Annotated in this window: 45 protein-coding genes, 1 other RNA gene and 1 pseudogene (1 of these 47 running past the window's edge); 17 read left to right on the top strand and 30 right to left on the bottom strand. The window is 42.9% G+C overall.

Annotated features, from left to right (window positions below):
* Positions 1-991: the 3' portion of a M17 family metallopeptidase gene (locus C4S39_RS06480; protein WP_103966223.1), read on the top strand. The gene continues 470 nt to the left of window position 1, outside the view; only the last 991 of its 1,461 coding nucleotides appear in the window; its start codon lies off the left edge, out of view; the stop codon is at positions 989-991.
* Between the two features lie 70 nt (positions 992-1,061).
* Here C4S39_RS06480 and C4S39_RS06475 read toward each other — a convergent pair whose 3' ends face one another.
* Both C4S39_RS06475 and queF read right to left on the bottom strand, forming a co-directional pair.
* Positions 1,062-2,258 carry a LysM peptidoglycan-binding domain-containing protein gene (locus C4S39_RS06475; RefSeq protein WP_258039318.1) on the bottom strand — a complete coding sequence of 399 codons (1,197 nt, stop codon included), beginning with the start codon at positions 2,256-2,258 and terminating at the stop codon, positions 1,062-1,064.
* A gap of 249 nt (positions 2,259-2,507) precedes the next feature.
* Positions 2,508-2,927, bottom strand: coding sequence for a preQ(1) synthase (gene queF / locus C4S39_RS06470; protein ID WP_103966221.1), 420 nt, complete (start codon positions 2,925-2,927; stop codon positions 2,508-2,510).
* A gap of 96 nt (positions 2,928-3,023) precedes the next feature.
* Here queF and smc point away from each other — a divergent pair, with 96 nt between their 5' ends.
* From smc to C4S39_RS06440, 6 genes are all read left to right on the top strand, one after another.
* The gene (gene smc / locus C4S39_RS06465; RefSeq protein WP_103966220.1) at positions 3,024-6,581 is read left to right on the top strand and encodes a chromosome segregation protein SMC; all 3,558 of its coding nucleotides are present in this window, start codon (positions 3,024-3,026) and stop codon (positions 6,579-6,581) included.
* A gap of 74 nt (positions 6,582-6,655) precedes the next feature.
* Positions 6,656-7,855, top strand: coding sequence for a cell division protein ZipA C-terminal FtsZ-binding domain-containing protein (locus C4S39_RS06460; RefSeq protein WP_103966219.1), 1,200 nt, complete (start codon positions 6,656-6,658; stop codon positions 7,853-7,855).
* A 390-nt stretch (positions 7,856-8,245) separates the two neighbouring features.
* Positions 8,246-8,443 (top strand): hypothetical protein, encoded by a 198-nt coding sequence (locus tag C4S39_RS06455; RefSeq protein ID WP_103966218.1) that lies wholly within the window; start codon positions 8,246-8,248, stop codon positions 8,441-8,443.
* Entirely contained in the window at positions 8,436-8,732 is a 297-nt protein-coding gene (locus C4S39_RS06450) for a cell division protein ZapA (RefSeq protein ID WP_103966217.1), read from the top strand. Before C4S39_RS06455 ends, C4S39_RS06450 begins: the two co-directional genes overlap by 8 nt.
* Before the next feature lie 17 nt (positions 8,733-8,749).
* A non-coding RNA gene (ssrS, locus tag C4S39_RS06445) (6S RNA) lies at positions 8,750-8,926 on the top strand.
* Positions 8,927-9,160: 234 nt separating this feature from the next.
* Positions 9,161-9,700 (top strand): hypothetical protein, encoded by a 540-nt coding sequence (locus C4S39_RS06440; protein WP_103966216.1) that lies wholly within the window; start codon positions 9,161-9,163, stop codon positions 9,698-9,700.
* 95 nt (positions 9,701-9,795) lie between these two features.
* Here the strand turns inward: C4S39_RS06440 and C4S39_RS06435 are convergent, their stop codons facing one another.
* The 5 genes from C4S39_RS06435 to C4S39_RS06420 all read right to left on the bottom strand — a co-directional run bounded on the left by C4S39_RS06435 (position 9,796) and on the right by C4S39_RS06420 (position 13,363).
* Positions 9,796-10,446 carry an urea transporter gene (locus tag C4S39_RS06435; protein WP_258039317.1) on the bottom strand — a complete coding sequence of 217 codons (651 nt, stop codon included), beginning with the start codon at positions 10,444-10,446 and terminating at the stop codon, positions 9,796-9,798.
* A complete protein-coding gene (locus tag C4S39_RS15735; protein ID WP_258039316.1) occupies positions 10,394-10,768 on the bottom strand; it encodes an urea transporter in 375 nt (124 codons plus the stop codon). The genes C4S39_RS06435 and C4S39_RS15735 overlap by 53 nt, the downstream gene beginning before the upstream one ends.
* Positions 10,769-10,782: 14 nt before the next feature.
* On the bottom strand, positions 10,783-11,427 hold the full coding sequence (locus C4S39_RS06430; protein ID WP_258039315.1) for a TetR/AcrR family transcriptional regulator: 645 nt from the start codon (positions 11,425-11,427) through the stop codon (positions 10,783-10,785).
* Between the two features lie 49 nt (positions 11,428-11,476).
* A complete protein-coding gene (locus C4S39_RS06425) occupies positions 11,477-12,676 on the bottom strand; it encodes a flavin-containing monooxygenase (protein WP_103966215.1) in 1,200 nt (399 codons plus the stop codon).
* A gap of 123 nt (positions 12,677-12,799) precedes the next feature.
* Complete coding sequence (locus tag C4S39_RS06420; protein WP_103966214.1) at positions 12,800-13,363, bottom strand: OsmC family protein; 564 nt, start codon at positions 13,361-13,363, stop codon at positions 12,800-12,802.
* A gap of 482 nt (positions 13,364-13,845) precedes the next feature.
* Here C4S39_RS06420 and C4S39_RS06415 point away from each other — a divergent pair, with 482 nt between their 5' ends.
* A complete protein-coding gene (locus C4S39_RS06415) occupies positions 13,846-15,591 on the top strand; it encodes a SulP family inorganic anion transporter (RefSeq protein ID WP_103966213.1) in 1,746 nt (581 codons plus the stop codon).
* 105 nt (positions 15,592-15,696) lie between these two features.
* On the opposite strand, the gene C4S39_RS06410 is transcribed toward C4S39_RS06415, so the two are convergent.
* From C4S39_RS06410 to C4S39_RS06385, 6 genes are all read right to left on the bottom strand, one after another.
* Positions 15,697-16,290 carry a DUF1579 domain-containing protein gene (locus tag C4S39_RS06410; RefSeq protein ID WP_103966212.1) on the bottom strand — a complete coding sequence of 198 codons (594 nt, stop codon included), beginning with the start codon at positions 16,288-16,290 and terminating at the stop codon, positions 15,697-15,699.
* A gap of 51 nt (positions 16,291-16,341) precedes the next feature.
* Positions 16,342-16,704: a DUF1428 domain-containing protein gene (locus tag C4S39_RS06405; protein WP_103966211.1), complete on the bottom strand. Its 363-nt coding sequence runs from the start codon at positions 16,702-16,704 to the stop codon at positions 16,342-16,344.
* Between the two features lie 107 nt (positions 16,705-16,811).
* Positions 16,812-17,228, bottom strand: a complete 417-nt coding sequence (locus C4S39_RS06400) for a YciI family protein (protein ID WP_103966210.1) — start codon at positions 17,226-17,228, stop codon at positions 16,812-16,814.
* A gap of 163 nt (positions 17,229-17,391) precedes the next feature.
* Entirely contained in the window at positions 17,392-17,727 is a 336-nt protein-coding gene (locus C4S39_RS06395) for a YciI family protein (protein WP_103966209.1), read from the bottom strand.
* A 37-nt stretch (positions 17,728-17,764) separates the two neighbouring features.
* On the bottom strand, positions 17,765-18,139 hold the full coding sequence (locus tag C4S39_RS06390) for a YciI family protein (RefSeq protein ID WP_103966208.1): 375 nt from the start codon (positions 18,137-18,139) through the stop codon (positions 17,765-17,767).
* Between the two features lie 81 nt (positions 18,140-18,220).
* Positions 18,221-19,471 carry an RNA polymerase sigma factor gene (locus C4S39_RS06385; RefSeq protein ID WP_103966207.1) on the bottom strand — a complete coding sequence of 417 codons (1,251 nt, stop codon included), beginning with the start codon at positions 19,469-19,471 and terminating at the stop codon, positions 18,221-18,223.
* Between the two features lie 1,441 nt (positions 19,472-20,912).
* Here C4S39_RS06385 and C4S39_RS06380 point away from each other — a divergent pair.
* From C4S39_RS06380 to C4S39_RS06365, 3 genes are all read left to right on the top strand, one after another.
* Positions 20,913-22,013, top strand: a complete 1,101-nt coding sequence (locus C4S39_RS06380; RefSeq protein ID WP_374953017.1) for a glycoside hydrolase — start codon at positions 20,913-20,915, stop codon at positions 22,011-22,013.
* Positions 22,014-22,646: 633 nt separating this feature from the next.
* Complete coding sequence (locus C4S39_RS06370) at positions 22,647-23,810, top strand: glycoside hydrolase (protein ID WP_103966204.1); 1,164 nt, start codon at positions 22,647-22,649, stop codon at positions 23,808-23,810.
* Positions 23,811-24,468: 658 nt separating this feature from the next.
* Complete coding sequence (locus C4S39_RS06365) at positions 24,469-25,632, top strand: beta-galactosidase (RefSeq protein WP_103966203.1); 1,164 nt, start codon at positions 24,469-24,471, stop codon at positions 25,630-25,632.
* Between the two features lie 288 nt (positions 25,633-25,920).
* On the opposite strand, the pseudogene C4S39_RS16000 reads toward C4S39_RS06365, so the two are convergent.
* Together C4S39_RS16000 and arfB are read right to left on the bottom strand one after the other, a co-directional pair.
* Positions 25,921-27,585: pseudogene (locus tag C4S39_RS16000) on the bottom strand (EAL domain-containing protein).
* A gap of 364 nt (positions 27,586-27,949) precedes the next feature.
* Positions 27,950-28,369 carry an alternative ribosome rescue aminoacyl-tRNA hydrolase ArfB gene (gene arfB / locus C4S39_RS06350; RefSeq protein WP_181023767.1) on the bottom strand — a complete coding sequence of 140 codons (420 nt, stop codon included), beginning with the start codon at positions 28,367-28,369 and terminating at the stop codon, positions 27,950-27,952.
* Positions 28,370-28,676: 307 nt separating this feature from the next.
* Between arfB and C4S39_RS06345 the strand changes: the two genes are divergently transcribed.
* On the top strand, positions 28,677-29,525 hold the full coding sequence (locus tag C4S39_RS06345) for an SH3 domain-containing protein (RefSeq protein ID WP_258039314.1): 849 nt from the start codon (positions 28,677-28,679) through the stop codon (positions 29,523-29,525).
* A 2-nt stretch (positions 29,526-29,527) separates the two neighbouring features.
* Here C4S39_RS06345 and C4S39_RS06340 read toward each other — a convergent pair whose 3' ends face one another.
* Both C4S39_RS06340 and C4S39_RS06335 read right to left on the bottom strand, forming a co-directional pair.
* Positions 29,528-31,204, bottom strand: coding sequence for a diguanylate cyclase (locus C4S39_RS06340; protein ID WP_103966199.1), 1,677 nt, complete (start codon positions 31,202-31,204; stop codon positions 29,528-29,530).
* Positions 31,205-31,231: 27 nt separating this feature from the next.
* A complete protein-coding gene (locus C4S39_RS06335) occupies positions 31,232-31,657 on the bottom strand; it encodes a group III truncated hemoglobin (protein WP_103966198.1) in 426 nt (141 codons plus the stop codon).
* Between the two features lie 398 nt (positions 31,658-32,055).
* On the opposite strand from C4S39_RS06335, the gene C4S39_RS06330 reads away from it, so the two are divergent.
* Positions 32,056-33,666: an NAD-dependent malic enzyme gene (locus C4S39_RS06330; protein ID WP_103966197.1), complete on the top strand. Its 1,611-nt coding sequence runs from the start codon at positions 32,056-32,058 to the stop codon at positions 33,664-33,666.
* Between the two features lie 30 nt (positions 33,667-33,696).
* Here the strand turns inward: C4S39_RS06330 and serB are convergent, their stop codons facing one another.
* The gene (serB, locus tag C4S39_RS06325) at positions 33,697-34,527 is read right to left on the bottom strand and encodes a phosphoserine phosphatase SerB (protein WP_103966196.1); all 831 of its coding nucleotides are present in this window, start codon (positions 34,525-34,527) and stop codon (positions 33,697-33,699) included.
* An 11-nt stretch (positions 34,528-34,538) separates the two neighbouring features.
* Positions 34,539-35,987: a sensor domain-containing diguanylate cyclase gene (locus tag C4S39_RS06320; RefSeq protein ID WP_258039313.1), complete on the bottom strand. Its 1,449-nt coding sequence runs from the start codon at positions 35,985-35,987 to the stop codon at positions 34,539-34,541.
* A 327-nt stretch (positions 35,988-36,314) separates the two neighbouring features.
* Between C4S39_RS06320 and C4S39_RS06315 the strand changes: the two genes are divergently transcribed.
* From C4S39_RS06315 to C4S39_RS06300, 4 genes are all read left to right on the top strand, one after another.
* Positions 36,315-37,811, top strand: coding sequence for a leucyl aminopeptidase (locus C4S39_RS06315; protein ID WP_103966194.1), 1,497 nt, complete (start codon positions 36,315-36,317; stop codon positions 37,809-37,811).
* A 35-nt stretch (positions 37,812-37,846) separates the two neighbouring features.
* A complete protein-coding gene (locus C4S39_RS06310) occupies positions 37,847-38,287 on the top strand; it encodes a DNA polymerase III subunit chi (protein ID WP_103966193.1) in 441 nt (146 codons plus the stop codon).
* Between the two features lie 17 nt (positions 38,288-38,304).
* Positions 38,305-38,664, top strand: coding sequence for a hypothetical protein (locus tag C4S39_RS06305; protein WP_103966192.1), 360 nt, complete (start codon positions 38,305-38,307; stop codon positions 38,662-38,664).
* A gap of 149 nt (positions 38,665-38,813) precedes the next feature.
* On the top strand, positions 38,814-41,576 hold the full coding sequence (locus tag C4S39_RS06300; RefSeq protein WP_103966191.1) for a valine--tRNA ligase: 2,763 nt from the start codon (positions 38,814-38,816) through the stop codon (positions 41,574-41,576).
* An 86-nt stretch (positions 41,577-41,662) separates the two neighbouring features.
* Here C4S39_RS06300 and rfbB read toward each other — a convergent pair whose 3' ends face one another.
* The 11 genes from rfbB to C4S39_RS06240 all read right to left on the bottom strand — a co-directional run bounded on the left by rfbB (position 41,663) and on the right by C4S39_RS06240 (position 57,482).
* Complete coding sequence (gene rfbB, locus C4S39_RS06295; RefSeq protein WP_103966190.1) at positions 41,663-42,757, bottom strand: dTDP-glucose 4,6-dehydratase; 1,095 nt, start codon at positions 42,755-42,757, stop codon at positions 41,663-41,665.
* Positions 42,741-43,640: a dTDP-4-dehydrorhamnose reductase gene (rfbD, locus tag C4S39_RS06290; protein ID WP_103966189.1), complete on the bottom strand. Its 900-nt coding sequence runs from the start codon at positions 43,638-43,640 to the stop codon at positions 42,741-42,743. Before rfbD ends, rfbB begins: the two co-directional genes overlap by 17 nt.
* Before the next feature lie 46 nt (positions 43,641-43,686).
* A complete protein-coding gene (gene rfbC, locus C4S39_RS06285) occupies positions 43,687-44,247 on the bottom strand; it encodes a dTDP-4-dehydrorhamnose 3,5-epimerase (RefSeq protein WP_103966188.1) in 561 nt (186 codons plus the stop codon).
* Positions 44,248-44,518: 271 nt separating this feature from the next.
* Positions 44,519-45,091, bottom strand: coding sequence for a hypothetical protein (locus tag C4S39_RS06275; RefSeq protein ID WP_103966186.1), 573 nt, complete (start codon positions 45,089-45,091; stop codon positions 44,519-44,521).
* A gap of 206 nt (positions 45,092-45,297) precedes the next feature.
* On the bottom strand, positions 45,298-46,923 hold the full coding sequence (locus C4S39_RS06270) for a LicD family protein (protein WP_103966185.1): 1,626 nt from the start codon (positions 46,921-46,923) through the stop codon (positions 45,298-45,300).
* Between the two features lie 20 nt (positions 46,924-46,943).
* Positions 46,944-48,242 carry a glycosyltransferase family 4 protein gene (locus C4S39_RS06265; RefSeq protein WP_103966184.1) on the bottom strand — a complete coding sequence of 433 codons (1,299 nt, stop codon included), beginning with the start codon at positions 48,240-48,242 and terminating at the stop codon, positions 46,944-46,946.
* Positions 48,235-50,064 carry a glycosyltransferase family 2 protein gene (locus C4S39_RS06260; protein ID WP_103966183.1) on the bottom strand — a complete coding sequence of 610 codons (1,830 nt, stop codon included), beginning with the start codon at positions 50,062-50,064 and terminating at the stop codon, positions 48,235-48,237. Before C4S39_RS06260 ends, C4S39_RS06265 begins: the two co-directional genes overlap by 8 nt.
* An 80-nt stretch (positions 50,065-50,144) precedes the next feature.
* Complete coding sequence (locus C4S39_RS06255) at positions 50,145-51,371, bottom strand: glycosyltransferase (RefSeq protein ID WP_103966182.1); 1,227 nt, start codon at positions 51,369-51,371, stop codon at positions 50,145-50,147.
* The gene (locus tag C4S39_RS06250; protein ID WP_103966181.1) at positions 51,368-53,806 is read right to left on the bottom strand and encodes a glycosyltransferase family 2 protein; all 2,439 of its coding nucleotides are present in this window, start codon (positions 53,804-53,806) and stop codon (positions 51,368-51,370) included. Before C4S39_RS06250 ends, C4S39_RS06255 begins: the two co-directional genes overlap by 4 nt.
* The gene (locus tag C4S39_RS06245; protein ID WP_181023766.1) at positions 53,803-56,295 is read right to left on the bottom strand and encodes a glycosyltransferase; all 2,493 of its coding nucleotides are present in this window, start codon (positions 56,293-56,295) and stop codon (positions 53,803-53,805) included. Before C4S39_RS06245 ends, C4S39_RS06250 begins: the two co-directional genes overlap by 4 nt.
* 113 nt (positions 56,296-56,408) lie before the next feature.
* Entirely contained in the window at positions 56,409-57,482 is a 1,074-nt protein-coding gene (locus tag C4S39_RS06240; protein ID WP_103966179.1) for a calcium-binding protein, read from the bottom strand.
* Positions 57,483-57,671: the final 189 nt, after the last annotated feature.

Raw genomic sequence — 57,671 nt, 5'->3', positions numbered from 1 at the left:
TAACAATTTTTCCTTGCAACGTGCATTAGCAGAAGGAAATTTATTAGCGCGCGGATTAACTGCTCTTCCTGCAAATGAATTAATGCCCAAGACTTATCGACAACAAATTAAGAAACTGGCTGAAAATGAAGGATGGAAGTATCAAGAATTTGATTTTAATAAATTGAAAGAAATGGGAGCAGGCGCTTTCATCGCGGTAGCACAAGGAAGCGACACAGAAGATGCCGCTATTGTGCATCTACAGCATAATTGCAGGCCTGGCTCCCAAAATAAAAATATTGCGATTGTGGGTAAAGGCATTTGCTTCGATACTGGCGGTTACAATATAAAACCAGCTCGCTATATGCAGGGCATGCACGAAGATATGAATGGTTCCGCCGTCGCTTTAGGCATTCTGCTTGCAGCCACACGTGCCGAAATACCTGTCACAATCGATTGTTGGCTTGCCATTGCACAAAACCATATCAGTCCGCGTGCCTATAAACAAAACGATATTATTTCGGCATTAAACGGATTGTCGATTGAAATCGTACACACTGACGCTGAAGGTCGAATGGTTTTGGCAGATACCTTGACTTTGGCGAGTCAACAAAAGCCTGATCTGATCATCGACTTTGCCACTTTAACAGGCAGCATGAAAACAGCCTTGGGATCCCGGTATAGCGGGATTTTCAGCAATCAAGATGATTTATGCCAGAAAGCTATTGTCGCGGGAACGAGAAGTGGAGAACGTGTTTGTGCTTTTCCGATGGATGCAGATTATGAGGAAAGTCTTGAAAGCGATATCGCCGATATCAAACAATGTCAATTAGACGGGGATTTTGATCATATTCTTGCAGCATGCTTTTTAAAACGATTCATACAGAACACACCCTGGCTGCACGTAGATTTATCCGCAAGCAATCACAAAGGGGGATTGGGTGCGGTTAACAGTGAAATTACAGGGTTTGGCGTTAATTGGGCTATTGAATTTCTTAAAAATATTGAATAAGAGAAAATCCCATAAAACGCTTAAGCAAGTTACATGTCCCCAGCACAAAACTAGCCAATACTAGCCAATACTAGCCTCTTAGCATGACCAGTTTCTGACCTATGGACAAATTTTCATCGCTATTATTCCAGTGTTTAATTTGATCTACTGTTGTGCGATAACGCTTTGCAATTTCGTACAGGGTATCACCTTTTTTCACAACATAAGCAACAGATTGATTATGTTGTGCCTGCTTCCTCCAAGACGATCTAGTTATTTGATTTTCTGCCACAATTTGAGGCACCAATATTTTTTGCCCCAGTGTAAGATTTTTGTTTCGAGCAATTCCATTGATTATTTGTAACTGTTTTACAGTAGTCTCATGCCGAGTAGCAATCTCACTAATTTTTTCTCCTTTCTTGACCCGATAAAATTGCCACGAAATTCGAGGATCATGATACGTTTCCAGATTCCTAACAAATATTTCTTTCTTTTCTTTAGGTATCAATAAAGTACGAGGTTCATTATTGACTTTTATAACGTAACGATTATAAGCCGGGTTTAACGCTGTGAATTCAACTTCGGAGATATTAGCAAGGCGTGTAACGAGAGGAATATCGATGTGTTCATGAATCTTTACAGTATCAAAATACGGCCGATTAGGCACCGAACGCAGCTGTATGCCATATTTTCTGGCATTGGCAACGACATCCTTTATGGCCAGTATCTTGTAAACATAATGCTTTACCTCAACCGGTAAATTTACATCATAAAAATTAACGGCCCTTCCCTTGTGTATGTGCTTTGCCAGAATTTTACCTACAGCGCCTTCGCCCAGATTATAAGCCGCTAATGCCAGCTTCCAATTATCGAATCTTTGATAAAGATATTGAAGATAATCAAGAGCCGCTTGAGTTGATGCCACGATGTCGCGCCGGTCGTCATGCCAAACATTCTGTTCCAGACCCAGGATTCGCCCTGTTTCCGGAATAAATTGCCACAGTCCCGCTGTTTGGCTATTTGATTTTATCAAAGGATCATAAGCGCTTTCTATTATCGGCAGCAACGCTATTTCCATCGGCATTCCGCGGCGCTCAACTTCCTCCATTATATAAAACAAATAACGTTCACCGTTTGCAACAATGCTGTTAAATGCATGGGGATTCTGTATATAATTGAGTGTGATCTTGCGGATTGCTTTATTATTCGGAGAGGGCGGAAGTGCCAATGCAAACCCGCCACGAATACGTTCCCACAAATTTGAACTATGCTGAGCTTTGTCGCGCAATAATCGATCTGCAAATGCATTAAACGATAAAAAAGAACACGCGGTGGAAATTAGTAAGAATAATATAGCAAAAATTATATTTCTTTTTATAATCATCTATATATGCTTTTATATATCTATATCGTCTGACAGGATATATAAAAATTGACTCTTTGCAAACTGTTTTTTTCATATCGATACATCTCAAAAATATATATATCATTATAGATCATAAGGTTAAATAAATATCCTTATATCAATAATTAATAATCATTCTCGAAAATTTAATTGCCCAGATAACTCCTCCATTGTAATCATGGACTTAGATTTCCATCCTTTTTTGTGATGATCCACGATAATGTTTGTAAAAATGCCGCCACGCACATAAAAACGCGCTATCAATCGAATATATCTCGGCTTCAAAGCTGCGATGAGGTCATCAAGAATTATGTTTGTCACCGCTTCATGAAAGACGCCATCATTCCGGTATGACCAGATATACAATTTTAAGCTTTTAAGTTCAATGCATTTTTTATCTGGAATATAATCCAAAATTAGAGTCGCAAAATCTGGTTGCCCTGTTTTGGGACACAAACAAGTAAATTCAGGAATCTCCATGTGAATATGATAATCCCGATTAATAAATGGATTTGGAAATGTTTCAAGGTTTTTCTCAGGTTTACTAGCCATTCTTCATACTCATATATAAATTAATTCGGTTACAATAAATATTCATTGCCTGATGCGCTTTATCTATTATAACTGCCTTATCTCATAAACAAAAAATTGCGCCTCACCTATATCAAGCTAGCTGGTTTCAAGTCTTTTGCAGAACCCACTACCGTCCCGGTTTCCCATGATCTCGTGGGTATTGTCGGCCCGAATGGCTGTGGAAAATCAAACGTCATTGATGCGGTACGGTGGGTTTTGGGAGAATCAAAAGCTTCAGCCCTAAGGGGAGATTCGATGCAAGATGTTATATTCTCAGGATCGGAGAACCGGAAAGCAATTGGGCGTGCCAGTGTAGAAATTGTGTTTGATAATCACTTAAACAAAATTACCGGCCAATGGTCCAGTTATACCGAAATTGCAATTAAACGCGTTCTCCAGCGGAATGGTGCTTCAAGTTATTTCATTAACAACCTTCAAGTTCGACGACGTGATATTTCTGATCTTTTCTTGGGCACCGGTGTCGGCAGTCATGGCTACGCCATCATCGAACAAGGCATGATCTCACGGATCATTGAAGCAAAGCCACTGGAATTAAAAAATTTTCTGGAAGAAGCTGCCGGAATCTCTCAGTATCGGGAAAGAAGACACGATACTTCGTTGCGTCTGACCGAAACCCGAAAAAATCTAATACGCTTAGAAGATATTCATCAGGAGTTAGAAACTCAGTTGCAACGTTTGGAAACACAAGCGGATACTGCCATACAGTACCAATTGCTGCAAGATGCGGCGCATAAATCCCAATCTCTGCTGTGGTTACAACGCAGAGCAGACGCCATGCATCAACGCGATGCTGCAAAAAAAGAAACTCAGAAGCTTGAAGCGGAATTGGGCATCACCCTTTCGGCTCAACACACTGCAGAGAAAGATTACGAAACTGTTCGCAAGAAAGAACAGGCTGTCAATGAACAATTGCTTCAAATACAAGGGCAATTATATTCTGCTGATGCTGAAATAGGACGCCTGCAACAGGAAATCATCTATTTGAGAAACACACAAGATCGCTTAACACAGCAAATTCAGCAAACTGATGCTCAGCTCCAAAAAAACCAGCAATTAAAAGAAACGAAGTTAGAAAATCTTCAGCACTGGCGACAAGAAAAAGCGGATGCTGAGTCATCTCACAAATGCAGCATCCTTGTTTATAACGAGAGAAACAATAAACTTCCTGCTATTGAAACTGAGTTCTTCAATCACCAGAAAAAACTAAACGCATATCGAGACAACCTTTTAATTCTTGAGAAAACCAATCAACTTGAAGAAAATCATCTTTCACACGCAAAAAAAAATATTCAACAGCTAGAAACTCGATTTGCGCGTTTATCCAATGAACAAAATGAGTTAATCTCGGTTCAGCCCTCCAGGCTGATGGAACTACAGTCAGAAATTGCACACATCGAACACGCTTTAAAAGATGGAACGCTGAAGTGTCAAAGTTTAGAAAATAACCTGCCTGATGCAAACAAAAACAAACAACAAATTACCGGCAATATTCAAGCGCGGCAACATGCATTATCTCAGTCTATTGCCCGCTTTTCCGCACTGAACGACCTGCAGAAAAAACTTAATAATCATCAGGATCTCAATACATGGCTCAGTAAGCATAAATTGGATCTGTTGCCCCGTTTATGGCAGAAAATATATATCTCGCCAGAATGGGAAAACGCTCTGGAAGCTGTATTACGCGAACGGCTCAACAGTATTGAATCCGAGCAACTGGATCATGTTTTAAACTGGATGGATGACGCACCAAATTTAAAATGGACAATTTTTGATAAGAGCCAATCCAATTTATCGGATGCAGATGCGGTATCACAGTCAGCAACTCATAACCCAGTAGACTGTGAGAAATTGCTTGATTTTCTCACGGTTGACCAACCTGAAATCAGGCATGTCCTGGAAAACTGGCTATGTCCGGTTTATGTCACGGAAGACACGAAAGAAGGCCTTATTAAGCGCACAGCTTTAAAACCGGATGAAATGATTGTAACTCGGCAAGGACATATCATTACTCATAATAGCTTTACCTTTTATGCGCCTGATTCGGATTTGCACGGTGTATTGTCTAGACAGCAAGAGCTTATACAAATACAAACAGAAATTGACCAGCACGAATCGTCTCTGCAGAAGCAACGCATTTTATTATCACAAGCAGAACACCAGTATATGGAACTGGCAAATACTCTTCAATCAGTTAACGAGAATAACAAGCAATTGCAGGAACAATGGCACAAACAACAACTTGAAGCCGTTAAACTTACCCAGGCTAACGAACGCACGACACATCGCAATGAGCAAATTAATTTCGAATTGACTGAGATCAGGCGAGCGCTGGATCATGAGATTTCACTGCAGAAATCTGCAAAAACAAGATTTGAAAATAATCTGGTACAAATCGAAACACTCAGAAATAATGAAAAACAAGCTCAATCTACTTGGGAGGCAACCAATCATGCGCTTATAAATTTACGCCAGAAAATATTGCAATCCACACAAGAAGTACAAGAAGCTGCTTTTCATGTAAAAACTTGCCAGAACAAAATCATTGAGATTGAAACTCATATCCAGACCATTGAGGCAGATCTTCAGAAGCTCGCGGAAAATCATACTAACTTGGTCGAAGAAAAAGAAAATTTAGATGCAAATCGAATCAATACTCTGTTACAAGATGTTCAATCGCAACGTAAATTAGTGGAACAAGCTGCATTACAGGTTCGCCAGGAAGCCAGTAACAACACAAAAAAATTACAGGAAATAGAAAATATCCGCATGACCTCAGAACAAAAATCTTACTCATTGCGAGAAACCATAAGTAAATTCCAACTCAAGGAACAAGCGGCCGCAATTGCAATGAGCCAATTTGACGCGCTAATCAATGATGCAGACATTGAAGTGGAATTGCTGTTACCACTCCTTAATAAAAAAAATACGACAGCATTACAATCTGAAATCGATCAGATCAATACAAAAATTGCAGGACTCGGCTCCGTCAATCTCGGGGCATTAGAGGAACTTGAAATTGCACGCGCACGAGAATCCAATTTACTGATACAGTTACATGATATCGGCGCGGCCATTGCTACCTTAGATAATGCCATTCAACAGATTGATCGCGAAACCCAAAATCGCCTGAACGAAACTTTCTATCTAATAAACAAATATCTAGATGAAATTTTCCCGGTTATTTTTACGGGTGGAAGAGCCCGGCTTGAATTTTGTGACAATAAAATTCTCGACTCAGGCTTATTGTTGATGGCGCAACCGCCAGGAAAAAAGAACAGCTCTATACATTTATTATCCGGTGGAGAAAAGGCGCTCACGGCATTAGCATTAATTTTCTCATTATTCCGATTAAATCCAGCTCCATTCTGCTTATTGGATGAAGTCGACGCTCCCCTTGATGACAACAATACCAAGCGATTTTGCGAAATAGTGAAAAACATGACCCAACACACCCAATTTTTATTTATCAGCCATAACAAGATAACCATGGAGATGGCGCAGCGATTAATTGGGGTTACAATGCAAGAACAAGGTGTATCAAGAATAGTAACCGTCGATCTCGCTGATGCCATTACTATGGGAAAACGCGATAAGCAGGTCGCAATCCAGTGATTGTAGTAAATCGTATAAAACTGACATAATCTGCTGTGCTCAACAGCAACTTTAAGAAATAGCAAGGAGGTAATATGGAGATTCTTAGCATGAGTGACTTGCAGGTAAGTTTGATCATTATCGGTATCATAATTATCGTTGCCGTTGCCGTTTTCAACTGGCTGCAGCAACTGCGTTATCGTCGGGAAGTACAGGCGGCATTTGATCATAAACATGATGATATCCTTTTGGACGCACATCATTCTGACGAACCTTTTCAACGCATTGAACCGAAGTTTAATAAAAAAATATCAGATGTAGCGCTTGATACTTTGACTCAAGCTGATGATCAAGCTGATTTGCCGCCGGTTGAATCAAAAAAAACATCAGTTACACCACCTGCACATCCAACAATCAATATTCCCCAAACAGGCATCCCTGTTAATTCTGCTACAACCTCACCGCTGCTTGATTATGATAGTAATACTAATTACATCGTCAATATTCGATCAGGCTCAGTTATTACCAATACTCACATTGCCAAGCTATTACAAAGAAAGTTTGACTTTGGAAAACCGGTTTATTGGCTGGGGCAACAGGATAAAAATGAGCCATGGGAAGAGATCTCCAATGAATCCAACGTGGATAGTGACGGTTACTGTCATTTGAAAGGCTGCTTACAGCTTGCCGACAGAGCTGGCCCTATCAGCGAGGTCAATTTGTCCAAATTCAGGGATTTAGTTCTAGATTTTGCATCACAGGTAAACGCTTCTGCAGAATGCCCTGATATTGTGAGTGCGCATGAAAAAGCCGTTATGCTCGATAAATTTTGTGCTGAAGTCGATGTCATGATAGGCATTAATATCATTAGCAAAGACGACGGTGCATTTGTTGGCACTAAGATTCGGGCACTGGCGGAAGCTTCCGGATTCAGACTCGAAACAGATGGTTTATTCAAATATCGCGACGACAGCAATAATGTTCTGTTTACATTGAATAATTATGAATCATCTCCATTCCTACCTGAAAACATTAAATCATTAACTACGCATGGCGTAACTTTCCTGTTGGATGTGCCAAGAGTTGCCCATGGAGAAAGAGTATTTGATCAAATGACGCATTTGGCCAAGATTTTCTCCAATACCCTTGGCGGAATTGTAGTTGATGATAATCGAGTCCCGTTAAGTGATAGTGGATTGCAAAAAAGTAAACAGCAACTGCTGGAAATACAAATTTTAATGAAAAAGAATCATATTAACGCGGGCAGTCCCAGCGCCTTACGATTATTTGTATAAGAAAAATTTTCACAATAATACTAAAGATAAGTACTTTAGTATCCGTAATCGCTACAAAGTCTGTTGATTATTTTATAAAATAAACATTAAAAATATGTTGTTATAAAATCTCTCTCGGCACAAATCTTAAGATATTAATATAAGATTTTGATAGACAAATAATATCATAACCAGGAAAAAAGTATTATTAGTATATTAGCGGTCAGAGTGAACCTCAATTTTTTGCAATGGCACTCACCGCAAATTAATTATATGTAGTACAAAAATTTATACTCATAAAAAAATAAAAATAATTATCGATTGCTGTTTTGATCGAAAACTAGGGCACGATAACAGAATTTTAGATTTGGTTACCCAATAACCTTTTAATAATTCAAAAATTTGCGCCCTATGGAAACAGAACTGAAATCTTTAGAAGAAAAACTTTCTTTACTTTTACGTATGTATCAAGATACCCGCGTAGAAAATAAGAAATTACAGAAAGAATTGACGAATTCTCATCATCAATGTGAGAAATTAAATGAGAAAATACATGTGGCTGCTAACCAACTTGAAGTGCTTTTATTGAATATTCCTGAAAATGAATAATTCCACATTCAATGTAAATATTATCGGCCATGAATTCAGTATCGCATGCACTGACAAAGAATGTGAAGAACTTCAACTCGCTGCTGCTTATCTGGATAATAAGATACAAGATATCAAAACAGAAGGAAAAATTATTGATTTCGATCACATAGCGATTATTGCGGCGCTAAAAATTACACATGAATTGTTAATATTAAGAAACATCACAAGTTTTGACATAGATGAATTTAAGCGTAGAATTATTACCTTAAAAGAGAAAGTTGATGAAGCAATAACAATGGAAGATTAGAAAGAAAATTATGGGGTTAATCCCTGCGGTGTTCGTTAAGACTTATATTCTTTGAACCATTTTTAGAAAATGGTTGTGGATTTTAGTGATACTGTTGTGCGCGCCATTAATGGATGTGCCTGATGTATCCGTGAAGCAACCGCCTTGGACCTCATGGTTCAAGATGATGGTCTAACGGCATATGTGGGGAGCTATTTCGGGACAAGAAACGTTTGTAGAACGTTTCTTGTCCTTTTGGTTTTGTATGCTTACAGATTAGTTTACAAATATTGAGCTGATGTATTTTTACTTATATGAAGCCTCCCGGTTTGGCAAGCAATATTTCGTGCTTTGGTAAAATGAAAATCGACTACAATCTTATATCCGGCCTTATTGCAGACTGGATTTCTATCTGCTGGCCATGATGGAATTTGCCAAGGTAATCAATAATGAAAATAATTTCTTTAATAAAAAATACCATGGATAAAATAAATCTTAATTTCTCAATTTTAGTTTTCGCACTAATAGCATTGACTGCGGCATCAATTGCATTTGCACAAGATACAGATAGTACAGATGAAAATATGAGAATCCTGCAAGCAAAAATTGCTGCTGATAAAAAATTATTAGTTGCAGAAAATATGAATTTAACAGATGGTGAAACAAAGAATTTTTGGCTAATTTATGATGCTTACCAAAAAGATTTACAGGAAATAGATAACCGATTGGCTAAGTTAATTAATGAATACGCCATAGTCTACAACGCTAATACCGTAACGAACGAGAAAGCCAGACAATTACTTGATGAATCAATTAAAGTCGAATTAGCAGAAATTCAATTAAAACAATCTTATATTCCCAAAATTGCTACAGCCCTTTCCGGTGTAAAAACGGTGCGTTATATTCAAATAGAAAATAAAATTCGAGCTCTTACCCGTTATGAGATTTCCGAAATGATTCCATTGATGGTAGAAGGCAAAGCCTATTAAGGCAGATTTCCTTAAAACAAATAATCAATGCATAATATCCTCGTGACTTTCCCACGAGGATATTCATATTGGCAAAATCCAATGCAAATTTAGAATTAGTTAATTTCTGCCATTTTCTCTGATGGAAACCAGTATCTGAATTTATTCACAATAAACAAAATTGTCCATAAGGTGAGAATAAAAGGGGAAGCCAAAACCGGAAGACCCAGTGGTGACAGCAGATTCGTCAATCCCAGCTGGAACAGTACAGCCAGAATACCAGCTAGAATAGCCAGTAAGGTAGTTTTGCCGCTAGATTCAAGAAAAACCCAGCCCACTGCAATCATAGTCAGAACCGGATTGAATCCATACAGCCCAGCCTCGATATCGCCTTGATTAACACCAGCCAGCATTGGTATGATAACCCCGATAAAAGCACCGCTAATGGCCATGAATGCACCACGTAAAGTAGCAATGGCGATACCAACCAGAAGTAAGCCACCGGCAAGTATGTTATCAGCAAACACAATCTGACCGATGCTTCTCATCAAGGCGGCAAGCCATTTTTCCAGAGGTATGGCACCGATATCTATTACAATCATCTGCATATTTACTATTGGTAACGTCGAGCCAAGCGTACGGCTATCGAATACGTAGATCATCATCAGAAATATCCAGCTGATTAGAACAAATGGCGATGTTGCCGCAGGAATGTTAAACATCCTCAACGCCCTTGTCAGAGCGATCCATAGGACGCCCGATAGCATGGATGCAAGTACGATGTAGAGCCAAAACTGGGGCGTATGTTCGAGAAATATTGATAGACAAGCTTCCGGCCAATACACCATTGAAACCGTACAACCCCGCTTCAATATCTTCTTTACAGAATTTTAGCGCGTAGGCAGTTACGGTACTGCTGATTAAACCGATAGTTGCAGCCAATCCTGTAATTATTCCACCAACATAGAGTGCCATCAGTACGCACAGCCCGGTAGCGGCATTACCACAAAAAACAACCTGTCCGGCGCCTCTCAACAATACTCGTAGAATCCCCGGCAACATCTTGTCAAAATTTAGTAACCAGCTCAAAGTGATTTCCTTTCTTAAAGTGAATTGATATCGATCTTTGTTTCCTGATGCGAAGTGTCTATAGTGCTGCGCAGAATATCTTCGGCAGCCAATCGTCCAATATGGGCGACTTCACCTTTACCGGTTACCATGGCGGTTACGATAGTACCGTCAATCAGAAGACTCAGTTTCTCCGTTACCAATTCGGGATCCTTTGCGCCGCTTTCCATAACCATTGCTTGCAACTTAGCGTTAATTCTTTCCCTGTGTCGATTGGCAATCTCTTGTATCCAGCTGTTGCCTTTATCATGTTCGGCAACTGCATTGATGAACACACAGCCGTAAAAATCCTGGCTGGCGAACCAGTTCTGCATCAAATCGAACAAAGCCAGGATACGCTCGACCGGAGAACATTGCATGGCTGGAAGATCCTGATCAAACCAGCAAAACCAAATGTTCGCTTCAGCCTCGAAGACAGCTTTGAGCAGATTCTCCTTCGAACCGAAATGCAGATAAAGGGTGCGGCGAGCCACTCCCGATTCCTCAATAATTCTGGCTATTCCGGTGGCATGGATACCTTCTTTGCAAAATAGCCGACAAGCAGTGCTTAATAATTTTCTTTTATTAGCCTCTTTCCGTGAATTACTTTTTAAGTGCTGCTGCATTTCAGGATATAACATGGCTAAACTCGAGTACGTATCTCTTTCTCAAGGTGGTAGAGAAATCTGGTTAAAAATTTTCATTATCGTCTTCTCTCAATTGTTTTTGAATTTTTTTTGCAATTCTCTCGGCTTCAAGACGTATCTCCCGCAGCAAACCACTTAACGGATTGATTTGCCCGATAAAATAAAGACGAGGAGCATCTTTGTATTCCTGATCACCCGAGATAAGCGGTCGATCTTTCTCATCAGTGATACCCGGAGCCTGAACCAATTTGGAAATACCAGTTCGGAATCCTGTTCCGGCGATAATGACATCGGGTTCCAGTGTAATTAGTGCATGGCTGCTATCTGGAGAAGTTGCCATAGCATGCAGAACATGTACAGTTCGTCCGGTAATTTTCTGAATCGGCCCCACTATTTTGATCCGGCCTGCACGAACGTCATCAACAAAAGGACGATAAAGAATCGGCACGACATTATTGATATCGAATTGTTTGGAAAGTGGCCTACTCGGATAGGGAAGACCGTAAGCGCTCAGGTCTCCGATCATCGTTCGTTGCAGAAAAATCAATATACGATCTACCACAGCGCTAGGCCACCCCCTTGTCCACACACCGATCCCGATCAACGGAATGCCGAAAATATTTTTAGGCAGAATATAGGGTGGCGTTCTGCCTGATACAGTAACTGAGCTAGCGTATTCGGTTAACCTGCTGGCAATTTCGGCGGCGGAGTTTCCAGTACCTATTACCAATACATGCTTGCCGGAAAAATCTTTGGCACTCTTAAATTTTGAAGAATGAGTGATTTCACCTGGAAAGGATTCCATTCCTTCCCATTCAGGAATTATCGGAATACGACAACCACCAATTGCCATGACGATACTACGAGATTCAAAATATTTACCATCGCAGCTGATAATAACCCAGAGATCTCGCTCACGATCATAATTAACCCGTGCAATATCAATGTTGGTTTGAACTGTAAAACCTCCACGGGAGGGAAAAGTCTCTAAAAGTCGTACCACTTCTTCACGCGAAGGCCAGGAACCAGCCGAAAGAGGAAATTTGCTGCCCGGTAATGCTGAAAAATAGCGGCCGGAATTCAGGCGTACACCATCATAATGATTGCGCCAGACATCTCCAACCGCTGGTGTACGTTCCAGCACCAATGGATTTAAGCCTGCTCTAGTCAATTCATACGCGGCCGACAATCCCGCCGGCCCCGCACCGACCACTATCACATCATGTATATCATCATTTTCCATAATCAATATTATTTGGTATGTAATAAATAATGTACGAAATCGTACATCTCGCCATCAGCACGCACAGCAATATATACTTTGCCGCGAGAACCTACCATCAGGCCTGATGCTTGCATGATACGTTCAGGATGAATATGCTGCTTTAGCTTCAGAATGATGGACGATCTCAACGTTGACCGGCACTGGCCGCATGATCGTGTCAGGAATGGGCGCAGCCGGGAACGCTTTTTCCATAAGTTTGGTAACTTTTTCTGTTGGTGCATCAGTCTGTATATCAACTACGACCTTGATCGCATCGTAGCCGGGTGCGCCAGTCTCCAAGCCAAAGGCAGTACGAAAATTAACGCGACCTGAAACATTTATCCGCAAGAATTCCACATTGATGGGAGCAGCAGATAATGCGGCAATATAAGTATTGACAAGACAAGAACCAATAGCAGCCAGCAATAAATCTTCCGGAGTAACACCCACTTCTTCTCCGCCATAACGCTTGGGCTCGTCGGAAATCACCGTTTGACCATCGGTGACACGGGCCGTGCTGTGATAACCACTATCCCATACTACCGTTGCCTGAAATTTCGGATTAGCGATGTCACCTTGACCGTCTACTTTGATTGAATCAAGAACTGTTCGTATACGATTGAAGTCAAGTCCGTTCACAATAATGCTGGTCGTTGAATTAGTCATAGTTAAATCTCCATAATAAGTGCGGATGATAGAAGCCAACTCTCCATCTATTCGTCAAAAATATCTGATTGACTTCTTGGCATTGTAGTACATTTATCAGAAAAAGTATACCGATCGGTCTACATAATATATTTTATTTAATAACCATATAGATAAACTTCACAATTGAAGTTTATGCAGATAATATTAGTCGAATAATCGCAAGCTATCGGAATTGACTGGAAATATTCCACCGCAGAATTCAAGATGCCTATTACCGTCAACTAAGGCGGACTAACGTGGATTGATCCAGTTAGGCCTGAAAAAATCAAAGTGACTTACTCCGGCGTTCCCAAACTTATCGGTATCGCTTGTTACTCCGCTTACTGTTACTTACAATCGGAGAATTGCGCAGGAATCCCGATCGTTATATTAAAATAAGGAATTCCACCGTTTATAGTGGAGCTCCTTATTAATAGTTTTGTCATAGTTTTATAGCACTCGTGAAAAAGAAAACTGCCAAATCGTCCTTCTTTAAGATTGGTCAAGGCCTACTGCCAATAAGAATTTCTCAAATTCCAACTGAAGTCGTTGCTGGATTTACGCTTGCTGCTTTAGCAATACCAGTAAATATAGGGTATTCAAAAATTGCCGGTACTCCAGTTATCACCGAACTCTACACGATGCTTCTACCCGTACTGTTGTTTGCACTGGCGGGAGGATCCCGCCTCTTGGTAGTTGGTGCGGACTCGGCGACGGCGGCCATTCTTGCGGCCGGTCTCATTGGCATTGCAAGTACCGGAACTGACGAATATTTGGCACTTGCCGGAATTCTCGCCCTCATGGCCGCAACCTTTATGATTCTGGCGCGAATTATCGGTTTAGCTTTCTTGGCTGATTTCTTGTCACGCTCGGTACTTATTGGTTTTCTGACTGGTGTAGGTATACAAGTGGCATTGGGACAGATTTCAAGCATCTTGGGTCTCCAGGGAGGAGGTCATGGAACACTACAAAAAATCTGGCTTGATATACAACAAATCGATCAGATCAATTACAACGCACTAGGTATTGCGCTTGCCGTACTCCTGGTTATTTTAGGTGCAAAGAAAATCTCGGAACGTATTCCCGATGCCTTAATCGCAGTCATCGGCGCTATAACCGCAAGCTGGCTTTTCAACTTTGGCGCTTACATGCATCTTGTCGGTTCTATTCCAAGTGGCCTTCCTCATTTCTCATTGCCACAAGTTAATTGGAGTTGGGACCTTATTCATAAGCTCTTGCCCATCGCTTTTTCTATGTTTCTTGTTATTCTCGCCCAAAGTGCCGCAACTTCACGTGTTTATGCTGCACGTCACAATCAACCGCTCGATCAGAACGCGGATCTGAATGGCTTGGCGCTAGCAAATATTGGCGCCGGTCTATCCGGAACGCTCGCGGTCGCCGGCAGCCCCACGAAAACCCAGATTGTGGATAGCGCAGGCGGTCGTACTCAGCTAACGCATCTAGTAGCGGCAGGTGTTGTTATATTGGTTTTGCTCTTTCTAACTGAGCCACTGGCTTATATGCCTGAGTCTGTCTTGGCAGTCATTGTTTTTCTGACTGGTATTGATTTGATCAAATTCCGTAAAATGATGGATATCCTGCAACAACAACCATCAGAGTTCTGGATAGCGATAATTACAATGCTAATGGTAGTATTTGTCGGAATCGAACAAGGTGTTCTGCTGGCAATGGCGCTTTCGCTCATCGAGCACACCAGACATGGCTATCGACCAAAAAATATAGTACTGGAGTATACTAAAAGCGGTCACTGGGTTACTCACCCAGTGACCAGTAAAATCCAAGCTGTTCCAGGATTAATGATTTACCGTTTCACGCACAGTATTTATTACGCTAACGCATCACAGCTATCCAGAGAAATAGAAGCTCTCATACAGGCTCAGAATCCACCATTACGCTGGTTTTGTATCGATGCTTCCGCAATTTCCGATATAGATTATACTGCGGCAGAAACTTTGAAATCTCTTTCCGATTTGTTGAGAAAGAAAAAAATTCGTTTGATCGTTTCCCAAATGCAAGACGGTTTCAGCGAAGATAAGCATCAAAAGATACTGGAATTATTTGGGGAAAACGTCTTTTTTAATACATTGGATGACGTAATCGCTGCATACATGTTAACCAGCATAAAGAATCGATATAACCCACTAATTCCAGATACTCCAAGCAAGACCCCAAAGACTTCTACATAGCTTTGAGGTATAAGATGAATTACTTCCCTAACAATCTCCAAATTCACTTATAAATCCAGAACATCATAAACGAATGCTTCCAAAAGTACCGTACCAGACAAGCCCTTATTTCCTAGTATAAATAACCTCAAGCATTTTCATTTCATCACCGCCATGATGAGTTCCATACATGGTAAATTCTTGTGCATTGCCATCCACAATTTTCCAAATGGCGCGATGTGCCATGTATCCTCCACCTACTTCAGCATGCTGCCCTGTCAAGGTAATGGTCTTGCCATCTGCACTTGCCGTACCGTTCATCATGAAAATTTGCGTACTCATGTTATCGATCCATGTCGAAACATACTGTTTGAGCAGATTATCGTATGCAATGGTCCAGATGCCCGAATACGGCTTTCCATGCATGCTGCTCGTGATTTCCTGCTGAAGAAAGCGGCCGCCTAACAGTAGCTTGATATCCGCAGATCCAGCGGATTCTACAGCCGGTTTCTGGGGATCCATCCATTCTTTTGTCTTGGTTATCCAACTACCCGTAAGGCTTGCAAACAATTTGTGTGGTTCTCCAGGTGTGGCCAACTTAGTATAAACTTCCATCATCTCTTCATGACTCATGGGTTTATCATTCTTTTTGTCATCCGCAACACCCATTGTCATTAACAAAGAAAACACAACAAATAGAGTAAATTGTAAATACCGCATCGTCTTCTCCTCAATAAAAAATCGTCAATAAATCTGGATTAATAAAACCAACTAGAAACTGACAATTGTCTTGAAACCACCATAGGCCATCCGTTTGCAATCGAAAGGATGGGAATCAGGATTCATCGAACAGGCCAAACGCGGGTCAGCCATAACCGCCTGATTAACCCGGTCACGGTGCTCTTTTGATTCGAACACGATCCATGCAAAAATGACCGTTTCATTTCCACCGGCATCAGCCAATTTCTTGAACGACACTAACTCTTTCTGATCGAGGTCATCTCCCGCACACTCGATATATTCCAGAGCACCGTGCTCTTTCCAGACCGAGCCAGCCAATTCAGCCATTTTTTTATATTCCTCCAGTTTATCCTGAGCAATTGGAATCACATAGCCATCAACATACTTTCCCATAAATTTCCCCTGTAAGATGTTTACTAAAATAAAACCTAACGAACCTCCGCTCTGCACACTCAACTAATGCAGCTTAAATCACGAATCAATCATCAATTCATTGCGCATTAATCATTCTTACTGCGCTCCAACTCACGAAACCGCTCGACAGATTCACTGGGTTCAAAATCGTCCAGCTCAAATAGTTGCCGCACTTCTATTTCACAATTCTTTCCTTCACCCGCAGGATTAGGAAAACGCTTACTCCATTCAACAGCCTCAGTCTTTGATGCAACCTGAATCAAGGTATAACCGGCGATAAGCTCTTTGGTTTCGATAAATGGACCATCGATCAACATACGCTTATTTCCGTTGTATTGGATGCGCCAGCCTTTTGAGCTGGCTTGCAAGCCAGATGCATCCAGCAACACGCCTGCTGCCGCAAGCTCTTCATGAAATTTTGCCATCTCTGCAATGAGCTGCTCTTCAGGCATAACACCTGCTTCCGAATCCTGATTTGCTTTGACTATGATCATGTAACGCAATTGATTTCTCCTTAGGTTAAGTCATGCGATCAATCAAGTTGTAAATAACTTGATTTCATCATTTAGTCGAATGAAGCGTGAAGAAATCGACAAGCTGGAAAAATTTTTTTCAGCTTATTAATTTTCGCAAGCGAAATGTTTCAATTTCCGATTTTTTCCAACGTTACCGTTTTTCGAATTGGTGTATCGGTCTGACTTCAATACTACCGACCTGCGCAGGTGGAATTTGGGCAGCCAGCTGAATGGCTTCATCCAAATGCCGTGCTTCAATCAAATAAAAACCGGCCAGCTGTTCTTTGGTTTCGGCAAACGGTCCATCAGTAATGCTGATTTTGCCCTCGCGCACTCTGATCGTAGTGGCTGTGTGTACCGGCTGCAGGGCCTCCGATGCCAAGCAATGACCTGATTTACGAATCCGTTCATCGTAGTCAAGACAATCATTGTCTGGTATAGCATCAAGCAAACTCTCCACACCATAAACTAAGCACAAATATTTCATGGGTTTCTCCATTTAAAAAGATCTTTCCAGATTAACTTTACCCCAGGCCGAGTACATCCAGCGTTTGTAAATCATTGGCAATCGGCCGGATTTCCACACATCCCAATGCGGCTCCGGGTATTTTAGCTGCCACCTGAATGGCTTCATTCAGATCACGCGCTTCAATCACGTAATAACCGCCGATCTGTTCTTTGGTTTCAACAAAAGGTCCATCTGTGCTTGAAATCTTACCTTTGCGTACCCTGATGGTAATGGCCTCTGATGGCGGTAATAAACGGTTGCAATCGACAAAATGCCCGCTCTTGCGAATGTCAGTGGTAAATTCGCGGTATTCTTCATAATGCTTATCGGCATCGGTCTTTGACATTTGCTCCATGACTTTTTCGGCACAAATCAAACAAAGATATTTCATTGTAAATTCCTTCCTTATACTGAATTGAGAAAATGACTGCACTCAATAGTCGATTGACAGTGAGCAAAATCGACAATAAGTTTATTGATTTTGTAGTTCAGTCAATCTTTTTTGCAGAAACCGCCGTTCAGGTTCTTGTTGGGTAAGTTGCAAGGCGTGTTGATAGGCTTCAATTGCTTCATTACGCTGCCCTAATTTGCGATGAAAATCAGCCTTGGCAGCATACATGAAATGATAATCCACCAATTGGCCCTGAGAAATGAGCGCTTCGATCAGCTCTAACCCCATTGCCGGCCCATCGCGCATTGCCACTGCGACCGCACGATTTAATTCGACAATAGGTGATGGATAAATCTGCTTGAGTACGTTATACAGTCCTACGATTTCACGCCAATCGGTTTCTCCAGCACTGGGTGCTTCGGCATGCACGGCGGCAATGGCGGCCTGCAATGTATAGGCGCCAAATCCCGACAAACCAAGCGCGTGTTTCACCAGAATCACACCTTCATTGACCTGATCGCGATTCCAGAGCGAACGGTCTTGTTCATCAAGTAAAATTAGATCACCTTGCGCATTAATTCGGGCTGCCCGACGCGAATCTTGCAGAAGCATGAGGGCCAGAAGCCCGGGAATTTCCGGCTCTGACGGCATTAATTCCAGCAGCAACCTGCCAAGACGTATTGCTTCAGCTGAGAGATCATGCCGCATCAGTTCAATACCGGAGGACGTTGAATAACTCTCGTTAAATACCAAATAGATAACTTTTAGAACTGAGTCCAGACGATCTGACAAATGTTCCAGCTCCGGAACCTCATAAGGAATCCGCGCATCACGGATTTTTGCTTTGGCGCGCACAATTCGCTGCGCGACTGTTTTGGGTGCTATCAGAAAAGCATGAGCGATTTCCTCAGTACTAAGTCCGCAGATTTCTCGTAAGGTCAGGGCAATCTGGGCTTCTGGCGATAAGCTCGGATGGCAGCAGGTAAAAATCAAGCGTAATTGATCATCTTCCAGACTCTCATCCAAATTGTCGTCAGCCGGAGAAATTAAAGTAGCGAGATGTGCGGGTATTTCATCAATGCTATCGAAACGCGCGTTACGCCGGAATTTATCGATGGCTTTAAAGCGCCCTACAGACACTAGCCAAGCGCGAGGGTTGTCTGGTATACCCTGTTGCGGCCATTGCTCCAGTGCAATCTTGAATGCATCATGGAGCGCTTCTTCTGCTTGATCGATATCTCCCAGAAAGCGTATCAGCGTAGCAAGTACACGTCTAAATTCATTGCGATAAATCTGCTCCACTGTTTTTGGATAATCTTGTACCGACTTCATCAATTGGATTACCTTTTAATTTGGGTAACCTTCCTAGTCAGACATGCTGCTAAATACACTGATAAGAAGTTTCCAGGATTATTAATATAATCAAATTACTAAAATATCACCTGAATCTATTACTTTAAATACAGAGATGCAAATCATCTCGGCAATAAACCCTCAGCAAACTGAATTTAATCATGTTCATTCTGAACTACCGATCAACATAATTATTATAACTCTTGACGTGGTTAATATTCCCACGTATAGTCCTGCCTTGTGGGAAAATATCTCGCACCATTTGATGTCATTCATCAGGAAAAATTAAACCGATGAGAACTTAATTTTCAAAGGAAAACTACAATGAAATTAATGACTAAAAGGGCTTCAACAACTACGGCTGAAGTACTGGCAATATTCGTAGCATCGTTGCTTCTTCATAAAAAAAATTCAGTGACATATAACAGTTGATCTATCAAGCTAATTGGCGATGACCGTGTCTGTTGTGAGCACGAGGACTGTATAGATTTCTGTCGATAAAGTAACAGCAAATGATTCAAGCAAGAAATCTATGATGATTCTTAAAATGCTCTTTGAATGATAAAAGCTACTATACCTTGAGTAACTGTAGCGATCGATTTGAGATAATTCATACATAAATAAAAACAAGATTTATTACTCATTCACACAACTGAAATTCCATTCGCCTCGAATAGATTTCTCAGCTTCAGCGAACTGTCTATTACCAAACCAAGATTAATGCTGTCAGTTTATACAGCAGCTTAGAAAATAGACTTTTTACATCTAGCAATTTATTAATTGAATATCTGATAAACCGTTGGTTGATTGGCTTTGTAATGTCAAGGCGGAAAATAATATTCCAATGTTTTATCCAATAAAGCTACCGAATCTACTAATGCTCTAGTAGCGTTAAGCAGATACTTTTTGTGGAATTCATAGGCAGTATTCGGGGGAGTACTGTCAGCAACGCAAGTAATTATTGCACAAGACTTTAATGGATAGATTTGTGCATTGCATTTTCCGCAAAAACTGCCCGGATCATGATAAATAAGATGATTCTATTGAAATTTTAACAACCAGCATCCTATATATTTCAGCATTAAAAATTTTCTTGTTCTGAAGAGCGGACATTATTATTTTTAATAATGTATTTCTGAAAGATGCTCACGAATTTTCTGATCAGAAATAGAGTAATACGCAAAAAATAGGTTGCGCAAGGAAAATCCAATGGAGGATGTTATTTAAAGAAATACAGAGCGTAAATATTTCTTATCTACAAAATGTATTAAGTTAGTTAAACAATACCTTAGAACAATTTTTTAAATTTTTAATAATGCAATGACTTCTTCAAAACCTGTCAAAGGAATTTTACATGAAAATTAGTAATATAATGATACATAACATATTTTTTTCCAATATACCCCAGAGGATAAATGCTGTGACTATTGCAGCATTATTCGTCATAGGCATGATTGTTGCACCTGCTGGGATAGTAGGCGCAGCCCCCATACCTCCTGAAAGCACTGGAATGAAATGGAATCCTGGTCACTATTACACCATTCAGAATTGGGCCAATGATGACCCCATCTACATGGCGAAGGTCTACAAAGAGCTTCAGGAAACACCTGCTCTGCGTGGCATGCAGCTGCGTTACTTATGGGGCTGGCTGGAAAAATCACCGGGCGTCTATGATTTTTCTTCCATTGATAAACATCTTGCCAAACTTTCTAAAATGAACAAGCGATTGTTTATTCAAGTACAGACCAAATCATTCGATGCTAAGTGGAAGCTTATACCGGATTATTTAAAAGCACCTCAATATGAAGGTGGCGCATTTGCATACAGTAACTGGGGATCCAGTAGTTCTGTAGACGGACATAACATCAAATTATGGAACCCAAACGTTCGTGACCGCCTGATTGCTCTATATAAGGCATTGGGTAAACGTTACAACTCTCACCCAAATTTTGAAGGGATCGGCATGATCGAAACGGCTATGGGGCAAGCGATTAAGCCACTGACACAAACCCAGTCTGATAAATGGTTTGACAACTTAATCATTGTGCATCAGAAAATGCGTACATTTTTTCCCAACACCATGACAATCCAGGAAATAAACTATCCACGCGATTATCTCAAGAAGCTCACTACCGCGATGGTAAAAATGGGCGGGGCGCTTGGCTGTCCGGATGTTTTTCCTGATGAACCGGATTTAAATTTTCCTGGTGATCAATATTCTCCCCCAGGTGCTTACACCTATTTTTCCAAGCTTTCAGGAACCATACCGATCGCGCCGACAGTAGAAAAGGTCAACTATCTAAACTCTGCAGGCAAAAATAAGGGTCCTGCGCCCACTATTCAGGAACTGCTTGTATTCGCACGTGACGAATTAAAATCCAATTACATATTCTGGCAACGTGTCCCCGAATATGTCGATAATGTGTTAGAGGTCATGAATTTTACTAAGCAGAAAAGCACCCCGTCAGGTGGCTTAGCCTCGGGTTGCCCGAGTGTTTATCCTTCCTGTATAAGGAATTAGTAATTTTCTGATTTGCAGATAATCGCAACCGGATCTGACAGATTGTTTTATCAAAATGGGCATCTGCCGGATCAGGTTTGCGCTACTGCAGATATTGGATTACCGGCTGTTAACTGTCATACCGAAAAACAGCCTTTCCACATCTTATCTGAAAGATCACCAGATCTACACGTGGTCTAGCAATACCAAGCAAGTACTTTTGTAGCATCCATATACACGGCATTCTCTGATTACTGTCAGCAACTCAAGTAATTGCAGAACAAACTCTCGATGGTTAACTGTGTACATCACATTTTCCATGCCAATTGGCAAGTTGACGATGGACGAATCAATTTGCCACGTATTAAAAAGGACGGGTAGTTCTAATTTAGGATTTTCCTGCTCTAAATAGCGCTCATTATCTCTTTTTTGATAATGTGTTTTTGAGAAATATCCGCGATTCTTTGCAATCGCGAATATAACGGCGCTCGAATAAAGAGATTGCATTAGGAAGAAAAGATTATTCATCAACATCGGAGATGTGAATAATTTTCATTTGCAGATTGGTTGCGATGAATCAGGCAATCTTCCGAAGCATTTCTCCAAACTTTGAGCAATTCCACAACCTCTTCAAATTAATCAAAGGAATCTTAAATGAAGAAAGTGAAAAATTTCATAAAATTAAACATTATCTTGCCGACTGTGCACAAACGGATAAATGCTGTATTCATTACAGCGTTATTCGTCATAGGCATGATTATCGCATCCGCTGGAATAGCGCATGCGGCCTCACTGCCAACCGGTGCTACCGGGATAAAATGGAATCCTGGTCACTATTACACCATTCAGAATTGGGCCAATGATGACCCGATCTACATGGCGAAGGTCTACAAAGAGCTTCAGGAAACACCTGCTCTGCGTGGCATGCAGCTGCGTTACTTATGGGGCTGGCTGGAAAAATCACCGGGCGTCTATGATTTCTCTTCTATCGACAAACACCTTGCCAAACTCACTAAAATGAACAAACGTCTTGTTATTCAGATACAGACAAAATCATTCAATGCCAAGTGGAAACTCATACCGGATTATCTGAAGGCCCCTAAATATGAAGGTGGCGCATTTGCATACAGTAACTGGGGATCCAGTAGCTCTATAGACGGACATAACATTAAATTATGGAATCCTTACGTGCGTGACCGCCTGATTGCTCTATATAAGGCATTGGGCAAACGCTACAACTCTCACCCTAACTTTGAAGGGATCGGCATGATCGAAACGGCTATGGGGCAAGCGATTAAGCCACTGACAAAAAACCAAGCTGATAAATGGTTTGACAATTTAATCATTGTGCAGAAAAAAGCACGGACATTTTTCCCCAACACCATGACAATACAGGAAATAAACTATCCACGCGATTATCTGAAGCAGCTTACTACCGCGATGGTAAAAATGGGTGGAACGCTCGGTTGCCCGGATGTTTTTCCTGATGAACCAGATTTATTATTTCCTGGTAATCAATATTCTCCCCCGGGTGCTTACTACTACTTCTCCAAGCTTTCAGGAACCATACCGATCGCGCCGACAGTAGAAAAAGTCAACTATCTAAACTCTGCAGGCAAAAATAAAGGTCCTGCACCCACTGTTCTGGAACTGCTTGTATTCGCACGTGACGAATTAAAATCCAATTACATATTCTGGCAACGTGTCCCCGAATATGTCGATGATGTTCTAGAGGTCATGCGCTTTAATAAACAAAAAAGCACTCCGTCTGGCGGCTTGAGAACTGCTTGTCCTAAGAATTATCCTTCTTGTATATAGAAGTAATATTTTTTGATCTATAGCAATCTCAGATCTAATCTGACAATTACCCGGCTTTACAAAGTAATTGTCAGATCAGCATTCCGGTTTGCTGAAAAAAACATCAGAATTACTCACGATAAATTGTAAATCGACCTGTACTATTTGGCCGGAAATTTCATCCAGCCTCTTATCCAAAAATCACCAATCCCGCTGCCATCCAATAGTGCTGAATGGATACTTCTGTAAATATTTATAGAGCATCTCTTCGTACTTTTCAACAATCCCGCACAAATCCATTTATGGAAACCTTGTGCATCATATCTCCGGCAATAATTGCCAAGTCAATAATAAATAATGCAATTCTATTGCCACCAAAAAGAACCAACATTCTATATTTATTTCAGGATTCGAAAATTCCCCGCTTCGGTATAGTGGTCATCATCTTTTTCTAGCGATGTTTTTCTGGAAGATACTGAAAAATTTCTCCCATCAGAAATAAAACATTCTTAGGAAGAGATTACATTAGGAAGCACTCAACGGGGATATTTAAAAGCCCAAAACGTAAATAACTTCCATTTACAAACTGTATTAAGTGAACAAGAGAAAGTTTTCAAAAGCAACTCTTAGAATTCCGGGCAATACAATAACCTCTTCAAACTCACTATAGGAATCTTATATGAAACCAGATAATTTAATGAAACTGAACATTATTTTACCAATCGCATTCAAGCGGATAAATGCTGTATTCATTGCAGCTTTATTCGTCACATGCATGATTATTGCCCCTTCGGCATCAGTGCATGCAGCTCCGATCCCTCCTGGAACTACCGGAGTAAAATGGCATCCAGGTCACTATTACACCATTCAGAACTGGGCCAATGATGACCCGATCTACATGGCGCAAGTTTACAAAGAACTCGAAGCAACCCCTGCACTGCGTGGTATGCAACTGCGTTACTTATGGGGCTGGATCGAAAAATCACCTGGTGTGTATGATTTCTCTTCCATCGACAAGCATCTTGAGAAACTCACTGCGATAGGAAAACGCCTGGTTATTCAAGTTCAAACCAAATCATTCAATCCTGATTGGAAACTCATACCGGATTATCTAAAGGCACCTAAGTATGAAGGCGGTGCATTTGCATTTAATAACTGGGGATCCCGTACAATAGATGGCCATAATATTAAATTATGGAATCCTTATGTACGTAATCGTCTGGTCGCTTTATTCAAGGCATTGGGTGAACGCTACAACTCCCATCCGAATTTTGAAGGCATCGGCATGATAGAAACGGCCATGGGACAAGCGATAACGCCACTGACGGCTGCTCAAAGCGACGGATGGTTTAATAATTTAATTATTGTGCAGCAAAAAGCACGCACGTTCTTCCCCAACACCATGACGATTCAGGAATTAAACTACCCACGCCAATATCTCAAACAACTCGTTACTGCAATGACCGAAATGGGAGGAACTCTTGGGTGTCCAGATATTTATCCGGATGCACCAGATCTGAATTTTCTTGGCAATCAATATTCTCCTAAAGGGCTTTACCCCTATTTCTCTGAGCTTTCAGGAACTATACCTATTGCTCCAACAGTTGAAAAAGTCAACTATTTAAACACCCGTAACGATAAGCTGGGCCATGTTCCCACAGTTCAAGAAATTCTTGCATTCGGGCGCAATAAATTAAAATCCAATTATATATTCTGGCAACGCCTTCCCGAATATGTTGATCAGGTTTTAGAAGTAATGAGCTGGGAAAGACAAACGAGCACCCCATCCGGTGGCTTGATCTCAACCTGCCCGAGTGCCTACCCTTCTTGTATCACGGATTAATAATTTAGTTATCCCGAGATACACACGCATCTGAAATAAGGTATCAATAATTCGTTCTTGCAATCATCATTTCGACCGAAAAACATATCAATGCATTTATTTATATTTCGGTCGAAGTGATGATTAAGGATGCTAAAACACAGCAGCATAATTCCGTCGCTCCGAGATTAAAACCCACCCATCAAAGCATAAGCGTGTGCACAGTTTCAATCGTAACGTAAGTTCGATTACTTACTCATTAACCTGGATAAACTTCAGTATAAAAATATCAATCAATCTGATGATTCTTCAGCTGATCAAAGTAAGCAGGGAATATCCGCGGATTTTCCATTTTTTTTCAATCTCGGTAGCTGGCAACGGCTCGGAAAAATAAAAACCCTGAAATCGAGTGCATCCATGCAAAACAAGATAAGCAAGCTGCTGCTCATTTTCCACCCCTTCAGCGATCACTTCCAGACCCAGAGCATGCGCCATGACGAGGATAGCGTCAATGATCGCGGTATCCTCCGGATCGCCGGGAATGTCACGCACGAATGAACGATCAATCTTCGATGTATTGATCTGATAGCGCTTGAGAAAGCTCAGATTGGAATAACCGGTACCAAAATCATCGATCGAAATTTCAATCCCAAGCTCACTTAATTGCTGCAACGTCTTGATGGTTTCTTCAACATTTTCAATCAATTCACTCTCAGTGATTTCCAGCGTCAAGTAATGTCCTTTTACTCCGGTTTTATCCAATATGCGGACAATATTTTCTACGATTATTTTCTGCCGGAATTGAATGGCGGAAAGATTGATCGCTAGCCTAGGAACCTCATAGCCTTGATTTTGCCATGCTTTTATCTGGAGACACGATTGTCGCATCAACCATTCTCCGATCGGTATGATCATGCCGGTCTCTTCAGCCAATCGAATAAACTTGATCGGATAAATAAGACCATCATCGGGGTGCTGCCAACGTAACAGCACCTCAAAACCATCAGCTTTGCCGCCATTGATGTTAACAATCGGTTGATAATGAAGCAGCAGTTCACCGCGCTTTAGCGCATTGCGCAAAGCGACTTCCATAGAATGCCGCTCTTTTGCTTGCCTGTTCATTTCCGGCTTAAAAAATTCACAGTTATTACGGCCATTCTTCTTGGCATGATACATCGCAATATCGCTGTCCCTGAGCAGCGTCCATATATCCTCTCCATCATTCGGGAATAGAGAAATACCGATACTGCCGCTAATATGAAGTTCCTTTCCATCTATCAGAAAATGCAGTTGCAATGCATCAAGTATCTTTTACGCTACCGCCCCAGCATCAAAAGCATTCCCGAGATTGCACAGCAACACGATAAACTCATCCCCACCTTGGCGGGCTACCGTATCTTCGCTCCGCACCACGTATACAAATCTAGCCGCCACCGCTTGCAACAGCTTATCACCCACATCATGACCTAATGAATCATTGATAACCTTGAAATTATCCAGATCAATGAACAATACCGCCACGCATTCCCGGTTACGATTAGCATGCTCTAACGCCTGCTCGATGCAATCCTGCTGTAAGGCTCTGTTGGGTAAGCCGGTTAAAATATCGCAGGTTGCCATCTCCAGGATACGCTGCTCAGCCTTATAGCGTTCCGTAATGTCAACAAACATACCTATAAAATACAGGGGTTTTCCCGATGCATCACAGATCGGTTTTTTAAAGGTATGAACCACACGGTTTTGCTGAAGTATCGAATTCCACATTGTTTCTTCGAAATCAATTTGACACCCGCTCTCAAATACCTCCTGATCTTTAGTGAGAAAGTGCTTCATTTGCGCTGGTGGAAAAAGTTGACTGGCATCCGTCCCTTGCAGATCCTTAAAACTCAAACCCCATTGCAATTCGCAGGCTCTGTTCATCGCCAATAATTTACTCTCGGTATCCTTGATGAAAATGGCGATAGATCTATTAATTATTGAAATTTTGATATGTCGCTGGAAAATAAGTAGTTTGTAAGCATGCTTATTGATTCATCATTTACATGAAAGTAACCCTACGTATGAGCTATTCCAATTCGGATAACATGGGCTATCCACACATACCCTGGCAAACTAACAGAAAATTGATGCTTTTGCCACGAATAAGCCTATCTATTGATGGATTTACACCGATATAGGTGTGATTTTACCAACTCATGGCAATTCATCGGAATGACACAAAAACGGTGTAAAATATCAATAACAATCTGATACATAACAATTAATAAGACTATAACACTGCCTGCGCCGATAAAGCTCCCGATGTTGCACACCTGATACGGGCATGTGATTCAAACGATTATTCCGCCTCCTCTATCTTGCCGCGTAACGACTTCTTCCGACCCTGAAGCGTTTTTCCTTCCAAACGTTTAATCCTGGAAGCTTTTGTGGGTTGCGTGGGCTTGCGCGGTTTGATCTCGACAATGATGCTGTTGATCAGCATCTGCAATCGATTCAGCGCATCTTCCCTGTTCTTGATCTGACTGCGAGACCGCTGCGCCTTGATGATCACGACACCTTCACTGGAGATCCGGCTATCCTTTAAATTCAACAGTCTCTCTTTATAGTATTCCGGCAATGATGAAGCACTGATATCAAAGCGCAAATGAATCGCGGTCGACACTTTATTCACATTCTGCCCGCCCGCACCTTGCGAACGTACCGCCTGGATCTCGATTTCGGTCAAGGGTATGGTAATGTTGTTCAATAATATCAACATGATGAATCGTTCTAATAGCTCTCGTTATTGATTAAACGCTGAATAATGCAATTGCTTTTAGCAGCTTACAGCTTTTCACACGAGAAGAAACCAAGGAAACTAACAGCAATAAAAGATCGGTTTCAATCACACTCAATTATCGACATTTCGTCTTAAACCTGTAAAATCAAAAGATTCCTCAATACACACTATTCTATTAATTTCCTGGATTTTTGTAATTAATTTATGGAATATTAATATATTAGTAATAAAAATTACTTGTATTCATACTACAATTAGAATCAATTCGATCTCAAAGCGCACGGATATGAATCAATTAATAAATGCCACACTAATCAATTCAAAATTATTGAACATAAAAAATATGAGATTTTTATTCTCATTTATATCATTTTTTTCAATCAAATTTTCTCGTTCATTATTAACTCAAGTTACTTTATGCCTATTTACCCTAAATTTAATCGGGTGCGCATCTCAGGAACCCATTCCAATCCCGGTTATTAAACCAGCACCGGTAGCCGCACCCCAGGATGAAAGCTTAAAAAAAGAAATTGATCGTCTGGAAAAAATAATTGCAGAAAAAGATAAAGTAATCAGAGATCAGAAAATTAAACAGAATAATCAAGCGCAGACACTGCAAGAGGTCAATAAGGAGGCAGCCCGTACCCAGGTTAAACTACATCGGCTAGCTACTAAATCAAGCACCGCTTCTGCCATAGCAGAAACTGAAGTAAGCCTAGAGCGCCTGAAACAAGCCAAAATTCCAGCAGCCGATCAAATCTTGCAAGTGCAAGCACATCATCTCGTTGAAACAGCCTCAATACTTTTTACACAGGATCAATTTGCTGCCGCCATGAATTACGTCGCACAAGCAAAACAGCTGATTGATTTGATTACTCATCCCAATCGCAAGAAAATATCCGATGATGACAATTCCTTCTTTGAATTTAATACACCGATACAATTGCACACAAAAACGAATGTCAATATACGCACGGCTCCAAATGCCAGTGCCAAGATAATCAGTATGCTGAAAAAAGACACCAAGGTATCAGTTAATGCTAGTCTGGGTTCCTGGTTACGAGTACAATCGGGCCGAGATCAAGGATGGGTTTTTAGCATAGGGTTAGAAGTAAGAGGAAACAATACTCCATAGCATCAACTATGTTGCTGCTTTACTTTGGGTATAGGCGCTACACAGTGGACTTGATTACGCCCGGAGCGCTTTGCTTGGTACAACGCGCTATCCACTCGGGAAAGTAGCGTGGTCAAAGATTTATCTTCCGGCTCGCTTTGAATAATCCCGATACTCAACGTAACTCTCAGTGTTTTATTGAGTGAACTGCAATGCACATTCGCAACTTGCGCGCGTATCCGCTCCGCAGTTTTCATCGCTTCATTTACAGAAGTTTCAGTCAGAATGATGATGAACTCATCACCCCCATAACGGGCCGCGAAATCAACGTTGCGAATTGACTGTGAGATCTTTTTCGCTACCGCAGCGATAACCTCATCGCCAGCTACGTGCCCGAGACTATCATTAAAAGTCTTAAAATGATCAACGTCGATCATCAGCACAGCAAAAGAACGTTTGTTCCGTTCATATCGAGCCAACTGGTCGCTAATAATCACATTCAGTTTATTGCGGTTATAAAGCCCCGTTAGGCTATCGGTAACCGATAGCGTTTCCAGTAATTGATTTTTCTTCTGCATGGCATCACTTGCAGCAGTAATTTCTACCTGATTCTGCCGCAACTTATCAGTCATCTGATTAAACCTTTGCGTAAGTTGGCCTACTTCATCGCGTTGCGAATTGATTAATTCGACGTTAAGGTCACCTTCCACAATTTTCTCTGTGGCTTTAATTAGTTTTTGCAAAGGGGCCACAATGGCATGACTCATACGTAATGCAATGGCCGTCACCAGAAAGATAATGATACCGATCAAGCCAGCAAACAAATTACGTTGCTGTTCCCAAGCCGAATAAACAGATTCATAGCTTTTGAACGCAATTATCGTGACAGAAAGTTTGTCTAATTCATACGCCAGGCTAACCACTTTTTCTTGCTGTGGCCCAAGAAAAATCTCATATTCTCCCGGGTTCTCTTTTAAGAGTTTCATTACATCGAGATCAAACAGCCTAGCCTCATTTGTGTTCAGAATCCCGATATCGCTGGCTAACATTATATTTCCGGCTTTATCCAACAACAGAACTTCACCTAGTGGAGATTTAACTTTATCTTTTAAACCTGATTGAATGCTGCGCATATCAAACGTTACAATCAGCGCTCCCAAGATATAATCATCGATCGATAAGACGGGTACCGACACGCTTAAGATTGCAGTTGCATAATTTTCATTCCACTCTGGAGAAATAACGACATCGCCCTGAATAGAAGCATCTTCCGGCCAGTTCTGTGACAATGTCACCGACAGAGGTAATGCTACATTACTTGCAACTATTTCACCTTCTACATCAACCACCGTCAATTCCAATACATCCTCCAGTCGCCTATGCACCGATTTCAGGTAAAGCTCCAAGGCTCCTTGCTGAGTCACGGATGTATTTTTCTGCGGTTGATTTTCTAAAGATAATTCCTCAATAAGTATTTTAGAAGTGGAAATGGATGTTGCAAGATCTCGCGCAACCAGAATCTGCTCTTTAATCCATAAATCCGACTCCCGGCCGGCATAGTTAGCCAGGGCACGTAGCTCACGCGTAACATTCTCGTTGATCATCACATCATTTTGCTGAAACGATAATATACCCACGCCTACAGCAGGAATCAGCGTAGCCAGAATAGAGAAAACAATAATTTTGCTTTTAATATTCAAATTAAACCTTGATCAGGCCATCATAAGTTATAGAGTACGAAGCGCTATCGGCTGCTTATCAGGATAATTACTGATTTGATAACCTTGCCACAATCGGCCTGCGATAAAAGATGCAATAGCGTTGGCATGTTGCTGTAAATTCGGATTACCCAGCTCCTCGGTCGTTTGTTGGAAAATTTGCAGCCAACGCTCAAATAATTCGGCAGTCAGTTCTGGCAGCGCAATATGCTTAGGCATCGGTGCTCCACGAAATCTGCTTGTCCCGCGTAATTGCGCTGACCAAAAATTAGTCATTTGTATAAAATGTGCATTCCAATCAATCACATGCGATTCAAAAATAGGACCCAGTGAAGGATCTTTCCTAGCTTTTGCATAAAAAGTATGCACTAATTGTGCTACATCTTCCTCGGTATATAAGCTTGGATTAGGCATGGAAAAAGACGTTTGATTCATAATTTATTACCTCACTAAGGTTATTGATTAAGATTGTTTTAACTAAGAGCGCCCAACAAAAAGATTTTTTAAACTTGCATCGAATCTATTGTTGTGGGAAATTAATTCATATTGACTCAATTTTTCTTTGCATGAACTTGTTATACAAAGAAAGCATCAAAATGCGTTGTCGCAATTCCATTGAAGTTATATTGCGATGACTCAAATCCGACTAATAATTTTTATCCGGCAAAAAATTTCCGTAATGATTGGAAACAAAAATCCTCATGTATTTCTTACCAAAACGGATAAGTCTATCTTTCGTTATCTCGATTGTCCAATTTGCAATCACTTAGAATTATCCAGAATAGCAAGACAAGTAGTATGATTCTCTAATCTTTCAGGAAATCCCAATCACTATGAAAAATTTACATGGAAGAACACTACTGACCAACCCGGCTCATACCAAATCAATCGGATTTACACATGCAGAACGTGAACTTTACGGCCTGCGGGGATTGCTTCCTTATAATGTTGCAAACCTAGACAAGCAAATAGAACGGGTACTCGGTAGCTTGCGCCGCAAAAATAGCGCCATAGAAAAATATATATTCTTAAATGCGTTATTGGAGCGCAATCAACGGCTTTTTTATCGCACCATGATTAATCATATCGAAGAGATTATGCCATTAGTCTATACCCCAACCGTCGGAGAAGCTTGCAGAGAATTTGCACATATTTTCAGGAATACACAAGGATTCTATATTTCCCCTGAAGACCGTGGCGAAATTGCCGCCATCCTAAAAAACTGGCCTGAAGAAGATATCCGGATCATTGTTGTGACTGATGGAGAACGAATTTTAGGTTTGGGAGATTTAGGAGCCAACGGTATGGGTATTTCCATCGGCAAAGTCGCTCTGTATGTCGCATGCGCCGGAATTCATCCGGCACAATGTATGCCGGTCATGCTCGACGTAGGCACCAACAATGTCCCCTTGCGCGAAGACCCATTATATCTGGGTTATCCTTACCCACGCATTAACGCTGATGCCTATCGCTCACTGGTGGATGAATTTGTAAAAGCAGTGCAATCGCGTTACCCGAGTGCATTGATACAGTTTGAAGATTTCTTGTCGCCGCATGCATTTGAATTTTTAGATCGCTATTCCCCGGAAGTTCGTTGTTTTAACGACGATATACAAGGAACTGCCGCAGTTACTTTAGCAGGTATCTATACCTCATGCCGTATTACCAAGAGAAAATTCACCGACCTGAATATCATGTTCTTGGGCACAGGATCTGCTGCAAGCGGAACTGCAGAACTGACCGTAAATGCACTCATTGCCGCTGGGTTAAACCAATCGCAAGCACAGAAAAGACTTTGGTTTATTGATAGAAAAGGGCTTGTTACTGCGCACAACGAAAATGTTAAACCCCGAATCAAACCCTTTGCACATGAGCACCCTGATTGCAGCTTCATTGATGCCATCAGCATAATCAAGCCGAATGTGCTGATTGGCGCCACTGGCGTAGCGGGAACATTTACCGAAGCTATTGTACGGAAAATGTCTGCAGTTAATGAACGTCCGGTTATCATAGCCTTATCGAATCCAACCTCGCATACGGAGTGCACGGCTGAGCAAGCTTATCACTGGAGCGATGGGCGGGCTATTTTTGCCAGCGGCAGTCCGTTTGATCCCGTAAGATTAAAGAATCAATTATTTAAGCCGGCACAAGGCAATAATGCTTATATTTTTCCAGGCATAGGCCTCGGCATTTATGCCAGTGCCGCTCGTCTAGTAACACAAAGCATGTTTCTGGCTGCCGCAGAAGTATTAGCAAGTATTGTTTCGGAACAAGAAATTCACAATGGCGCAGTTTATCCTTCGCTGACCCGAGTACGCGAAGTATCTCATGCCATCGCTGTAGCCGTCTGCCAAGTAGCCGTCCAAGAAAAACTGACAAGCTTGAATTTGCCGGAAAATCTTGGCAACTACGTCAGATCATTGATGTATGAACCCAATTATTAGACCACTCATTGCGCTGAGGAATCTGTCGATTCATGCGAATAAATTGATCACGCCATCCAAACCTACATAATCAATCGAATATGTTGCATGCTGCTTGACAATAGGTTTGGCATGATAAGCAATGCTGATCCCGGACTCGGCCATCATACCCAGATCATTTGCGCCATCTCCAATCGCCATAATCTGTTCACGCTTCAGTCCAAGTGAATCGCTCACCTGTTTTAATACTTGCGCCTTTCCTTGTTTGCCAATAATTTCTCCTACTACTTTTCCAGTCAGCTTGTTATTTTCAATCTCCAGTACATTGGCAGCCGCGAAATCAAGTCCCAATTTTTCCTTAATCCGTTCGGTGAAAAATGTAAAACCACCAGACAGCACCATTGTCTTTATCCCGCATCGCTTGGCTTGTTGCAGCATTTTCTCGGCACCGGGGCTAAGCCTGACTCGTTCATCATAGACTTTCTGCAATGCATCTTGATGCAAACCTCGCAATAACCAAGTCCGGCGCGTCAGGCTTTCTTCAAAACTTATTTCACCCCGCATCGTTTGCAGTGTAATCGCTGAAACCTCAGGCCTGATATTTTGCATATCAGCAATCTCGTCTATGGATTCAATTGCCAGCAACGTAGAATCCATGTCCATTACAATTAGTTTAATATCAGACAATTTTTGTTCAGGTTGTACAAACGCAAAGTCCAATTCCGACTGTAAACAATACTCGGGAATATCACTGGAATACGTCGCATTTGTCAAACGAAAGGCTTGACCGGTAATCCGCTCAATTCCATTTGCATGGGATAGTTTTGCAACAGACCGCAAATCGCTGTTATTAACTTCCAGTCCTTGAATGATTAGGTTCATAACGTAATATCCTAGCCGGAACTCCATTCAACAATCTGATTGCGTCCCGCATGTTTAGCTGCATAGAGTGCAGAATCAGCAGCCTTAATCAAGTCTTTTGCATCATGGAAACAGGCGGCATTCTCATAATATGAGGCAACCCCTATTGAGGCGGTGATATGAATAATGCTGTTACTATCAAATTTATACGAAATCGCGGCAACCGAATCTTTTAACCTGGCAATCAAGTTTCTTGCAGCTGAAAGCGGTGTTCCCGGAAGAATTAAAGCAAACTCCTCGCCGCCATAACGACTCAACGTATCATCCTGGCGAACTTGGTCAAAAATCGTTTTCACTACAGCGGCCAAAAGTGAATCCCCTGCAACATGGCCATACGTATCGTTAACGTGCTTAAAATGATCAAGATCAATGATTGCAACTGTCAACGGCAAATTATATTGTGTTGCCAGATTAAACTCCCGCCGCAATGTTTCATCAAAATACGTACGATTATAAGCACCTGTCAATCCATCGCGCTGCGATTTATCTTCCAGATCTTTGATTCTTGATAGACTATGGATCATCAACAACTCTTTGGCTTCAGCCAGAATCCCGTTGACCTCTGACGAATTATGCAGCGTCATTTCAAACAAATCCTCAACAGCATCCAGTTCGACTTCCATGATCTTAATAACCTCAATGAGTACATCTGTATCAAATCCAAGCCAGTTTTGTGCTGCCTGATTTAAAGCGGTTATTTTGTCAGCATCATGGGGATACAAAAAATAGTCCGCCAAGTAACGAGAAACCGCCAAACATGACTGCAAGGTTGGGCCTAAGTTTTTCGGCTCCGGCTGACTGTGACTGTTAATGCAAGATAATGCGATGTAATCAGGAATGTGCCACTTTTTCAGCAAAGCATATCCTAATTCATCATGTCCGGCACCAAACGCCTCGCGCTCATTATTGAGCAATGTATCATGATCAGTGGTCGAGGCAAAAACCTCTTCATATTCTTCGGGCATAATGATCCAGAATGCAAGAATGCCGATTTCTTGAATCAAACCTGCCAGAAATAAATCATCCAGAAAATTCAATTCAAGCTTTTCTCCAAGTGCACGACCGGCTAATGCTGAAGCTATCGACTTGCGCCAGAAAATATTGCTATCAAAAGCGGAACCCTGGTTCGATAACGGACTTTTGATTAGGGAATTCGTTAAGGAAAAAGATAGCGCAATAACAAGCACGGTATGCGTACCCAGTATGCTGACAGCTTGCCGGATATTTGTCGCGATCCGACGGGATTTATATAATGGCGTATTAGCAGCTCGAAGTAATTTTGCAGAAAGTACCGGATCCAATGAAATATATTGACAAACCGCCCCGATATCGGCATCAGAATCATTCGCCAGTTCAATTATTTTGACAGCGACCGCAGGCAAACTCGGCAACGTTGTACAAAAATTTAATCTTCTTTTCAATACATCATCAATCACTTACCACCCTTATTATTATACAATACTTATATACCATTGAATAACATACTGATTATATTTTCATTATAATATATAACATAGCATATTTGCTTATTTCTACAAGGATTATCTGTTATAACTTATCAAATTATTCATCATACTTCTCGATTCGATTCCGATCAGGCGTTCATTTTTCCAATCAAGTTGTATGCTATTAAATTATCGTAGAAATTGTTTTGATTATTTGGAACAAAGCGGTTATAAGGCAATTAACTGAATAAGAACCAAACTAATTAATTGTTCAAAAGAGCATTCTTAATAAAGGAGTCAAACGTGGATTTTGGAATTAAAGTTGGAACCCCGGAAAAACAGCGAGGTGCTTGTGCAGTAATCGGAATTTTCGAATCAAGAAAAATGACTGAATCGGCAAAAGTATTGGACAAGATTACACAAGAGTATATTAAAAGCATACTTACGTCAGGTGATATGGACGGAAAAGTAAACACCTCACTGTTGCTTCATAATGTTCCTGGCACACACTTTAAAAGAATTTTACTGATCGGATTAGGAAAGGAACAGGAATTTAAGGAGAAAGCATTTTTAGGGGTGATCAATTCCATTTTCAGTGCTCTGCAAAAAACGGCGGTAACTGATGTCATGCTGTTTTTATCTGATTTCCCCATTAAGGAACGCGCGAATGAGTGGAAGATCTCCCAAACCGTTATTGCGGCAATCAGTAGCTTGTATCAGTTTGATCAGCTAAAAAGCAAACCGGGAAACAATCCGGAGAAATTACGCAAGATATTATTATGTATCGATAACCGGTCAGAATTGATTACATGTGAACAGGCCATGCAACAAGGTCTGGCTATTGCTCATGGTATGAATCTCACCAGAGATTTGGGCAATCTGGCACCGAATATCTGCACCCCTACTTATCTTGCCACGCAAGCCAAGAATCTCGCCAAAACGCATAAGCTCAAGGCATCCATACTAGAGGAAAAAGATATGGAAAAGCTGGGTATGGGCTCTTTCCTCGCTGTCGCTCGCGGTAGCGAACAACCGGCAAAGTTAATCGTACTGGAATACCAAGGGGCGAGTAAAAAAGAAGATCCCATTGTTTTAGTCGGCAAAGGAGTTACTTTTGATACCGGTGGCATTTCGCTCAAGCCTGCCGCCGAAATGGATGAAATGAAATTCGACATGAGCGGAGCCGGCAGCGTACTCGGCACAATGCTTGCAGTTGCCGAAATGAAATTGCCGGTCAATCTGGTCGGTATCATTCCTGCAACCGAGAATATGCCTAGCGGCAAAGCCGCAAAGCCTGGAGACGTAATAACCAGCATGTCCGGGCAAACCATTGAAATTCTGAATACCGACGCAGAAGGGCGCTTGATTTTATGCGATGCGCTAACCTACGCCGAACGCTACAACCCCAAAATAGTGATTGACATCGCCACTTTGACGGGTGCTTGCGTGATTGCATTAGGTAATCTCACCACTGGCTTGATGAGTAATGATGACAAGCTGGCGCAAGAACTGTTGACTGCCGGAGAACAAGCCGCTGACCGCGCCTGGCAACTGCCTTTATGGGATGAATATCAGGATCTGCTAAAAAGCAATTTTGCGGATATCGCCAATATCGGCGGAAGAACTGCAGGAACCATCACAGCGGCTTGCTTCTTATCCCGATTTACTAAGAAATACCGCTGGGCGCATCTGGACATTGCAGGAACAGCCTGGAAATCAGGTAAAGATAAAGGATCAAGCGGCCGACCAGTACCGTTATTAACGCAATTCCTAATTACGCAATCAAAGATCTCTGACTAACGTTCTTTCCTTATTAATTCAGTACATTGATCGCTATGACACAGATTCTTTTCTACTCGGGATCAGACAATAAGTTGCAGACCGCTTGTCGGCTTTGTGCCAAGGCAATACAGCAACATATGAAAGTATTGATTTACGTGCCTGGATCAACATTGTTGGATCAGTTGGATAAGTTACTATGGACATTCTCACCTACCAGCTTTATTCCGCATTGTAATATTCTAGACGATGCTGAATTAGTTAGCGCAACGCCGGTGATTCTGAGTGAGCAAATTCAAGTTAACTCCCCGTTTGATGTGTTAATCAATCTGCATGATCAGTCACCACATTTATTCGATCAATTCGACCGCTTAATTGAGATTGCAGGCATGTCTCATGAGGATAAGCTGGCAGCACGCGAACGTTACCGTTTCTATAAGAATGCCGGTTACGAGATACAGCATTACCATTTAAATGATCAATCCGAATCACACTAACAGTTGTTTCTTCTATCATGGATGAGAATAAACCTGTCATCGATTTTGATGATGCTGCAATACTGGAGAAATTCCGCAGCTTACTCAACAAATATCAGAATCAAGGTAAAATTACTCCTGCAATAAGTAACGTAACGCTCACCGCAAGCGCACTGCATGCCGACAAAATGCTATCCATGGATGCAAGTACAATACCGCTACTAAGCGAAGTCGTGATACTGCATCCATCCATAATTCAACCACAGCCAGCACGCCTCACGCCGATCCAACTAATACTCGATGCTGCGCTAAGAGATGCAAATATTGAAATGGATACGCTGAATAAAAAAGCACTGGCAAACGCCTTGGAAGTCCGTTTGACTAATCAAATCAAATAATCGTTACGAATAATATAAGGCACGCCCGCACCTGTATAGCAATAGATATGTCAATTGATACTAAGCAATCCGTGTTTCTTGTCATACGCACGGTATGCCATCCGCTATAATGGCGATTTTGTTAGTAACATTTACACCCCTTAAATTTCATGGATCTCGAAAAAAGCTTTAACCCCAAGCATATTGAAAATCTTTGGTATTCCCAATGGGAATCAGCTGGATATTTCAAGCCTGCTGCTGATGAAAATCGTTCCGCTTATTGCATCATGCTGCCACCCCCCAATGTTACGGGCACATTGCATATGGGGCATGCATTCCAGCATACCTTGATGGATGCGTTAACACGCTATCACCGCATGCGGGGATACAATACTTTATGGCAGCCAGGTACTGATCATGCTGGCATTGCCACGCAGATTGTAGTTGAACGTCAACTGGATCAGGAGAATCTCAAGCGTCAACAAATGGGCCGGGAAGCATTTTTAAAGCGGGTATGGCAATGGAAAGAAGAATCCGGTTCTACCATCACCCGGCAAATGCGGCGCCTGGGTACTTCTTGTGATTGGACGCGCGAGCGTTTTACCATGGATGACGGACTATCACGCGCCGTCACCGAAGTATTCGTTCGCTTGTATCGTGAAGGACTCATTTATCGCGGCAAGCGGTTGGTGAATTGGGATCCTGTCCTGCAAACCGCCGTTTCCGATCTGGAAGTGGTGGCAACAGAAGAAAATGGCTCGTTGTGGCATATCCGCTACCCATTGGAGCAAGCGGATGGTTCCGGCACAGAACAAACGAACGCCTTAATTGTTGCCACCACCCGTCCAGAAACCATGCTGGGTGATGTGGCCGTTGCCGTACATCCCGAGGATCCGCGTTATCAACATCTGGTCGGACGACATCTCAGACTACCGCTGTGTGAGCGCACTATTCCAATTATTGCAGACTCTTATGTCGATCTGGAATTTGGTACCGGTTGTGTAAAAATTACTCCGGCTCACGATTTTAATGACTATTTGGTTGCACAACGGCATCATCTGGTTCCGATCAACATTTTTACCCTGGATGCAAAAATCAATGATCTGGCGCCAGTAGAATATCAAGGCATGGATCGTTTTGATGCCAGAAAGAAAATCATTGCCGATCTGGATGCGCAGGGCTTTCTGGTTGAGACCAAACCTCACAAACTGATGGCTCCGCGAGGAGATCGCACCCATACCATCATCGAGCCGATGCTGACTGATCAATGGTATGTCGCTATGGATAGTCTGGCCAAACGTGGATTAGAAGCCGTTGCCGAGGGCGAAATCAAGTTCACACCGGACAATTGGACGCATGTTTACAATCAATGGCTGGAAAATATTCAGGACTGGTGCATCTCGCGCCAATTGTGGTGGGGCCACCGCATTCCGGCATGGTATGACGAAGATGGCAACGTCACCGTTGCGCACAGTCTGGAAGAAGCGCAAAAACTTTCCGGCAGCAGCAATCTGAAACAAGATGATGATGTCCTGGATACCTGGTTTTCATCGGCGCTCTGGCCATTCTCCACCTTGGGCTGGCCGGATGAAACGCCGGAACTGAAAACGTTTCTGCCAACTTCGGTATTGATTACGGGATTTGACATCATTTTCTTCTGGGTAGCGCGCATGGTGATGATGTCATTACATTTCACCAACAAAATACCTTTTAAGGAAGTATATATTACCGGTCTGATCCGCGATGCCGAAGGTCAGAAAATGAGCAAATCCAAGGGGAACGTCCTGGATCCTCTGGATCTGATCGATGGCATTACCCTATCTGATTTGATCGCAAAGCGCACAACCGGATTGATGAATCCAAAGCAAGCCGAGTCGATTGAGAAAAATACCCGCAAACACTTCCCCGAAGGCATTCAGGCTTTTGGAACCGATGCCTTGCGTTTCACATTTGCCAGCCTGGCTTCACACGGACGTGATATCAAATTCGACTTGCAGCGCTGTGAAGGATACCGCAATTTCTGCAACAAACTGTGGAATGCGACACGCTTTGTACTAATGAATTGTGAAAGTAAAGATACCGGACTGGATGAATCATTACCATTAACTTATTCTGCAGCCGATCAATGGATCATCAGTCGCTTGCAACAAGCCGAACAAGCAATCGAACTGACATTTTCCCAATATCGTTTTGATCTTTTAGCACGCGAAATCTACGAATTGGTTTGGGACGAATACTGTGACTGGTATGTTGAGCTGGCCAAAGTGCAATTAAGCAGTCAGCAGGACTCGATTCATCGAGCAACGCGCCGAACGTTAGTCCGTGTATTGGAAACCATGCTGCGGCTCGCACATCCGATCATTCCATTTATTACCGAGGAACTATGGCAGAAAGTCGCACCGCTTGCAGGAAAACAAGATGCAAGCATTATGTGCCAGCCATACCCGATCGCAGATACAACAAAAATCAATCAACAATCTATTGAAGATATTTTGTTGCTCAAAGAAATAACCAATGCCTGCCGCAACCTGCGCGGTGAAATGAAACTATCACCAGCACTCAAAGTACCACTGCTTGCCGTTGGTGATTCACAAATCTTGACAAAGTACTCACCCTACTTGCTTGCATTAGCTAAATTATCCAATATAGAAATTCAAGCGGGTGGATTACCTGCTGCAGATGCTCCTGTGGCAATTGTCAGAGATTTCAAATTAATGCTGAGAATCGAAGTAAATGTGGAAGCGGAACGCGAACGTTTATCCAAGGAAATTACCCGCATTCAGGCAGAAGTATCCAAAGCGCAAACTAAACTTTCCAATCCCAGCTTTGTAAAACAAGCACCGCCCCAAGTTGTCGCACAAGAAAAAGACCGCCTGGTTGCATTTAACAAAAAACTCGATCATCTAATTTTACAATTGGAAAAACTGAATTAACTCCTCTCAAGAAAATCGAGAATCCACTGAGATGCACCGTCAAATAAGTAGGCCATTGATAGAAAGCCTGATTAATTAATTTTGCCTCAAAACTCGGTTACTTGTGATCGGGGTTTTTTATCAGAATAATTCTTATCGAGCCACTTTTTGTAACTATTATCCATCACGCCACGCCACCATTCCTCGTTATCGAGATACCACCGAACCGTTTTGTGGATACCGGTTTCAAATGTCTCCAATGGTTTGTAAGATAGTTGATCCATGATTTTGGTGGCATCAATCGCATATCTGCGATCATGTCCAGGACGGTCTGTGACATGGGTGATTAATTGGGTATGCGGCGCGCCATGAGGGTGGTAGATATCCATCAGCTGACAGACTAATGTAACAATATCGATATTCGTCCATTCATTGTTGCCGCCGATATTATAGACCTCACCCACTTTTCCATTCAGGAGAATGCGTTCTATACCACGGCAATGATCCTCAACGTAGAGCCAGTCTCGAATCTGTTTACCGTCACCATAAATAGGTAAAGGTTTACCTTCGAGACAGTTGACGATAATCAAAGGGATTAGTTTTTCTGGAAAATGATAGGGGCCGTAGTTATTTGAACAGTTGCTGATGGTGGTATTGAGACCGTAAGTGTGGTGGTAACTGCGCACTATGTGATCCAAAGATGCCTTGCTGGCTGCATAGGGTGAATTAGGCAGATACTGATGCTGCTCAGTGAATGCAGGAGCGTCAAGTGTGAGCGTGCCATAAACTTCGTCAGTGGATACATGGTGAAAACGATGAGTTGTTTTGCCCGCATCAAGCCATATTTTTTTGGCCGCTTTGAGCAGTGAATGCGTACCTTCAATATTGGTTTTAAGAAAGGCATCCGGCCCGAGAATTGATCGATCCACATGACTTTCTGCCGCAAAGTGCACTAAGGTATCAATCGAGGCATCGTGCAATAATTTTTCCACCAATGCTGTATCCAGAATGTCGCCGTGCACAAAACTGTAACTCTTATTGTTTTGTATACCTCTTAGGTTTTGCAAGTTTCCGGCATAGGTGAGCGCATCCAGCACCGTAACCTGGCTGTCAGGATATTCCCGTAACCAATAATGCACGAAGTTGCTGCCAATAAATCCAGCGCCACCCGTCACTAATAAATGCTTAGGTTGATAATTCATCGTTGTTTTTCCATTGGATTAATACTTGCTCTAATCCTTTTCGCCAGTCTGACTGAGAAATGAGTAACTCTTCCTGAATGCGCGTACATGCCAGCGCTGAGTTCTGTGGTCGCTTGGCGGTGGTGGGATATTCAGATGTGCTGATGGGTTTAATAAACGGTTTCTTTCTCAGCATGCCTAGCTCAAAAGCCTGTTGGCAAATGGTTTCAGCAAAAGCATGCCATGTGGTGACAGGAAAGCCGGTGTAATGATACAGCCCCCAAGGAATAGCTCTCTCTTGGCGCATTCGCTCCACAATTTCCAACAGGACTTCAGCGATATCACCTGCCCACGTTGGCGCGCCGGTTTGGTCAGCGACAACGCTCAGTTCATCACGTTCCTTAGCAAGGCGCAATATGGTCCTGACAAAATTATTGCCTGTAGCTGAAAATACCCAGGCTGTACGTAGCGTTATGTATTTATTCAACGTGTGGGCAACAGCCGTTTCACCTTCTAACTTACTTTGACCATAAGCCCCCTGGGGATTCGGGGCATCTGTTTCATGATATGGAGCGGTCTTTCGTCCATCAAACACGTAGTCAGTGGAAACGTGCAACAGCGGTATATCAGCCTTCACACAGGATCTTGCCAGGTATAGCGGACCATCCCGATTGACGGCAAAGGCCGACGCAATATCAGTCTCAGCGCGGTCGACGGCAGTATAAGCTGCAGCGTTGATAATAACTGTTGGTTTTACCTGGGCAACAAAGGCCATGGTACTGGATTCATTGGTGATATCCAGTTCATCATAATCGACACCCACGAAGTTATAGCCACGCTCTTTGCTGCGCAAACAAAGTTCCGTACCTAATTGACCTGCTGCGCCTACTATTAATATGGTCATATTAGATTTCATTCCCTGGGTGTATTCATGTCGTACTGAGATTGTCTTAGATTGGGCTGTAGTTTGGCAACTTCTCTAGTTCTTGTTGTGAAAGGTTGAGCGCAGATTGGTCTTTGATTGAGAATGTAACATCGCTGACGGGCCACTGGACACCAATATCAGGATCATTCCAGGCAATACATTGTTCTGATTCTGCATGATAATAGTTCGTGCACCTATAGATGAAATCCGCCACTTCTGACAAAACAACAAAACCATGTGCATAACCCGGAGGCACATAAATCATTCGCAAGTTTTCATCGTCCAATATAGTGCCAAACCACTGCCCAAAGGTAGGTGAATCTTTTCTCACATCAACGGCAACATCAAAGACCTTTCCGCGCGATACACGCACCAGCTTGCCTTGGGGTTGGAATAGCTGATAGTGGAGACCCCGCAATATACCTTTGGATGAGCGGGAATGGTTATCCTGGACAAAAGTCTCGTTGATCGCTGCTGCGAGTAGAGTCGATTCCCGGAATGTTTCTACAAAAAAACCGCGCTGATCTCTAAAAACCTTGGGCTCAAAAACCACCACGCCGGGAAGTCCAGTTTCAATGATTCTCATCTTACAGGATCTCCATTAGGTATTGCCCGTCCCCATTTTTCTCCAGAGGTGAAGCCAGTACACGGATTGAGAACAGTCCCAGTGAACCATTAGCATCGACTATGTTCCCGATAATAGCCACAGATATGTCAAGTACAATAGTGGTGATAAAATCAACCACCATATCACCTTGCGGAAATTTATATTTATCACTTTGCACGGCATTGAAAGTTTAACTCATGACCCATTCTAGTATAGGAAATCGCTGTGACTACAATCTGAACAGGTCTGCCTACTTACTAAATTTAGATTTGAGTCTATTCACAAAGCGAGTGTAGATCCCTTCTTGTTCAGATATGCTGTCAGCTTTCTTGCTTTCATAATCAAGCGCCACTTGTGGCCGAAGCTCACCAAGCTTGTCTTCCTGATCAGAGATGTTGTTTACCTCCTGGCTTCCTTTTTCAATTGCAATTCCACTCTCAGCCTGCTTTTCGAAACAAATGTTAGCCAACGGGACTTTTGTACCGTCCTCAAGCCTTGCTATCACATTTATTTCAGATGCAACCTGTAAGGAAATAACAGGAACATCTATTCTGAAACCACTCGATCTTGCCCCCTCAACAGGATATGCTCGTTCGACATCAGGTCTGTCGATGCTGACCAAAGCAATCCCAACTACTTCTTCTGATAAGCAGACATTTACCTCAATCGCATGACTGGCCTTTCCAACGACCCATCCTGAAACTACAAATTGATCACCCGAAATCAAAACGCCTTTAACTGGTCGCTCAATATGGAAGCCATGAGTAACAACGCCCCTCGATTCACGGAAAAATTTAACTTCAGACACTGTCAAGTTATTCATAAGTCCCTCCTTTGATAATAATAAAAAACCATCGATTGATTACGCTCAACATGCAAATGATCTCCAGTCGCCTTGATTCTCCCGATTGCTGCTGTGTTTATGCTTTCAGCGATAACTTAAAAAGTATGCGCTCCTCTATTCTCTCGAAGGAGCTGCCGTTTACTATCATCCATTAAAGCTTAATAATGAATAATATTTAGCATGGGTCATGTACGACGAGCGAAAATCAGCCTAGCCACGTGAGCATCATCCACTCCAAAAATAGCATAACCAAGTCCCTCGGCCCGATAGATGCAATTCAAGGAGTAGAATTGCTGAGCACGTTCGACAAACTTGTCGACATTGATATAGCGGCGAAAATGAGCTGGGGTGACTTTTTCACGCTCTCGGTCATGCTCAGTCCGAAACTCGAACACAGCGAAATCATCAGTTTTACTTAGCAGCTGACTGACTAGCAGCAACGCCGCCCCTTCAGTATTTTCATCAATCGCATGAAAGAAGAAGCGGCTGTATACACAGATCGAGCCATCACCTTTGTTCAATGCGATATGGGTTAAGTTTTTTTCAACATCGGACAAGTCAGAAACGTCGCACCTTATGAAGCTCGCTACGTTGCAAAGCCCCTTTGCAAGCGCGCGAACACTGTTCTTGGTTATAGCACTATCAGCATAATCAAGTCCAATGACACGCAATCCCTGTGTTGCGAAGAACAACGAGTCGCGACCTGAGCCACACCCGAGGTCAACGATCAATTTCGGGTTGCGTTGCAATCCCATCATGAACAGCGCGAATTGTGACGGATAATCCGGTGGCGACAGGTTTGAACGAGTTGTGTAATAGTTGCGCCAGTAATCGATGTTTGCGGATCTATTGTAGTTGTGGATAGGTGAGAAATAGTTGACCACCTCGGCAGGACATTTCCACTGAAATAACGGATCCGGAGTTTTCCAGTCGGGGCCATAGATGGCTGCTAATAAAGGTTCAGGCGTATTAGGTGCAGGTAATTCCACTCCCTCGATAAAAACGGTACCCAGAGGAAGGATGTCAATTTGTTCTGGACCCTGCTTAACAGTAAAAGTCAGGCTTAGCCGAGCGTTCTCGAACCAGCCCAAAAATATATCAATACTTTGGTTGCCAACTGTAACGTGGATTTGACCATTGGACAGTTCTTCAACTTTGTAACCCTTAGAGCTCAAGTAGTCTTCGAACGCCTTTAATTCATGAACAGCACCCAGCATTGATGACGATGTGGCGAGCAGCATCATGTCAACGTCGTCATCATGTGGAATCATGGCTTTCTCGCGCACAGCGCCCAACAATGTGCCATAGGCTGCGGATAAAATAAATCCAGCTGCCGTCGCATCGCGTGCGAGTTCTTTGGTAATACTCAGGATGCCGATGCGCCATTCAGCACTGCGTTCTTTCAGCGGCACCACAAACCTGCCCTTGCCAAGCTGGAATTGCTGCCCCGATGCGTTGCGGATACCTTGCTGGTCTTTGGGTGCAAGGCCGTCCCACGTGCGCGTGCTGTTATGCAAGATACTCTTCGTCTTCGCGTCGCGAAGATAGACTATCGCTCCGGCCGGAACACATTGCCTCATTAAATCCGTGTTAAGGCCTGGCTCAATTCGAAAGGCAAATTTGCCGTCCTGACGCATCACTGCAAGGTCAGCTCGATAAAGGTCCGCACGGAAAGTGCCAATCCTCACATCATTCATAACGAGCTCTATTTCCATCGGCTCATTATTATCGAGATAGCGAGCCCATCCCGAAATGAGGGACATATCTAACCTGTCGATACCACATGACAAAGGCGTTTTCTCAATGCTCATATAAATATTTCTCCAACTGATTAACCTTTAAGGCCGAGAACGCCGCACTGCAAAAGCGTCAGATGTGCTTTCGCGCAATCGTCGTAGGTCAAAGGACGCTTAATGCCCGCAACAATTTGAATCCAAGTGTCGACAACTGAGGCTGTGGCATGGAGAGTTTGCTGCCAAGCCCTGATGTTTCCGGCAGCCACATGCAACCCATCTACGTTGTTATTCACTTTTTCCCGCATTCCCCCAATATCGGACACAATCAGCGGTCGTCCGCAAACAAACGCTTCCTGAATCACCATCGGAGAGTTTTCCCACCAGATCGAAGGTATCACCACCCAATCGATGCCAGCCATGCGTTGCCGCAGTTCGTGCGGCTGATACGGACCCAGCCACTGGACTACACCCTGCTTGATCAGCGGTTCTCGCAGACGCTCTATTTTTTCTTGGTATTCCGGCTGCTGTTGTTCCAGATTGGCGCCGTGTACTTCAAGCGTAATTTTTTTGCGCTCTTTTTTAGGTAGTTGTGCGAGTGCTTCTAAAGCCACATCCAGCCCTTTGTAAGGATTGATTTGGCCAAAAAAACCGAAGCGGTTGCGGGTATCACCTTCTGCCAACGGGCGGGGAGGCAGGATAGGCTCGTCCGCCTGACCATTCTCGATCACTACGACTTTCTCCGGTTTTAGACCCCAGGCAATATAACGTTGGCGCAGGAATTCAGAAGGGGAAACGAATTGATCTACCAGTGCAAAATGGCTAAGAAAATAATGCTTGCGCAGCCAGAAATCTTCCGCAGTTTTGTCCGGGAAGCATTGATGGCATTCGTCGTAACTTTCCCGGCTGCACAGCTTGAAGCTGCCGGTCTTGATCATCTGGCCATTGTTGCGGCAGATAGCCATATATTCGTGCAGCGTCATGACAATTTTGATACTGGGATCTACTTGCTTGATCACGCGCAGATATTCCAGGCCCAGATGAACATAGTGATGAGTGTGTACCACCGTGGGTTTTAGGGCGCGAATAAGATCAGCGAACCACGTCGTCAGGGATTCCTGGTGCGCGGCTTTCATCATATGCCAGTCAAGCACGCCCTGCTCCCATAAGTATTCATTAGGGCGGCGTAGGCTGATAGCTCCAGTCAGACCGCGGCGGCGATCGGCCCGGGCCAGGAACCAGGCATCCTCGACTTTGGTATTTTCTCGATAGGCCTTGAACAGGTTGTAGGCTGCGATTTCGCCGCCCCCCAGGCTGAAATCAGGGTGCGCATGAGCCATCACGAGAATGCGGTGCTTTTTTTGCGGTAAAGTTTTGAGGGATATGTTCTTAGCCATGATTATCCGCTAATCCTTCGATCAGATGTTGCCAGCGGTTTTGGTGGCGCACTGCGTTGTAGATAGTCACTCGGGTGCGGAAATCATCCTGCCCGAGAAGTTTGAAGCTTTGGCGTTCCAGATGAGTAAGCTGAACTGTAGGCAAATACGCGATCTTCAGTCCTTCGGCATGCAATTTCAGGCATAGATCGGAGTCTTCAAAATCACCAATCAGGTACCCGGTATCCCAGCCGCCTATACGGTCAAAATCACTTCGGCGTATGGCCAGGCAGGCGCCGGTGATGGCAGGAACCAGAGTGAGGTGATGTGCGGGGTCGAGCGTAGGATCAAGTCCCATGCATGGGTGATGGTTGATCCATATCCCAAGCTCTTCTCGGCGCATAAACTCCATGCTGGCATGCTGGATTGAGCCATCGGCAAACACAAGACGAGGGCCAACCGCACCAATCTCGGGATGATCGTCGAGTACGCTCAATAACTGCTGCAGCCAGCCAGGTTGTTGAGGAAAAGCGTCACTGTTCAGGAACAACAGGTGCTTGCCAGTTGCTTGGCTGGCACCCAGATTATTGGCTCCGGAAAATCCGCGGTTGACGCCACCCCATACCCATTTAAAGGACAGACGGTAGAGACGGTAAAGTTGCTCCGCTAGTGCAGGAAAGATATCGGTAAGTTTGGGGTCGTCTAATATGTATATGAGTTCCGCATTCTCGATAAACCATGCGTCATGACAAAATTCAATCAGTTGGTGTTCGACAAAGTCTATTCGGCCATAGAGAGGAACAATCACACTGACATAGGGGTTGACGGCAGGCTTACCAAATTGGCGAATTTGCAGCGATAATTCTGTCCAGCCTTGCTGCTCGTAGCGTAGGAACGCGTCGATAATCGGGCCATCAATGAGCGGCATTCTTTTTTGCATTTGGCTTAGTGGTGTGGCAATACCCAGCAGCCAGCGAGCGCAAGCGATGGAGGTGGCCTCAAGCCGGGCACATTCTATAATACCAAGGACAATGGATTCATCTCCAGACATGGCCATCAGTCTAATTTTCTCTCCAGGCAAGATACCATGGATGAGAAGCATAAATCCTCCTTCACGGGCATCATGCCCAAAACTATGAGCGTATGCGTCAAAAACATCTTGACGAAAAATACGTAACGCGTTGTTGAACAAGTGCTTATCACCATTTTCACTTTCCAACCAAACCGTAACGTAAGCCTCATTTATCACCCAACCCACCACTATCGTTTCTTGAATGAGATGCGATGCCGCAGCAACTTCTAAGTGTCCAATGGCATGAACGACGCCTGACGAAATTTCTCCGAGGGAGACAACCTTTTCAAGATCAAGTGGGTGCTGAAACGAGCGGATTTTCTGACCATCTTTATATTGAATCTGAAGTGTATATTGATTCCTCCGGGTTCTTAAGGCCATGGCCTTAAGAGTAAAACCAAATCCTTTCTCAGGCTCAGCCCATTTGAGTGTCTCTGCAACATCGGGTCGCAGGTTATGGGTGATAATCTGTTTCAGCGGCTGACCATTGCAGAGCAACTGCAATTGGATTTCACCAGCACACCAGCCCCAGATTTCCAATTGCCTATCGGTTATTCTAGCTGTGTCTATTTTTAAGCTAGCAACAATATTTGCTCCACTCTTGAAATATATTGGGTCCTCTTGTACCTGTTTTCCGGATGTGGACAGTCGCGGTGTAGCGCATTTATCCAACTCATCTGCTGGTTTTAGATCATCAATTACAGCTAAAAACATCTGTTTGTCAGCAGGGATTTTATTTGCCGTTCTGGAATTGGTGGCGTCTGATGTCATTTATTTTTTCCTGCTATGATTTATTTTGTTTCTTTATTCATGACTACATTTTTTTAGCGAATAGCGTTTATCCAACAACGTTAGTGATTACTTTCGGATTCAATTAACTTTAACAACCCTTCTACACATACTGTTTGTGCAAAATCATTTGCTATCAAATCTCTGGCAGCCCATGTAGTTTCATCTATTCGATTCTGTTTTGCGTCAAGTTGTTTTATTACAGCTTCGACAAGCTCAGTGGTATTAAAAAAATCAAATAAGAAGCCTGTTTTTCCATCCTTAATAAACTCTTTTATGGGAGCTGTATTTGAGGCCACGATGGGCGCACCGCAGGCCATGGCCTCTAGTAGAGACCATGACAATATAAAAGGATATGTCAGGTAAACGTGCGCTTTGGAAACTTGCATGACGGCGCGATATTGCTCTTTGGCTAGAAAACCGACAACGTGGACTCGCTCAGGATCAAGGTCTGCGCCGACTTCGCTCAGCATTTTTTCCAGCCAGCTGCTATTACCACCCGGCTCTGGTCCGTAAGATGCTTTTTCGTGACCCATAATGACGACATGCGCATTGGGCCGCCGCGCCAATAAGTCAGGAAGTGCGCGCATAAACACATGAAAGCCCCGGACGGGTTCCAGCGCCCGTGCGGCGTAGGTTATGACTTCATGCTGGCGAGTAAGGTTGATATGCTTATTGGCGATATTAAAACTTGCTTGGGCGTTGGGTCTGAAATAATCCGTATCGATACCTTCATGGATGACATCAATTTTGCTATGCGCCCATTTGGGAAATGTTTTTTTCTGCCAGTTAGTGGGCGCCCAACCGGCATCAGCGATTTCAAGGGCTTGTTGCATAGTGGTGTTTTTCAGTCGCAAACGCGCTAACCCGGTGAATGTGGATTCACGAAATTCCGGATCGAAATCGAAATCCTGTCCGACTGCGCTGTAATAATATTCAAAATAGCAAATTAGTTTTATTTTCGGCCATACGTCCTTGATGAACAGTACCTCTCCCCAGCTCGGATGAGCAACGATAACATCAGGTGTATAGCCCTTTGTTTTCAGACGCCGCACGGCATCAGCCACAGCTTCGCCACGCAATACTTTAGTCTCCATTTCTTTAAGCAATGGGTGCGTGTTTGGCTCCGGGTTACGAAGAAATTTGTAACTGGCTACGCCCACACCATCAAATTCTGCACTGGGTGGCTGCTTAAGTGCCAATAATTCGTGTTTGCCCGTTGCCACTAAATACTTAGCAAGGTTGCGAAATTGCGCGGGAAAGTTTTGGTGTATGAACAGTATTCTCATCTGTACTTCTGGTCTGTTTTAGACGTGCAGTTCAGGTTACGCTCAGCTAGCCCGGCGATCGCAATTGAATCTTCGCAATCATTCATCTTGCCGGAACTTTGCAACGTCGCTCTTCCACGTGGAGGAATTGCAAGACCGGCATAACTATAGGCATCAAGATTAAGATTAGGGTTATAGAAAGGGTCGTCAGTAATCCATTGATGCCACTTTTGCATCAGCCGGTCTTTCTCTCGCGCTAAGCGCCCGCGCCGGTCTGGCGTATCATCCCTACCTCGGCTGGCCGACTCGGCATGCATCAATTGTGCTTCTGGTGTCCAGACAATGCGCTTGCCGATACTTCGCAGCTTCAGGCAAAAATCAACATCATTAAAATTGACAGGGAAATTAATCTCGTCCAAACCATTAACTAAAAGATAGTCTTCACGTTTACAAAGCAGGCAGGCGGCAGTTACTGCACTCGCACTACGAGTTATCCGGTTATATCCAAAATAACCGGCATCATCTTTATGCCAATTATTTCCTGTATGTCCGACAAGACCATGAAGGCCGAGAACAACACCTGCATGCTGAACCATGCCATTGGGCCATAATAATTTTGCACCGACAGCCCCAACATTGGGTCTTAGCAGATGCCGCACCATGGTTCTAAGCCATCCGCGATCAATCGCTTCGATATCGTTGTTAATAAACCCGATTAGAGTAGCCTTGGTGTGTTGCACTGCACGGTTATTGATGGCTGAAAAATTGAATGGACCCGGATGTTGAATAACATTGACATCCTTACTTTTTACATGGTCAAGGTAAGCAAGCGCATCAGGTTCGACGCTATCGTTGTCGATAACGATTATTTCCATGTTGGGATAGTCTGTCTTAAGCAGGCTTTCAATACAACGGTGCAGTAATTCGAAGTGATCACGGGTGGGAATAATCAAGCTAACCGTTGGCCACTCCACCGGGCTTTCCCAGGCCAGCCCATTTTCACCATTATCTGTAACAGTCCGGTGTAAGCCCGGAGCAAGCTTCGCATCACAGCTGCGCTGCGCATCGACATGAGCAGGTAATTCGGCGTTTTTCCACCGATGGTAGAGAATCCGGGGTATGTGATGAATCGCGTCAGGATTATCACCCACTGACTGCACGGCAAGCCAGGGCCATGCATCAAGTTCACCAATATGCGGATTATTGATGGGCAGATTGCCAGGACGAGTAGCAAATAGATGATGCAATGGAGTATGGGCTAAGAATAAATCCGGATCCCAATCTGGTTTGAACCAAGGACGAGGTGCCTTTCCATCCGCAGGTATCTGATCACAATCGGTGTAGACAATTTGCACAGAAGAATTATCGAACGCCGCAACAACGGATGACAACGCATCCGTGGATAACGTATCCCCCGAAATAACAAAACTAAAAATGCTATCACCTTGATTTATTGCACTCTGTATGTGTTCTTTCCACTTTGTGGGTATTACATAGCGGATTCTCGCATCCACCAATGAACCGAAAGGACTACATACCAATGCAGTCCAATGGGGGTGAGTTTGACTGATCAGACTGCGCAAGGTATCTATCGCATCGGTATCTCCCGAAATAGCACAGGTGATTGAGGTTACAGAAGAGGGGTAAGATTTGGCGCACCCAAACCGGTCTAGCCAATTTCGATAGCTGGAAAAATCTAAAGAGAGGGGCACATGCGACGAATAGCGCTCCATTAGTTCGGTTAGAAAGCTGCGTTCCTGTTGCGACAGCTCCAAAGCATTCGCCCAAGTCGTTAGCGTTGCTGGTGGAGAAACCACACTAATGGGACTTCCATTCAGAATTTGACCATGAGCAGTAGTTACATGTATTTTATGAACACAGCCATCAGCCAGGTTCAGCGGCAATGTCAAACTAAATCCGTGATTAGCATGGCCATTAACCGCATTATCAAGCTCTGCACAGTATTGATTAGCATCACATTCTGCCAGTAATCGTCCTGCTTCATAGACATATATTGTCTGAGTGACATCGGGATCCAGAATATCCCACGCCCAACCCCATAACCGCAAACCACCATAATTTTCAACATTTGTACTATGCACTTGATGCGTGCTATGTGTCTCATAGTGCGAGAAAACAACGCCGGGCAAACGATATCCATCATTAGCCACGTAAGTTTCAAGGCGAGCTATCGTTTGCCAATCCTGAAGCTGAATATTGAATGCAAAAGCGTGTCCATAGGCCTCAGTTGGCATAATTAGCTGCGGGCCTTCGAGCTGTAAGATTAGCTCCGCACGGGCAGTAGCTATCCACTGATCATCGCCGATCAAATTGACAGTGATGATTGCATCAGGATGCGACAGTTTGCGTACCCATCCTATCAAGAAATTGCCAGTGCGCCCTAGCACTGCTCCCTCATAGTCATTGTGGCGAGAAATTAAAGTTTGCGTCATCATTCGCTCATACAGCCGTGAACTAGCGGGAGCTCAAAACGTTGAGCTACCTTGGCAACTTGAATTCTTCTGTGAACGCAAGGAGAGTAATTTCCGATGGCACTGCAATTATGCAAACGCAGAACATCGGGAATTTGAGCTTCAGGAACTTTTCCGGTTAGGTGAATGTTGGGAAGCTGCTGCAAATTGGCGTCGTTCATTGTGTCGCCCAGTACAATGAACATAATGGCCAAGTGTTGCTCAATAGCTTTTTTCGCTTGTTCTATTAACTGCAAATAGCCTTCGTCAAGTGAACGAGCCGACAACACCGCAATGTTCAACGGTTCTTTTAATTTTGTAAAAAGCGATACGGTCGCTTGAGATTTTGATGACACCTCATTCTTCCGATTAGAGAAAGAATTATCTAAATTATTAGAGCCACCTATAACAATTCGCCCGCCAAGTTTTGGGAATCTTCGAATATAAGCATTGCGCATTTCATCGTTTAGCAGGCTAATTTTTTTAGCTTTTGAAAGTATACGCTGAGCACGCTCTTGCCAGGTAGCTATGTCCCTAAAGTTATAAACCAGTGGCCCGAGCTCTGTTATGCAACGTGCGCACTCGTTAGTGTCAACAGGATCGTCACAAATGACAGCATTGCGTATGAGGCGGTATTTTCTAGGACAATAACCACTGTAATCTTCAAGTGCCATATCATAAGGAATAAAACCACCGGTCAAATAATCGATAATTTCGGCGGGCCATTCGCCAAATGTCTTTAGTTCAAGATTCTTAAAGCCTGCGGCTGAAAGATCATCGCGCAATTCTATTGATTGTTCCGGCCACGCATATTTTATGGTGTCCAGCCCCGTGATGCCGGAAATAGTCAAGTTTACTTGCCATTGATTGTGCCGCTTCTCGATAGATTTTAGGGTAAACGCTATTCCTTCGTTAAAATCGGAGGTGCCGATTTGTAAAGTACCTTTGTACTGAGGCACAACCTTGGCTAACAAAAAACGCTGGATTTTTCGGCGCAAATCATAAAGTGGATCATCGGCGAGGAACTGTTCATACTCGTCTGAGTGATGCGGATATCCAGCATGTAGTCGAGGTAAATTTTGTGCGACCAGGTATTGTTTTTCATCATTGAAAGATCGGCTTCCCCAATGAACAACGTAAACGTTTGCTGCGCAAACATTGCGCCAGCCGCGCGCTTGTAAACGCAAACAAAAATCGGTGTCTTCACCATAGCCTCGACCATAAAGACCTTCATTAAGCAGACCAATCTCGTTCAATGCCTTTCTTTTTATATAGAGGCAGAAACCCACACCGACAGGTATATCAATCGCTTCTTTTGGCCCGATGGAATTAAATAACTGATCTATTAGCTCGGCGTGCTTAGCGTTGAACACAGGATTATTTTGCATGGGCAAAGGATAACTGGCCAACTCGCCATGATTAGATAAGGGAGTAACCGTCGCAATATCATCGCTCTGATAGGCCGCTGCTTGCATCCGATCTAGCCAGTTTCCATAAACCAGGGTATCGGCATTAAGCAAAATCACATCATGATTGTTATCCAGTGTCAGCGCAGTATTAACGGCACCCGAGAAACCAGCATTGATGGGACGAGAAACTAAGACGATTTCCTTTCTTTGAGCTCTTTGTCTTAGTGCTGTGCGCAGATTTTCATCAGTGCTGCAATCATCGACAACTATTATTCGATGCGGAACACTTATATTCGATGCTCTGATAGCATCCAGACAAGCCAGAGTTTCTGAGCGGCCTAAAAAAACCGGAACAATAACATCAACGATGTTAGGGGGTGTTACTGAGGATGGAAGAGTGGGAACTAAATGTTTATTACCCACAAAAGGGCAACCCCAGAGGCTGTTGCCCGAGATACCTATTCTAAGTAAATTGAACGAAGCAGGTAATTTTAAGCGAAATCCATTGTGGCCGTTGCCTATACCTGTGGTTGCGAGCCAAGGTGTGGGGATTCCAGTTCCAACAGAAAAAAAATCACCATCAAGCTCAATCAGCACACTTGATTCCAGGTCATTAGTATTTACAGCCCAACCAGTGATGAATTCATCTTCGCGCCACGCCGCGCCCATCGCAGAAATACCCGAGCCTGCAATCCAGGTTGCAACTTCTGAATTGAAACAGAGTGTTGGCGCTTGTCTCAGTAAAGAAATAAGCGATTGATTAAATAATTTTTGGTGATTTTTTAAATCTGACCAACACAACCTAAGCAGCGAGAAGGAGATGTTGTGATTTCCAGGCATCAACAAGCTGACGGTCTTTAAATCATGGATGGCATCAGTCAGATAGCCCCGTTTGGATAGAACTGTTGCTCGAACAATCAGAGCATTCGCATTCGGAAATTTACTGAGCCTGCAAGCCCGATCAGCATATCGGAACGCAGAGATTAGGTCGTTGTCATCAAGTTTCTCAAGCGCAATACTCAAATAATCAGAAAGTGCATAGGGAAGTCTTGGCACAGGTTTCATGTTATGCGTACTCATCCAGACTTATATTGAAGAGTTATCAAATAAACTGGGCAAGCTTTTTAGACTTGCCCAGAATAAAATACTCTGCTATCCAGGTTAGAAGGTATTAATTGCTAGGAATGAGCATCAAATTGATCAATTCCAACAATTACAATTCCTCCTTCGGTATCAATACCATTGCTGTCATAAACAAATTTTTCAAAATTAATTGCTTTGACAACAGAACCATCATCGAGAGTAATCGTTAATTGCGGACCGAATCTTGATACAGTATCGATACTTACCAGGCTCAAGTCCAATTTATCAATATCTCCGCCACTGCCGTTGAGCTGAGCAAGTGTTCCGCTATAGCCAGAAATCAACTTAACAATATCGTTACCAACCCCCGTATTAACTAGTGAATCACCAGAACCAAGGTAAACAGTATCGTTCCCCGATCCAGCATAAACACTGTCATTTCCCGGCCCTGTCGTTACGATATCATTGCCTACACCAGCAAATATCAAGTCGTCACCCGCTCCAGCCGACACAGTGTCATTGCCCGAACCCGTATTTACACTATCGTTACCCGCTTCAGCCCAAACAATATCATTGCCCGCACCTGTAATAATGGCATCATTACCCGCTCCCGCCGACACAGCATCATTTCCGGCACCACTATTTATACTATCGTTACCTGCTTCTGCAGAAATAGTGTCATTGCCAGCACCTGTATTAACGGTATCATCGCCGGCACCAAGATTGACATAATCATGGCCAGATCCTGTCTTAACGTTATCATTCCCATCACCAGAGGAGACGGTAACTCCAACTCTACTATTCAGGCTAATAATATCGTCGCCAGCATTAGTGGCTACCACACCCTTGAAAGTAAATGTATTAGAGCCTGATAAGGTAAAATCCACGTTCTCGTTTGTAGTAAAGATAAAAGCATCTACTCCCTGAATATTTGCTTTTGAAATGGAAGAAAGATCTACTGGACCATTTGGATCAATCATAACAAGATCTTTTCCATTCACTGCGGCTCCCGTTGGGTTAGTCAACGGAAGGTTAGAATCAAACTGCACTACCTTAACAGTAGAACCAAGTTTGCTTAAAATCTTGTTTACAATGTCTCCGGGCAAATCTGAAGCATTTAGAGAAGCTGCTGCAGTACTCTTCGAGACACTATAATTTGTAGTCGCCATACTTACCTCACTTTATTTATTATTAATTATTTTATGCCTCTGAATCATTTTCAGTTTATCCTAAAGTCAAGAAAATCTGCTTTCAAAATATTATACTAGGGCCTGTTAACACTATTTGATATAATATGGTGATGGAAATCACTGAAAACCAATATCAACGGATCGAACACTGTCTGCCGCGCCAGCGCG

Origin of the sequence: Nitrosomonas ureae, assembly GCF_900108305.1 — a bacterium.
Classification (GTDB): Bacteria; Pseudomonadota; Gammaproteobacteria; order Burkholderiales; family Nitrosomonadaceae; genus Nitrosomonas; species Nitrosomonas ureae_B.
The sequence above is the reverse complement of the archived record's forward strand: the minus strand, read 5'-3'. Positions and strand labels throughout refer to the sequence as shown.

Excerpts from the sequence above, each read along its gene's own strand:
- C4S39_RS06395 (WP_103966209.1), bottom strand. The coding sequence starts at position 17,727 with ATGAAATATTTGTGCTTAGTTTATGGTGTGGAGAGTTTGCTTGATGCT.
- C4S39_RS06240 (WP_103966179.1), bottom strand. The coding sequence starts at position 57,482 with ATGGCGACTACAAATTATAGTGTCTCGAAGAGTACTGCAGCAGCTTCT.
- C4S39_RS06255 (WP_103966182.1), bottom strand. The coding sequence starts at position 51,371 with ATGAGAATACTGTTCATACACCAAAACTTTCCCGCGCAATTTCGCAAC.
- C4S39_RS06260 (WP_103966183.1), bottom strand. The coding sequence starts at position 50,064 with ATGACATCAGACGCCACCAATTCCAGAACGGCAAATAAAATCCCTGCT.
- C4S39_RS06390 (WP_103966208.1), bottom strand. The coding sequence starts at position 18,139 with ATGAAATATCTTTGTTTGATTTGTGCCGAAAAAGTCATGGAGCAAATG.
- C4S39_RS06275 (WP_103966186.1), bottom strand. The coding sequence starts at position 45,091 with ATGAATAACTTGACAGTGTCTGAAGTTAAATTTTTCCGTGAATCGAGG.
- C4S39_RS06245 (WP_181023766.1), bottom strand. The coding sequence starts at position 56,295 with ATGAAACCTGTGCCAAGACTTCCCTATGCACTTTCTGATTATTTGAGT.
- C4S39_RS06370 (WP_103966204.1), top strand. The coding sequence starts at position 22,647 with ATGAAGAAAGTGAAAAATTTCATAAAATTAAACATTATCTTGCCGACT.
- rfbC (WP_103966188.1), bottom strand. The coding sequence starts at position 44,247 with ATGAGAATCATTGAAACTGGACTTCCCGGCGTGGTGGTTTTTGAGCCC.
- C4S39_RS06405 (WP_103966211.1), bottom strand. The coding sequence starts at position 16,704 with ATGGGAAAGTATGTTGATGGCTATGTGATTCCAATTGCTCAGGATAAA.
- arfB (WP_181023767.1), bottom strand. The coding sequence starts at position 28,369 with ATGTTGATATTATTGAACAACATTACCATACCCTTGACCGAAATCGAG.
- rfbD (WP_103966189.1), bottom strand. The coding sequence starts at position 43,640 with ATGACCATATTAATAGTAGGCGCAGCAGGTCAATTAGGTACGGAACTT.
- C4S39_RS06410 (WP_103966212.1), bottom strand. The coding sequence starts at position 16,290 with ATGCGGTATTTACAATTTACTCTATTTGTTGTGTTTTCTTTGTTAATG.
- serB (WP_103966196.1), bottom strand. The coding sequence starts at position 34,527 with ATGAACCTAATCATTCAAGGACTGGAAGTTAATAACAGCGATTTGCGG.
- C4S39_RS06345 (WP_258039314.1), top strand. The coding sequence starts at position 28,677 with ATGAATCAATTAATAAATGCCACACTAATCAATTCAAAATTATTGAAC.
- C4S39_RS06300 (WP_103966191.1), top strand. The coding sequence starts at position 38,814 with ATGGATCTCGAAAAAAGCTTTAACCCCAAGCATATTGAAAATCTTTGG.
- C4S39_RS06365 (WP_103966203.1), top strand. The coding sequence starts at position 24,469 with ATGAAACCAGATAATTTAATGAAACTGAACATTATTTTACCAATCGCA.
- C4S39_RS06250 (WP_103966181.1), bottom strand. The coding sequence starts at position 53,806 with ATGATGACGCAAACTTTAATTTCTCGCCACAATGACTATGAGGGAGCA.
- C4S39_RS06430 (WP_258039315.1), bottom strand. The coding sequence starts at position 11,427 with ATGTTATATCCTGAAATGCAGCAGCACTTAAAAAGTAATTCACGGAAA.
- C4S39_RS06450 (WP_103966217.1), top strand. The coding sequence starts at position 8,436 with ATGAATAATTCCACATTCAATGTAAATATTATCGGCCATGAATTCAGT.
- C4S39_RS06310 (WP_103966193.1), top strand. The coding sequence starts at position 37,847 with ATGACACAGATTCTTTTCTACTCGGGATCAGACAATAAGTTGCAGACC.
- C4S39_RS06305 (WP_103966192.1), top strand. The coding sequence starts at position 38,305 with ATGGATGAGAATAAACCTGTCATCGATTTTGATGATGCTGCAATACTG.
- C4S39_RS06270 (WP_103966185.1), bottom strand. The coding sequence starts at position 46,923 with ATGAGCATTGAGAAAACGCCTTTGTCATGTGGTATCGACAGGTTAGAT.
- C4S39_RS06460 (WP_103966219.1), top strand. The coding sequence starts at position 6,656 with ATGGAGATTCTTAGCATGAGTGACTTGCAGGTAAGTTTGATCATTATC.
- C4S39_RS06455 (WP_103966218.1), top strand. The coding sequence starts at position 8,246 with ATGGAAACAGAACTGAAATCTTTAGAAGAAAAACTTTCTTTACTTTTA.
- C4S39_RS06265 (WP_103966184.1), bottom strand. The coding sequence starts at position 48,242 with ATGGCTAAGAACATATCCCTCAAAACTTTACCGCAAAAAAAGCACCGC.
- C4S39_RS06440 (WP_103966216.1), top strand. The coding sequence starts at position 9,161 with ATGAAAATAATTTCTTTAATAAAAAATACCATGGATAAAATAAATCTT.
- queF (WP_103966221.1), bottom strand. The coding sequence starts at position 2,927 with ATGGCTAGTAAACCTGAGAAAAACCTTGAAACATTTCCAAATCCATTT.
- C4S39_RS06385 (WP_103966207.1), bottom strand. The coding sequence starts at position 19,471 with ATGAAGTCGGTACAAGATTATCCAAAAACAGTGGAGCAGATTTATCGC.
- C4S39_RS06335 (WP_103966198.1), bottom strand. The coding sequence starts at position 31,657 with ATGAATCAAACGTCTTTTTCCATGCCTAATCCAAGCTTATATACCGAG.
- C4S39_RS06330 (WP_103966197.1), top strand. The coding sequence starts at position 32,056 with ATGAAAAATTTACATGGAAGAACACTACTGACCAACCCGGCTCATACC.
- C4S39_RS06425 (WP_103966215.1), bottom strand. The coding sequence starts at position 12,676 with ATGGAAAATGATGATATACATGATGTGATAGTGGTCGGTGCGGGGCCG.
- rfbB (WP_103966190.1), bottom strand. The coding sequence starts at position 42,757 with ATGAATTATCAACCTAAGCATTTATTAGTGACGGGTGGCGCTGGATTT.
- C4S39_RS06435 (WP_258039317.1), bottom strand. The coding sequence starts at position 10,446 with ATGCTATCGGGCGTCCTATGGATCGCTCTGACAAGGGCGTTGAGGATG.
- C4S39_RS06420 (WP_103966214.1), bottom strand. The coding sequence starts at position 13,363 with ATGACTAATTCAACGACCAGCATTATTGTGAACGGACTTGACTTCAAT.